We start from the raw sequence: 57,671 nt of genomic DNA, 5'->3' as shown, positions 1-57,671 counted from the left end.
TCGCCGGTCCTGTAGAGCCTTGCGCCTTGCCGGCTGTCCAGCGGGCTCTCGACGAAGCGCTCCGCGGTGAGCGCGCTCCGGCCCAGGTAGCCCCGCGAGACCCCGGCGCCGCCGACGTACATCTCGCCGGAGACGCCGATCGGCACGAGCTTCCGGGACGGGTCGAGCACGTGCACCTGGAGGTCGGGGATGGGACGCCCGATCACGCTCGACCACGGCCGCGCCAGGTCTGCCTTGCGCAGCGGGCGGTACGTGACGTGCACGGTCGTCTCGGTGATCCCGTACATGTTCACGAGCAGGGGCGTCTCGTCGCCGTGACGCTCCCACCAGGGACGAAGCTCTCCGATGTCCAGGGCCTCGCCGCCGAAGATCACCTGCCGCAGCGAGAGCGCAGCGCGCGCCTCGGGCGATGCCGCAGCGTCCGCGCGCATCAGCTCGCGGAATGCCGACGGGGTCTGGTTGAGGATGGTCACCTTCTCGGCGCGCAGGAGCGCGTGGAAGGCCTCGGGATCTCGGCTCACGTCGTGCGGAACGATCACCACCCGGCCGCCGTGAAGCAGCGCGCCCCACAGCTCCCAGACCGAGAAGTCGAAGGCGTAGGAGTGGAACATCGTCCACACGTCGCGCGCGTCGAACCGGAACCACGCGGCCGTCGCCGTGAAGAGACGGACGACTTGCCGGTGCTCGACCATCGCCCCCTTGGGCGTCCCCGTGGAGCCAGAGGTGTAGATGACGTAGGCAAGATCGCCAGGCTTCGCCTCGTGCGCGGGTGGCGTCGCGGGCTGCTTCGCGATCTCTTCCCAGTCGGCGTCCAGCCGTACCAGCCTTGCGTCACTCCCGGGCAGCACCTGCGCCACGCGCGCTTGCGTGAGCACGACGGGCACCTGGGTGTCCTCGACCATGAAGGCCAGGCGCTCCCTCGGGTAGGAGGGATCCAGCGGCAGGTACGCGCCGCCGGCTTTGAGGATGCCCAGCAGCCCCACCATCATCTCGACAGACCGCTCCACGCAGAGCCCCACCAGGACGTCGGCGCCCACGCCGAGGGCGCGCAGGTGGTGCCCGAGCTGGTTGGACCGCGCGTCCAGCTCCCGGTACGTGAGCTGCTCGTCCCCGCAGCGCAGCGCGATGGCCTCCGGGGTCCGCGTGGCCTGCTCTCTGAACAGCTCGGGAAGGCTCCTGTCCGAGGGGTAGCTGGCCGCCGGATCGTTCCACTCCAGCAGCAAGCGGTGCCGCTCCGCGTCGGTCAGCAGGGGCAGCGTGGAGATCGTCGCCCCCGGGTCCTCCACCACCGCCCGCAGGAGCACCTCCAGGTGCGCTGCGAGGCGGGTGATGGTCGCGGCCTCGAACAGATCCGTCGCGTATTCGAGGACGCCGAAGAGGCCCTCGGGGCGCTCCTGCATCGACAGGGTCAGGTCGAACTTCGCCGTGCCCGTCGTCCCCTCCTCGGTGGAGACCACGAGGCCTGGCAAGCGCGGCGTGTCCGTCGCCGCGTTCTGCAGCACGAACATCACCTGGAACAGCGGGCTGTGCCCGAGGCTCCGCGCAACACCGAGCCGCTCCACCAGCCGCTCGAAGGGCACATCCTGGTGCGCGTAGGCCCCGAGGGCCGCATCCCGCGTGCGCGCCAGGAGCGCGCGGAAGGTGGGCTCGCCAGACAGATCGGCGCGCACGACGAGGGTGTTGAGGAAGCAGCCGATGAGACCTTCGGCTTCTTCCCGGGAACGGCCCGCGACGGGAGTACCGACGCAGAAGTCCGCCTGGTTCGCGTGCCGGCCGAGGACCACCGCGAAGGCCGACAGCAGCGTCATGAACAGCGTCGCGCCCTCCTTGCGGCTCAGCGCGCGCAGGCCATCGGCGAGGTCACGCGGGAGCTGGAAGGCCAGCGAGCTGCCGCGATGCGACGCCACGGGCGGTCTGGGGTAGTCGGTCGGGAGCGAGAGCGCCGGAGCCCCCGTGAGCTTGCCGTGCCAGTAGGAGAGCTGCTCGTCGAGCCGTGCCTCGGTCAGGACCCGCCGCTGCCAGACGGTGTGATCCACGTACTGGATGGGCAGCTCGGCGAACGGCGACGGCTGCCCCGTCGCGAATGCCTCGTAGAGGGCCCCCAGCTCGCGCATGAACACGCCCATCGACCAGCCGTCGCTGATGATGTGGTGCATCGTCGCGAGCAGCACGTGCTCCCTCTCCGACACCCGCAGAAGCGTGGCCCGGAAGAGCGGCCCTCGGGCGAGATCGAAAGGTCTCCGAGCCTCCTCGTCGACCAGCCGGGGGACGTCGGACGCCTGCACCTCCTGGACGAGCAAGGACCACGTGGACTCCGGGGCGACGGCCTGGTGAGGCTGCCCATCGCGGGTCGGGAACGTGGTCCGCAGCGCTTCGTGCCGCCGCACCAGCCCGCGCAAGCTGCGCGCGAAGGCGTCCACGTCGAGCGGCCCGGAGAGGCGCATGGCCGTGGGGATGTTGTAGAACGGGCTGTCCGGCTCCAGCCGATCGAGGAACCACAGTCGTTCCTGAGCGAAAGACAGGGGTAGCGTGGCGTCGCGCGAAACCCGCACGAGCGGAGCGTCGTCGAGCAACTGCCCTCCCCGCTGCGCCGCGTCGATCTCGGCGGCGAGCGCTGCGACCGTCGTTGCTTCGAACAGCACCCGCAGAGGAAGCTCGACGCCGAACGTGGCGCGAAGGCGCGCATGGAGCCGGGTCGCGAGCAGCGAATGCCCGCCCAGCGCGAAGAAGTCGTCCTGTGCGCCCACGCGCGCGACGCCGAGCAACGCGGCCCAGACGACGGCGACGATCTCTTCCACGGGCGTTCGTGGAGCCACGAAAGAGCGCTCTTCCTCGGGGCGTTCTTCCGGAAGTGGCAATGCCTTGTGGTCGATCTTGCCATTGGCGTTGAGAGGTAGAGCCTCCAGAACGACGAACGCCGCCGGGACCATGTAGTCGGGGAGCTTCGCCTTGAGGTGCTCGCGGAGGGCAGTGGTCGCGACGGGCTCCGTCGCAGGCACCAGGTACGCGACGAGGCGCTTGTTTCCAGGGACGTCCTCGCGTGCCACGACCACGCAGGAGCGCACTGCCGGGTGTTGCCCGAGCACCGCCTCGATCTCACCCAGCTCGATGCGGAACCCGCGGATCTTCACCTGATGATCGAGGCGGCCCAGGAAGTCGACGTCGCCGTCTTCGAGCCAGCGGCACAGATCCCCGGTGCGGTACATGCGGCTGCCGGGAGGGCCGTGGGGGTCGGGCAGGAATCGCTCGGCGGTGAGGGCGGGGCGATCCAGGTAGCCTCGTGAGACGCCGATGCCGGCGATGAACAGCTCGCCGCGTACGCCAACCGGGAGCAGGTGAAGCGCGGGCGACAGGACGTGAAGCCGGTTGTTGGCACTGGGCCGACCGATCGGCACCGCCGTGTCCGGCGAGAGCTTGCCCTCCCAGTACGAGGCGGTGACCGTCGCTTCCGTGGGGCCGTAGGAATTGATGAAGCGGCGCCCGGGCGCGCATTGCAGGGCAGCAGCCACAGGGCAGGCTTCGCCGCCGACCATCAGCACGCGCAGGGCGGGCAGCGCCTCGGGGTCGAGGAGTGACAGCGCGCTCGGCGGCAGGTGGGCGACTTCCACCTCTCGCGCCTGGAGCAGCGCCATCAGGGCGGCGCTGGAGCGGCGCTGCTCGGGCGAGGCAAGGACGAGCTGCGCGCCCCGGGAGAGGGCCCCGAAGATCTGCGAGACGGAGGCGTCGAAGGCGATGGACGCGAACTGAAGGACGGGCGTTCCGGGTCGGATGTCGAGGAGCTCGGTCTCGTGCGCCACGAGGTTGACGAGCCCGCGGTGGGTGCTCATGGCGCCCTTCGGCTTGCCCGTCGAGCCCGACGTGTAGATCACATAGGCGAGATTCTCCGGAGTGGCGTGCGTGGGAGGCGCCGTGCGGGGCCATGCGGCGATGGCCGCCGCGTCGGCGTCGAGGCACACGAGCCGCGCCGGGGAGCCTCGTAGCCGCGCCGCGAGGTGCGCCTGCGTCAGCAGCACGCCCGCCCGCGCGTCCGCGAGCATGAACGAGAGCCGCTCCTCCGGGTAGGTGGGGTCCAGCGGCACGTAAGCGCCGCCGGCCTTGAGGATGCCGAGGAGGCCCACCACCATGTCGATGGACCGCTCCACGCAGAGCCCGACCAGGACCTCGGGGCCCACGCCGAGCGCACGCAGATGGTGCGCGAGCTGGCTGGAGCGCGCGTCGAGGTCACGGTAGGTAAGCGCCTCGTCGTCGACGAGCACCGCGAGGGCGTCCGGCGTCCGCGAGGCCTGATCCATGACCAGCTCGTGGGCGCACGCCTCACGTCGGAAATCACGCGCCGTGTCGTTCCAGTCGACGAGGACGTGCCTGCGCTCGACGTCCGTCAGCAATGAGAGGTCGGACAGTGGTTTGCAGGGATCGGTCACCACCTCAGCGATCAGCGCTTCGAAGTGCCCCACCATCCGTTCCATGGCGGGTCGGTCGAACAGATCCGTGGCGTAATCGAGCGTTCCGTCGATCCCCCCCTCCGGCCTCACGCGGAGGGTGACGGAGATCTCGAATTTCGTCACACCGAGCACACCGGCGTCGATCTTGTCGAAGGTCGGCGTCCACCGCTCGGCGCCTGCTTGCAGATCTGGGAACGAGTAGTTGGCGAGCACAAGGGCCGCCTGGATCAGCGGGTTGAGGCGCCCCTGCCGCGAAGCGCCCACGGCGCGGACGACGTCATCGAACGGTGCGTCCGCGTGCTCCAGCGCTTCCTGCAGGACGGCCCGCATGCGCCGCAGCAGCGCGACGAACGTCTGGGCAGGATCCACATCGCAGCGCAGGACGAGGGTGTTCGCAAGGAAGCCCACGAGCTGGTGCAGTTCGGGGTCTCGCCGCATGGCCGTCACCGTACCGATGGGAAAGTCGGTCTGCCCCGTGTACCTGTGGAGCAGTGCGGCCCAAGCCGTCAGCAGTGCCCTGAACAGGGTGCACCCGTGCTGCGCTGCGAGCGATTCGAGCGCAGAGACCAGGGCGGGTGAGAACGCGAACGCCACGGAATCACCGGCATACGTGGGCGAGGCGATCGAGCGTCGAAATGGCAGTTCGAGTTCGGGGAGAGCCGAGAGGCGGCGCTGCCACCACGAGGTCAGCGCCGCCAGGCGCCTCACCTGCGCTGGAGCCTGTTGCCGTGCCACGTGGTCTCCGTAGGTGATGGCCTGTTCGGAGAGACGCGGCGCCCGACCCTCGCGAAGCGCGCGGTAATGAACGAACAGATCCACGACCAGGATCCCGAGCGACCAGCCGTCGGTGACCGTGTGGTGCTGCGTGAGAAGGAGGACGTGCTCATCGTCCTTCAAGGTGACCAGCGTCATTCGCGCGAGCGGCCCGTGGGTAAGATCGAAGGCCGCCGCACCATGCTCGGCCGATAGACGAGAGACCTGCGCCCCTTGCGCGTCGGGGTTGATGGCGCGGAGATCGACCAGGGGAAGCGCAACATCGCCGGGGGGCATGACGAGGCCGAAGAAGTCGCCCTCGACGTCGTGGAAGGTCGTCCGGAGGACTTCGTGACGCGCAACGATCGCGGTGATGCTCTGCTGGAGCAATGACGCGTCGACAGGTCCCTCCATGTGAATACTGAAATGAATGTTGTACAGGGCGCGATTGGAGCCGATTCGATCCAGCAGCCAGAGCCCGAATTGCCCGGACGATGCGAGGACGCGACCAGGAATTCGCGTGTTCCAGGGGACGGCATCCACCTGCATGGTCGTCGCCCCTTGCGCCCAGCGCGACGAGGCATCACCGCTCGACCCGACCTGTGCGGCGCTGAGGGCCATCACGCCCGAGTCCAGGATCGCCCGTTCCAGGCTGGTGCGCTGCGCCTCCGGGGCGGCCGGGCGCGTGCCTGCGCCGACGGCTGCGGTCTCGTCGCGGCCCTGCGGGGCTTCTTCCGGTCTCGGGGGGGCTGTGTTCGCGATGCTCGTCATGGTTGAAACCGATGGCTCATGCAGGGGTGCTCGACCCCTCCAGCGGGGTCTCGGATCAAGCGCGCAGGGCGCTCGTCACGCACCGGGTTTCGTGGCGGAGTGCGTCGCAGGGGGCTTGAACGCGCTCCCGGAGCCCGGCTCGATCGCGCGGATCTTGCCGTATTCCAGGGTGATCACGCGGTCCGCGCAATGGAAGTACCTGTCGTCGTGGCTCACGGCGAGGACGGTCTTGCCCCGCTGTTTCAGGGAGGGCAGCAGCTCCTCGTAGAAGTATTTGCGGAACTCGGGGTCCTGGTCGGCGGCCCACTCGTCGAAGACGCAGATGGGGCGGTCTTCGAGGAGGGTCACGATCATCGCCAGGCGCTTGCGCTGTCCCGTCGAGAGATCGCGCCGGGTGAAGCGGTCGCCTGCGAACGAGGTCTTGTGCTGGAGCTGCATCTGCTCGATCAGGGCGTGCACCTTCGGCTCCGCGACGCCCGTCAGCCCGTAGACTTTCGAGAACAGGTGGAAGTCCGAGTAGATCGCCGAGAAGAGCTCGCGGTAGGCCGCGACGTTGGCCTCCGTCACCGGGACGCCGTCGACGCTGAGGGAGCCGAACCGCGGCCGGTAGAGGCCGGTGAGGTTCTTCAGGAACGTCGATTTGCCGCTGCCGTTGCCGCCGACGATGAACACGGTCTCGCCCGCGGCGATGCGCAGGCTCATGGGGCCGATGCGGAAGGCTGCCTTGCCGTCGCCGCCGTCGCCGCCGTCGCCGTACGAGTACCGGATCTCGTGGGCTTCGAGGGCCGTGGCGAGGCGCCCTTGCCAGGGGTCCTCGGTCGCCTTCCCCCCTCCGGCCTCCAGCGCCTCGTCGAGCTTCCGCTCCAGATCGTCGATGGCGGAGAGGGCGACGTTGGACCGGAGGTAGGCCGGGAGGCCGCCCGTGCAGCCACCGAGGGGCCCCCAGACGAAGAGGATGCCCGCGATGAGCTTCTGCTGGCTCTCTCCGAGGCTCTCGATCCGCAGCGGCAGGATGAAGACCACGGCGCCGAGTGCGGCGAAGAGCACGCAGGTGCCGAAGATGAAGTTGTCGTCGAGGAGGGCGTTGGCCTTCTTGGTGTCGTCGCGCAAGGCGCCCGAGGTCTGCACCATGTCCTCGCGCAGCTCGCGCCCGCGGCGCCGGCTGAACTTGACCTCCTTGAAGCCTTCCAGGAGGTCGGTGAGCTGGTTGAAGAAGGTGAGCCGGGTCTGCGCCGCGCGGATGAAGTACGCGCTGATCTCCTGGTTTCTGCTCGCGTAAAGCGTGAACCCTCCGACGATCAGGAGCGCGATCAGGACGAACGCGGGCAGGGAGATGGAGGCGAGATAGAGCGTGCTCGCGGCGATGATGCACAGCGATTGCAGAAAAAAGGCGAGGCGTCCCGCGGACTCCGAGATCACGGCCACGTTGTCGGTGATCCTGTCGTAGATCTCCGCGGCGCCGATGCGTTCGAGCTTCTCCATGTCGGCGCGCTCGACCTTCTCGACCACCCGTGTCCTGATCCGGTGCAGCGCGCGTTCGAGAACGGTCGTGGTGCGGTGGTAATTGGCCCTCGCTCCCACGATGTACAGCACGACGGCGAAGACGAAGAGGGTGAGGAACTGCGCGTTCGCTCCGCGGCTCCCCTCCTGGGTGACCTGGTTGATCATGGCCAGGACGATCGCGTTCGCGATGCCGCTGGTGAGCGCGGCCGCGATGATCTTGCGGCGTTCAGGCCTGGCTTCCTTGGCGACGAGCTCAATGATGGTCATGGCCGGACCAGCGAAATGAATCCATCCTCATGCGGGTCGAGGGTCGGCGCTCGGGGCGCCTGGAATCGCCGCCCCGGGGTGGTGTGGTGACTCGATCGAGCGAATCTGCCCGTACTCCATGGTCACCACGCGATCCGCGCAATGGAAGTAGCGGTCGTCGTGGCTCACGGCGATGACGGTCTTGCCCTGCTGCTTGAGGGAAGGGAGCAGCTCCTCGTAGAAGTATTTGCGGAACTCGGGATCTTGGTCGGCCGCCCACTCATCGAAGACACAGAGGGGCCGGTCTTCGAGGAGGGTCACGATCATGGCCAGGCGTTTTCGCTGGCCCGTCGAGAGGTCGACCCTGGTGAACCGGTCGGCGGCGAAGGAAGTTTTGTCCTCGATCTGCATCCGCTTGAGCAAGGGGCTCACGGAAGACTCGGGGACGCCGAGGAGCCCGTACAGCTTCGAGAAGATGTGAAAGTCCGAGTAAATGGCGGAGATGAGCTCGCGGTAGGCGGGGGCCTTGTCCGGGGTGACGGCGAAGCGGTCGGCGCGCAAGGTGCCTTCGCTCGGCGGGTAGAGGCCCGTGAGCACCTTGAGGAAGGTCGATTTGCCGCTGCCATTGCCGCCGACGATGAAGACGATCTCGCCGGCGGCGATGTCGAGGCTCAGCGGGCCGATGTGGAAGCTCTCCTGGGCGCCCGCCGCGGCGTAGGTGTACGCGAGGTCCTTCACCTCGATTCCCCGGGTGAGGCGGCCCTTCCAGGGATCGATCGGGGCCTCGTCCTCCGACGCGGCGGCGTCGAGCTTCCGCTCCAGGGCCTCGATGTTGGCGAGCGATACGTTGGACTCCAGGTAGACCGGGAAGCCGGCGAGGCAGGTGACCACGGGGCCCCAGACGAGGAGGACGCCGCCGATGAGGAGGCGCTCCACCGACGCCTCCACCTCGACGTGCTGCGGCAGGACGAAGATGAGCGCGGCGAGGCCGACGTAGAGGTTGCACTGGGCGAAGAGCCAGTGGTCGTGCAAGGCGTTGTTCGAGGTGGTCGTCACCCCACGGAGGGAGCCGGAGGTCCCCTGGATGTCCTCGCGAAGCTCGCGGCCGCGGCGCTGGTTGAGCTTGACCTCCTTGAAGCCCTGGAAGAGGTCCGTGAGCTGCTCGAAGAAGCCCATTCGGATGGCCGAGGCAGCCTGGAGGTTCTGCGCGATGTCCCTGGCCTTCTGGTAGAAGAGCGCGATGCCGGCGCCGAAGAGGAGCACGAGCAAGGCGAAGGCCGGCAGGGATAGCGTGGCGATGTAGAGGCCGGCGGCGACGGACATGAAGAGCGACTGCAGCAGGTTGGCAATCAGCGCCGCGGAGCTGGAGATGCGGGAGACGTTGGCCGAGATCCGGTCGTAGATCTCGGCGGTGCCGATGCGCTCGATGGCCTCGTAGCTGGCGCGCTCGATCTTTTCGAGGTTCCTCACCTTGATGTGGTGGAGCGCGTCCTCGAGCGTGGCGGAGACGCCGTGGCAGGTGTACCTGGAGCCGACGACGTAGACGGCGATCAGAGCGAGGAAGAGGAAGCAGTCGCCCAGCGTCGCGCCGCCGCTCTTTCGCTGGGCGATGGCATTGACGAGCGCCACGGTGGCCGTGTTCGCCGCACCGGCGAGGGACGCGGCCGCGAGGATGCGGAAGCGTTTGTCCTCGGCTTCTCCGGAGATGAGATCGATGAGGGTCATGGAACTGGCCTCGATCGACGCGGTTCAGCCGGGCTCTGCGCGCGGCGGAGCGAAGGCATGGCGGCAAGGTACACGGGCGCGTGTGGTGCGATCGAGATGAGCCCAGGTCGCGGCGCCAGGCGGTGAGCTGGGTCCTCACCTAATCTATCGAGTTGACCGAGTAAACCTTCATCGGCCCGAATTGACGCGATGCAAGGTGCGCGAACAGCCTCTGGATGGATCGTTTGATCGATTCGATGTCGATCGAATGATCGATCCTCGGGTGGTCAGGGGCCGATCGGCGTTGCTCGCCGGGGGAGGAGCGGGTGAATTCTCTTCTTCTGCCGCGAGCCGAGCAGCTACATGAGCGAGGTGCGGACCTGAGTTCCAGGGGTCCAGCCGGGACGTCGACGCGGGCCCGAAAAAAATCCGAGGGGTGACCGATGAGTTCCGGAGCCCGCGGAAGTCCAAGAAGCAAGAAGGAGATGACCATGATCGAGAGCCGTTCCCGCAAGCTGTTCCTGAACCTCCCCGTTCGTGACCTGAAGAGGTCGACGGAGTTCTTCACGAAGCTCGGCTTCAAGTTCAACGCGCAGTTCACCGACGAGAACGCCACCTGCATGATCATCAGCGAGGAGGCGTTCGCGATGCTTCTGACCGAGAAGTTCTTCAAGACGTTCACGAAGAAGGAGCAGTGCGACACGTCCCGGGCCACGGAGGGCATGTTCGCGCTGTCGTGCGAGAGCCGGGAAGAGGTGGACGCGATCGTGAAGACGGCGATCGAGGCGGGCGGGACCCACGCCATGGAGCCGCAGGATCACGGCTTCATGTACGGCTGGAGCTTCTACGATCTCGACGGGCACCACTGGGAGGTCGTCTGGATGGATCCCAAGACAATCGCGGGATAAAGCCGAGCGGCAGGGTCGACCACCTGAGGGGCTGAAGCGCGGTCGGGGGGGCGCGCAGCCGCTGGTGGTTCGTACTCCGTTTCCCGAGTTCGTCCCGGATCCTCGGCTCGACGTTCGCGCGAAGTGACGGGGGTAGCGACCAACGGGAGCGTAGGGACCGAAGGTCCCTGAAGTGCCGTACGCAGTACCGACCAACGGGAGCGTAGGGACCGAAGGTCCCTGAACTCAGGGTACGCAGTACCGGGGCAGGCCGAAGCGCGGGAACAAGGTCTCGGTGTCGAGGAACGAGTTCCAGGCCACGATCTGGTCGCCGGAGAGTTCCAGGACGACGAGCGCCCATGGCTGGTGGGGCTTGCCCTCGGGGCCGGGGCGGTACTGGCCGAAGGCGGGTACGCCGTTGGCGGCGGTGGGGATGAGGCGGGAGCCGCGGCAGCCTGCGCCTCGGCCGAGGAGCCAGCTCCGGATGGGCGCGCGGCCCTGGAGCCAGAAGTCGTAGGGGGGCATGGAGAGGGTGGCGTCCTCGCGGAGGAGCAGACTGAGGGCGTCGACGTCGTAGCGCTCGAAGGCGTCGACGTAGCGCTCCAGGAGCCGTGACTGGTCGCCGGAGAGCGACGCGCGCGCCTCGCCGAGGTCGCGGGTGGCGAGCGTCGCGCGGGCGCGCTGGAGGGCGCTGTTCACGGAGGGGACGGAGAGGTCGAGGCTCTCGGCGATCTCCGCGGCGGACCAGCCGAGGACCTCGGTGAGGAGCAGGACGGCGCGCTGTTTTGGGGGGAGGTGCTGGAGGGCTGCGACGAAGGCGAGGCGGATGCTCTGGCGCAGCATCGCGATCTCGGCCGGGTCGCCCTCGGCGGGCAAGGCGCGGGCATCGGGGACGGGTTCGAGCCAGTGGGTGCGGGGGCGTTCCAGGAGGGGGTCGTCCACGGTGCACACGGGGCCGGTCTCCACGGGGCGCTCGCGGCGCTCGCGGCGCTCGCGGCGGGCGTGGTCGGCGAGGGCGTCGAGGCAGACGTTGGTGGCGATGCGGTACAGCCAGGTGCGGAGCGAAGCGCGTCCGTCGAAGCCCTCGAAGCTCCGCCAGGCGCGCACCATGGTCTCCTGGACGGCGTCGTCGGCGTCGACGGCCGAACCGAGCATGCGGTAGCAGTGGCCGGTGAGGGCGGCGCGGTGGCTCTCGAGATGGGCTGCGATCTCCATGGGAGACCCCCGCTTAGCAAAGCTGGGCGTGCGGTCATAGACAGGTCAGGGGATCCACGGCGGAGCACGCGCATCACGACCTGACCGCGAGATGTGCCGCTGCCTGGAGGACGGTGCGTGCGTACCGAGCCTCCTCCTATGCTGTCGCCTCAGCGAGGTCAGCGAATTCCCGTGAGCACCGCCAAGAGAACGCGACGCGCACCCACGAAACCGACCCCGGGGCGCGCGACGGCGCGGGCAGCCAGCGAGGTCGCCGCGCCGATGCTGCTGGCCGATCTGCTGGCGCCTCTCAGCGTGGCGCGGTTCGCCTCCGAGCACGCGGACCGGAAGCCTCTGCACCTGCCCGCAGGAGCGGCGAAGCGCCGACGGGTCCAGGCCTTCTTCGACCGGGAGCGGTTCGCCCGCGCCATTGCGCAGGGGCACGCTGCGACGCGCGGGGGGAGCGCCGAGGGGTTCAGTCTGCGCGCCATCTTCCCTCCTGCGCACGAAGGTCCCGTCGAGATTCCCATCGCACCTCACCAGGTCGACACCCTGCTGGGGGCCGGCGCGAGCGTGTGCGTGCACGACATTCACCGCGCTGATCACGCACTGGCAGCGCTGGTGAGCGCGGCGAAGCACGAGCTGAGCTGCGTTGGCCAGGTGGGGATGAGCTGCTACGTCTCGCCGGCTGGGCACGGGCTGACGACCCATTTCGACGCGCAGGCGGTGCTGACCTTGCAGGTGGAAGGGGCGAAGGTGTGGCGCTACTCGGAGGAGCCCGCCGTCTCCGTGCCCAGGGCCAATGCGGTGCTGGAGGCCTCGGGGAAGGTGGAATGGACGGGGGAGCCGCTCGGCGATCTGCCTTTCCCCGAGATCGCGCCGCCCACCGCTCGGATGCGGGAGGTGGAGCTCACGCCCGGGGACGTCCTCTACCTGCCCGCAGGGCACTGGCACGAGACGCTGGCCGGGAGCCCTTCGATGGGGCTGGTGCTCTACTTCGTGCCGCTGTCGTTCTCGGCCTTCCTGGAGCGCTGGCTCTGGTCCTGCTTCGAGGACAACGACGCCTGGATTCGCGGGCTGCCGGCGAGCACGATCGCGCCCGGGAGGGTGATGCAGGGGGTCCCGGGGCCGGTGGCGGCGTACCTCGCGGCGCGGCTGGACGAGCTGCGGGCGATGCTGAGCGAGGTCGATGCTGGGGACGTGCAGCTCGCGCGGGTCTGGCGGCGGTTCGTGGCGCAGGGGAGCCCCGCGCCGGCGCCCGTGCACGCAGGACCGGTGCGGAAGGGGGACCTGCTGCGCGTGGTCGCGCCGCACCTTGTCAGCGCGCTGCAAGGGAAGGGCGAGGGCGAAGGCGCAGGGATTCACCTGTGCGTCGGCGACCGCGAGATCGACCTGCCGGCTTCGTTCGCGCCGCTCGTGCGCGAGGTGCTGGGAGGGGGCGCGTTCCGGGCCGGGTCGATCGCTGGGATGGCCTGGAAGGAGGCGCGGGAGGCGCTGGAGGTGCTCCTGACCGAGGGGGTGCTGGAGCGGGTCGACGCGGCGCAGGCGGGCGCGGGCACTACGGGTAGCGGCTGAGGGACCGGAGGATCTGCTCCGCTGGCGTGGTCTCCTCGACCAGGATCTCGGCGACGCCCGGGAGGCCGTGCTGCAGGGGGATCACGGGGTTGATCCGGTCGATGGAGAGGTTCACGCGGATCAGGCCGTCGCGGACCTCGCTGCCGGTGCGGAGGACCCTGCCCTCGATCATGCCGAACTGGGTCCAGGGGAAGCCGTCGAGGTGGACGCGGCTCGGGAGGTTGGCATGGATCCGGCCGAGGGCGGCGTCGGGTTCGAGCTGAGCGACGATCTGGAAGCTGCCCGGGGGGATGATCGAGGCGAGACGATCGCCCGCCTCGACCCAGGCGCCGAGCTGAAGCTTCGCGAGCTCGCCGACGCGGCCTGCGCCGGGGGCGCGGACGGTGCGGCGCGCGATGTCGTGCTCGAGGGCCTCGATGCTGACCTCCAGCTCGGCGCAGAGCCCTTCCCGGGCGGCGATCTCGTGCTCGATGTCGGCGAGGTCGGCCTGCCTGTCGGCGTTGCCGAGGCGCATCTCCAGGCCCTTGCGGACCACCTCGATCTGGGAAGCACGGCGCGCGGCGATGATGCTCTCCAGCTCGGAGCTGGCCTTCTTCTCTTCGAGCGCGGCGATGGCGCCCATCTGCGCGAGGGTCGATACGCTGCGGCTGCTGTGCTCCAGGTAGCCCTCGGTGGCCTTGATCTCCGCGAGCCGTGCCTCGGCCTGGAGGCCGCTGACCCGGGCGGCTTCGCGCTGCCTGGCCGTGGCGTCGGACACCGCGCTCGCCTTGCGGCGGAGAGGCGCAAGCTCCAGGCGCAGGGCGGAGAGGCGGCGCTCGGCAGACTTGAGCGCGAGCTGCTCGGTGGCGCTGTCGAGCTCGAAGAGCAGCGCGCCTTCCGCGACCTCGTCGCCCATCTCCGCGTGGATGGCGGTGAGCCGACCGCGCACTGCGGCTTGCACCGGGAAGGGGCCAGGGACGACCTCGATCCGCGCCTGGGTGCTCACGGCGTAGACCGGGAGGCTCCCGCAGAAGAGCCAGGAGGTCCAGGCAGCGACGAGGGCCGCGCCCACCACCGAGACGAGGATGGTCGCGCGGGAGGAGTCGGATTCGAGCGCCTGCAGTGCACGTTGGAACATGGGGCTCAGGGGTGGGAGATGAGGATCAGGCTGCAGTCCTGCCGGGTGACGTACTCCAGGCAGCGCAGGACGTTCTCGGGGTCGAGGGCGCCGAAGCTCTCGTCGAGGATGAGGACGCGCGGGGACTGGAGGAGGGCCCTCGCGACGAACATGCGGCTGCGTTCGCCGTGGGAGAGGCGCCAGCCGGCTTCGCCGACCATCTCCGACAGGCCTCCCGGCATGCGTTCGAGGAGCTTGCCGAGGCCGAGCCCGTGACAGACTGCCTCTGCGGCGCGGTAATCCTCGTCGTGGGCCGGCCACCTTCGCCCGACCAGCAGGTTGAAGGCGAAGGAGGCGGTGAAGACGTGGTTGTCGTGGAACTGGGGGACGAGCACGACGCGCCGCCGCCAGGCCTCGCGGCCGAGCGTGTGGCGATCCAGCCCGTCGAGGAGCAGGGTCCCCTCGTGGGCCTCGCGGAGGCCGGCCAGGAGGGAGGCGAGCGTCGATTTGCCGCCGCCCGAGGACCCTCTGAGGAGGATCCGGTCGTTCCGGGCGATGGTGAGGCTGCACCTGTCGAGGACTGGCGCTGCCCGGTCGGGGTAGCGGAAGCCGAGGCCGCTGGCATGCAGGACGGTGGGCACGGTGGGCGCGGTGGGCGCGGCGTCTTCGGCGTGAGGGCGCACCGGCACGGCGCGGGGAGGCGCGGCGCCCGCGTGGAACATGTCGCGGACCAGGGTCCACGAAACGTGCGCGGTGAGGATCTGGGTGAGGGACTGGGAGAGCAGGTAGAAGCCCTGGTACGCGAGCAGGACGCCTCCGAGGCCGACGGCGAGGCGGGCCGTGGGGAGCGCCTCTGCGAGGGTCGCCGGGAGCAGCGAGGCCACGCCGAGGACCAGCCACCCGCGGGGGATGACGGCGCGCATGATGACCTCGCCGCGGTCCATGGCGGCGGCGGCCTGGGCGACCGAGGCGAGATCGCGATCTTCCTCGTCGTGCCAGGAGGCCTCGGGTTGCTGGACGAGGCGGGTGCGGTTGCCGACCATGCGCTCGATGGTGTCGTGGGTGAGGCGCAGGGAGCGGTGGGACCAGCGCAGGCGCGCGCGGTAGAGCCGGAGGGCGCTGACGGCGGTGAAGGCGCTCCAGGCGAGGAGCGCGGCCACCTGGAGGGCGCCGCCCGGGCCGAGCGCGAGCACGGTCGCCGCTGCCGGGAGCTGGAAGAGCGCGAGGAGCCCGAGGAATCCGCCGTTCAGGGAGAGCAGCTCGAAGGTCTCGGCCTCGATGACGCGGCCGATCTGGTGGCCGATGCCCTCGTGCTTGAGGCGATCGGGATCCACGGAGAGGCTTCCACGCAAGAGGCGGGCCTTGAGGAGGCGGGCGACGGCGATGGAGACGCGCCCCTGGAGCCAGCCCGACGCCTGCAGGAAGGGCGCTGACGAGAGGAGCACCAGCGTCCAGGCGGTGATCCATCCGGGGTGGAGGCGGCCGGAGAAGGCGCCGTTGCCGATCATCCACCACGAGAGGAGGAGCAGGATCTGGTAGGCGGCGAAGGCGAGCGCGATGAGCGCGGCGAGGCGCGGCAGGTGGGCGTGGCTGGCCTGTCGCCGCACGGGAGCTGCCGCCGCGATGCGGACGCGCCAGAGCTGGGCGACCTGCTGCTCGCCGAGCCAGTCGACGAGGAGGGCGCGCCGCGCGGCAGGTCTCCGGCGGAGAGGGACGGCGGCGAGATCGAGGAGGGGTTCGAGGTGCGGCGCGGCAGCGGCGACGGCCGCGTGGCTGAGGGCGTCGGCGATCTCGTCGCGATCGACCTCGATCGCGTGCCCCTCGGGCGAGAGGAGGACGAGGTGGCGCCCGGTGGCGCGGAGGAGGACCAGCACGCCCTTTCCCTCGGCCGCCGGCAGGAGGGCGAGGGCCGGCAGGTGGTGCGTGAGCATGGTGCCGAGGAGCTGCAGCGAGGGCTCGGCGGGGTGAAACTCCAGGTGGAGAGCTGGCTCCAGCGTTTCGAGCCACCGCGTCAGCGTCCAGGGATCGGCGTCCTGCGGAGGCGCGCCGAGGTGCGGCTGGGCCTGCGAGAGCCCGAGGCGCTCGGCGAGGGCCACCGCGGCGTCCCCCAGGCGTTCGAGCGGCCAGCATGCGCGCTGGAGGGGCGCGCTCATGGCGCCTCTCGGTGCTGGTCGGCGCGGCCCCCGGTGACCACCACCTGCCGCCACGCGGCGGAGCCAAGGGCGTCGTGGAGCGTCTCCTTGAGGGCGAGCAGGGTGTGGTAACGGGAACCCTCGGTGCGGGCGAGCACCTGGGGGGCGCCGTCCTCGACGACCCGGCCGTCCTCGATGACCAGGACCCGATCGAAGGCGAGGGCCTCTGCAATGTCGTGGGTGATGCAGAGCAGGGTGGCGTCCCGCCACCGGGCACGCGCGGCGTCGAGGAGCCGCTGCCGGACCGTGGCGTCGAGCCCGCGGAAGGCTTCGTCGAGGAGCACGAGCCGCACGTCCCGCTGCAGGTAGGCGCGGCCGAGGCGGACGCGCTGGCCCTCGCCGCCGGAGAGGAGGCGACCGCCCTCGCCGAGCGGTGTCTGGAGGCCCTGGGGGAGGCGTTCGAGGACCGAGCGCAGGTCCATGGCGTCGATGGCGGCGCCCACGCTGCTGCCCGGCGCGGCGTAGGCGAGGTTGTCGAGGAGCGGTCGGTTCCAGAGCTGGGTCACCGGGTCGACCCACGCGAGTTGCTCGGTGAGGCGCGCGAGGGCGGCGGGGGTCACCGGCTCGCCGTCGATGAGCAGCCGTCCGCGCGTCGGTTCGACCCAGCCGAGGAGGAGGCCGAAGAGGCTGGATTTGCCTGCGCCCGAAGAGCCGACGATGGCGACGTGCTCGCCAGGGAGGACCGTGAGATCGAGTGCGGAGAGGCGCTCTTTGCCGCCGGAGATGACGGTGAGATCCTGCAGGTCGAGCTGGACGCCGGTCGGACGCAGAGGTGGGCGCGGGCTGGAGCGCGCGGGTGCGGGGTGAGGCGCGTCGGGAGGAGGCAGGCGCCAGAGCGGCTCGGCGAGCGTTTCGAGGAGGATGAAGCTGTAGTTCCTGAGCCGGATGAGCTGGCGGGTGAGCAGCGAGAGGCGCTGGCCGAGGGCGGGGATGCTCAGCGCGAGGTAGACGACGAGCAGGACGCTGCCCACGCTGTCCCGCGCGTGCTCCAGGTGGGTCCGGACCAGCCACACCGCCGCGCCGAGTCCCACGAAGAGCTGGAGGCCTTCGGCGCCCATGCGCACGCGCAGGAGCGCGCGGGAGGCGGCCTCCCAGTGGCTCATGATCTGATCGTGCTCGCTCTGCACGCCCCGCTCCGCGCCGTGGGTGAGGACGGGAAACAGGCCCTGCAGGGCGTCGAGGTAGAACCGGTACAGGCTGCCGCTCAGGGTGCGGACGCGGTAGTCGTGCTCCTGCACGGGGTTGTAGGTGACGAGCGGCACGAGCAGGCTCACCGCCACGACGGCGAGGACGTGGGCGAGGAGCCGCGGGTCGAGCCACGCGAGCGCTGCCGCGGTGACGACCAGCTCGGAGCCAGCGCGGAAGAGCTGCCAGATCACGTCGGGGAGCTGGCGGATGCGGGTGGCGTGGTGAATGCGACCCGCGAGGTCGGAGACCAGGCGGCTCTGCAGGTAGCCGTCGGCGAGCCGGGGCAAGCGCGCTGCGAAGCCGAGCCGGAGGCGAAGCTCCAGGCGGCGGCCCGCCCGCAGGACCAGGCTCATCGCGGGGATGTCGAGGAGGAGCAAGGCCAGGGAGAAGACGAGGACCACCGCGAGGGCCTGCGCGCGGTGGCTGGCGAGGCCCAGCCTCCCGACGAGGTCGATGAGGGTGCGAAACAGGACGAGCTCGATGACGAGGCCAAGCGAGCCCGCCAGGGCCAGGACGAGGAGCAGCAGGCGCTCGCGTGGGCTGTCCGCGCGCAGGAGGTCGACGAGGTGCTGCCGCAGCGAGGGAGCATTGTCGACGAGCGCACGGGCGCGATCCTGAGGGCTCTCGGTGGGAGACCCTGAGGCGTCCGCATCGGCCGGCGCCGGTTCGTCGTCGGCCGGTGCCGGTTCGTCGTCGGCCGGCGCCGGAGCATCGGCCGAGGGGAGGCGGACGCGGAGGACGACGGCGCCGCGCAGGGAGAGCTGCTCGTCCCCCTCCGGGCCTGGTGTCGCGGGACGCACCGACCAGGTCGCCTCGGGGATCGCCACGTCGTCGGAGCGCGCGGGGTCGCTGATGGCGTCGAGAAAGCGGAGGATCTCGTCGCTGCGCTGGAGGCCGCGCGAGGCCACGAGCTGGGCGGTGAACCGCAGGGAGGCGTCGAGCGTGCCGATCCCGCGCCAGGTGGGGTCGGAGAGGCTGCGTTCGAGCAGGGCTCTCCGTCTGGCCTCGCTCAGGTGCAGCGCGGTCATGCGCGCCTCCAGAGCGCCGCGGTACTCGTCGGTCTCTGCCCAGCCGCGCCACGCCGCGGCGTCGACGGGCATGGCAAAGGGCATCAGGGTGCTCAGGAAGGCCGAGACGCGCTGCCAGCGGCGCCCGTAAGAGGGGTCCATGGTCTGGACCCAGGGTCCGACGCGGTTCCACACCACGACGAAGTGGGGTCCGAGCCGGCTCTTCACGACGACGATGCAGGGGAGGATCCCGGACGGCGCGAGGAGGAGGTGATCGCGGGGGACGACCATCTGCTCGGCGTCGAGGCCGAGGGACAGGCAAAGCTCTTCGAGGCCATCGATCGAGGTGCCGTCGACGTCGGTCTGGCAAGCGGCGCGCAACCGCGTGTAGCTGGCGTGGATGCCCATACCCTGGAGCAGGGATCGGAGCGCGGCGGGGCCGCAGTCCGTGGTCGACGTCTGCAGCGTCTCGGGGACGATGAAGTGCGTGTGGCTCGGTCGGTGGTTCACGCGAGGAGCCCCTCGTCAGCAGCGCGACTCTTCTCGAACACGCGTCGCGATGAGCGGTAAGGTATCGGCTCATGACTGCCCCGCGCTACGTCGCTCTGCCAGGGCTGATCTGCCAGCGAGAGGGTCGGGGTTACCTGCTGCTCCACGACGGGCTCGGGCTGAGGTTGAAGGTGAGCGCGCGCGCTGCCCGCGCGCTGGATCCCTTCCTGGAGCCATCTCCCCTGCCCCACCTCTCACGTCTGTCGAAGGTCGCCAGGGGCGATCTCGAAGCGTTCCTCGCGGCGCGGGTGCTCGTGCCCGAGGCCGAGGCGGAGGACTGGGACGAGGGGCCGCTCGTCGGCGTGGGGCGAGGCCCCGCCATTGGCTCGCCCGGCGGGCTCCGCGATCTGGAGCGCCGCACGCCCGAGCGGGCCTTCGCGGTGATCGGCGCTCCCTCCGAGCACGGCTCGCACGCCGCCTCCGGGGCGCAGCACGGGCCCGCGCTGATCCGCGAGCGCTTCCGCTTCTTCGGGCCCTCGTCCGCGGTGGAGGCCGAGACGCGCCTGCTCGATGTGGACGCGAGACGCGTCTACACCCTGCCGCAGTCGCTCGCCACGCTCGATCTGGGGGACGTGCGGCGGGTCCCCGGAGAAGGGCTCGCCGCGTTCGGCGCGCGCCTCGAGTTCGTGGTCGACGCGGCCCTGAAGCGCGGCTTCGTACCGGTCACCCTGGGCGGCGACCACGCGATCTCCCTGTTCCCGCTGCGGGCGCTGCTCCGCCACCACCCGGAGATCGGCATTCTCCATTTCGATGCCCACCATGACCATTACCTCGATCCGAGCCAGTCCGGGCCGCACTCGCACGCGAGCGTCTTCGCCCTGGCAATGCGCGAGCCGGGCATCCGCCGGTTGTTCCAGCTCGGCCTGCGGACACTCGACGTGATCCCGGCCACGCACCGGAAGCGGACCGATCCGCGGATCCGCTTCGTGAGCGCGCGGGAGCTGTCGCGTCGCTCCCCGCGGGAGGTCTTCGCGGGCGTCCCGCGCGATCTGCCCTGGTACCTGAGCTTCGACGTGGACTGCATGGCGCCACACCTGGCGCGCGAGACGGGCACGCGAGAGCTGGGCGGCATCGGGTACTACCAGGGTCTGGATCTGATCCAGCACGCGGCGCGCCACCTGCACATCGTGGGCGCCGACTTCGTGGAGGTGGCCAGGCAAGACAGTCGCGTCAACCACGCCGCCGAGATCGTCGCCCGCTACGTGCTCGAGCTGCTGCTCGCCAGGGTGCCCCACGAGCGCCTGACCAGCTACCTCTACGCCTAGGTACTGCGTACCCTGGATCAGGGACCTTCGGTCCCTGCGCTCCCGATGGTCGCTACCCCCGTGCCTTCGCGCGAACGCCGAGCCGAGGACCGGGGACGAGCTTGGGAAACGGAGTCCTGGCATGGCATGGCGCTCAGGTCGGGATGCCGACGCGGAGCGGGGCGTCGAGGAGCACGCGCCCGCCAGCGCTGCGGGAGGGGTGCGCGTGGCAGGTCATGCCCGGGAGGAGCACCCGCACGGCAGACCAGCCCTGCACCGGGCACGGGAGATCCGCCACGAGCAGCGGGATCTCGGCCGCGCGCAGGAAAGCCTTGATGCGGTCGAGGAGCGCCGCGTCGTCCGGGGCAGGGTGAGAGGTGCTGGCAGCCCTGGGCTGGCGTTCGAGGTACGCCGCCAGGGCGCGCACCGTCGCCGGGTGGGCCCAGTCACGGAAGCCGGGCTCCGCGCGCAGCTCGGGGTTCTGGCGGAGGTGCTCGTGCTGGGCGCGGGTCATCAAGGCTTCGAGCAGCGCGCGCTCCGCGGCGTGGGCGAGGCTGCCCCCGGCGCCGGTTCCCCGGCTCATGTGCCCTGCCCGGAGGTCGAGCAGGAAGGCGTGCACGATGGGGAGGCGGTGGGCTTCGGGGTATTCGAGGAGCCACACCCGCGCGGGGAGGCGGCGTTCGAGGCGGGCGACGAGATCGGCCACGCGCGGGCCCAGCGCGCCGCGCTCGGCGCCGAGCTGGAGCGCCGGGCGCTGGTGGAGGAAATGCGGATAGAAGTTGTTCCGTTCGAGGATCTCGGAGGCGCCGCGCAGGATCGCCCCGTCACGATCCGGGAAGGCTGCGAGGCCTGCCGTGTCGCTGGAGAAGGCGGGGCGGTTGCGGGGTGGAAGGTAGGGGAACGGGACCAGGCACTCGGGGACGCGGGTCTGCCGACCCGTGAGTTCGTCGACGGCCGGGTAGCCAGCGAGGTCGGGCGAGCCAGCCAGGAGGTGAGCCTCGTAGCGTCGGTCCTCGCGCGGGTGGAAGGCACTCAGGGGATACGCGCTCGGAGCTGGCGGATCGTGGGTCAGGTGCAGGCCAACCTCGGCGGCCGAGAAGCGCTCGATGGCCTCACCTGTGGCGGTGAGCAAGGCATGGCGCCGGTCGAGCCCCTTGCCGTTGCACCCTTCGAGGGACGCAATGCCGCGGCACGGCGTGGCGCAGGTGGCCATGAAGGCCCCCCCGGGCAGGCGCTCCACGGTCAGATCGGCGAGGAGGCCCTTCGGCCATGTCTGTCGACGCTTCAGTTCGGCGTACGGCACCGATCCGGAGCGGACCTCGGTCCAGAGCATGACTTTCCGGTTGGAGGGCAGGAGCACGCAGCTCCGCGGCTCGACGATGACACGGCGGATCGCGCGGGCCACGGGGCGTGGATCGGCCAGGGTGCGATCGAGGAGCGAGAGAGGCCATGCCTCGCGGAAACCGAGCCGTCGCAGCGCCTCCGCGGTGCCGCGCTGCGCGGTGGCCTCGCTGTAGCGCTGCACGTCCGCGACCGTCTCGAAGATGGGGCCCACCTGGAGGCCCGCGGTGCTCTCACCGCACCACAGCACCCGCAGCCCTCGGCGCAGGAGGGGCTCGACGACCTCGCGCGGCGCCGTGGGCTCGGTCTGGCCCATCCAGATCACCAGGCTCCCTGCGGGCGCCTTGCGCAGCACCGCCGGGGTGGCCGCGGTGAATGCGCCACGCACGTCGGTCAGGGCGCGGGTGAGGAGCGCCGCCGCGGCCCTCCCCCTGGCGCTCGGGTGGACGACGACCAGGCCGGTGAAGCGTGGCAGGAGCGCGCGCTCCGGCGCCCCTCGCCGCGCTGCACGGGCTGGCGCGGGAGGGAGAGCCGCGGGGACGATGAGCCCGAGCTGACGGAAGAGCTGCAGGTCGGCCTCGCCCATCGGCGCGCGCGCGGTGGGCAACCGGTCGACCTGGAAGACCGAGAGGTGAGGTCCGAGCAAGAGCCAGCCCCCACCACGCAGCCGGCGTTTCCGCACCGCAGGCGAGAGGCGATCACCGGAGCTGCTGGCCGCCTTCACGTGGACACCTCACGCGCTGCGCTCGTGCAGCAGGCCAGCCTGCTGCAGGGCGTCGAGCAAGCCGGTGAGGCTCTCGCCGTCGAGGCCGAGGGCCAGGCGCGCGTCCTGCTCCCAGAACCCGGGGCGCTGCTCCAGGATCCAGGCGCAGGCCTCGGCGAAGGTGGCGTCGAGCGTCACCTCGGTCGGGGGCTCGCGCCGGGAGCGCACGCTCAGCACCGAGGTCCCAGCCTGGCCGGGGAGGTGCCGCAGGCTCGCGCGCACGCCCGGGGTCCGGAGGAAGCGGCGCCCCCGGCTCGCCGCGAGCAGCCGGCGCGGGTCGAGGCCGCGCAGCGCCCCCGGGAGGGACTTCAAGGCCTCCCCTGCAGACGCGAGGGACTTCCGCTTGCCCGAGGTCGTGGGCGGCACCAGGGCCGGGGCGCGGAGGGCCTCGACCCGGAGCAGCATCTCCGTGGCGCGCGCGAGGACGGGCTCGATGGCCGACAGGGGAGGCACCGAGAGGACCAGGGTCATCGCCCCCTCGGTGGACGCCGTGAGCCGAGCCGCTCCCCCCGGCAGGTAGAGCACCGTGCCGGGCCGGGTGGACACCTCCGTGCCCCTCCGCGTGCCCGGCGCGCGCCGCGGGGCCTGGCGGTCCTGCATGCTTCGCGCAGCCGTGCGCGGTGCTGGACCGGGGCGGGCGGCGCGCGGGGTCGCGCCCAGGACTTCCCCGTCGACCTTCCAGCGCTGCTCCCCGCGGAGGTGCACCAGAAAGATCGGGCCGCCTGGGAGCGACGGATCTGCGGGCAAGGCTCCGCCGGTCAGGAGGACGTCGCAGCGCACCTGCGTCGTCGACCCGACGGTCCCGCGCAGGCTCGACAGCGCCCTGTTCAGGCGAGGATCGAGGCGCTCGACATGCCGCACGTAGAGCGACGCACCCAGGTGATGAAGGACCAGGCCCTCGCCCGCCGGGTAGTCCGCGGTCGGCGCCACCGCGGGGCGGACGCCGCGGAGCCACGGCCGGGGATAACCCACCGTGATCGGCCCCCTCTGGGCGAGCACCAGCGCCTCGGCGCTCCACACTTCCGGCAAGTCCGAGAGTGCCCCGAAGCGCCCCACGGGACCACGCGCGACGGCAGCCTTGCGCCCCCAGCAATCGCGCTTGAACCGGTCGAGGGGGATGGGCGAGACCAGCCGGTGCAAGCCGAGCAAGTCGCTCATCGGGCCTCCGAACGGCGCCCTGCGCGCGCCTGGCGGGGACGACGACCTTCGACGAGGTCGCTGGCGCGGAGCGCCGTGATGCGTTCCGTCACCTGCTCGACCAGGCGCTCCGCCTGAGACGAGGTGCAGGACACCCGCTGCGGAAACGAGGCGCGGAGTCGGTCCGCGAGCACGCCGATCCAGCTCTTCGGCCAGATGGCCAGGACGACGTGGATCGACTCCTCCAGGGTCTTCGTCTTGTGCCAGCAGCCCGCGGGGAAGTAGAGCGCGCTGCCCTCCTCCACGTCGAGGACGCGCGGCTTCCCGGGCAGCTTCTTCGGCCTGGGCGCGGTGCCCCAGGCGGCGCGCAAGGCGGGGCCCATGGTGGCCTCGGTGTCGAGCACGCTGTAGGCCGAGGGGGCGAACTGGATGTGGGTGTTGTCCGAGATCCACCACCGCTTCTTGCCCTTGAGCTGGACGGCGAAGTTGATCTCCGGATCGAAATGGGCGACCGCGCCCGCGCCGGGCGCGGAGGCGAAGACGTTGAACACGCTCTTCTTGTAGACGTCGACGACGCCGAGGTCCCGCTCGAGCCGCGCGAGCAGCGGCCGCACCTGGGGGATGAAGCGCTCGACGTTCGGGAAGAAGAGGGTCGCGCCGAGCCGGTGCAGGCGCAGCGCGGACTCGGGCGCGAAGAACGTCCCGTAGAGCCCGCGGTGGGCCGCATTCTTCATCCATCGCTCCGGCATCCAGACCGGGATGGGGTCGTTGTAGACCGCCGCCAGCCGGGACAGGTCGAAGAGTTCGGGAATGGCGAGCAGCTCGGGGAAGCGCGCGAGCGGTCCGCGTCCGAGCTGGGGATAACGCCAGGCGTCTCCTTCGCGAAAATCGTCGAGCGAGGCGGGCTCGATCAGCCGTTCGAGCCCTATGGTCGTCATCTCTTTCGAAGCTGGCATCGGGACCCGCTCTGTCTGGAGCCTCATCCTGCGTCGGGCATTGCATTGCCCGCCGGCCCTCGAAACGAGCCCGAGAGGCAGGCCGGCGCCGGACCACCCCCCGGGCAATCACACGGGACGAAATCGCCCGGACTCAGGCCGCGGCCGCGACCCCGCCGGACGTCGATCGTCAGCTCGACGTCGACGCGACGGCGTAGCCGCGGCTCTGCTGGGCCTTGACGTTCGTCTTGATGGTCAGCTTGCGGACGCTGATCTTCGGCTCCTGCTCGCCCGACTTCTCTGCCACGGGCGCCTTCGTGCTCTTGGACTTGATTGCCATTGCGATGTCTCCAGTTCACCAGAAAGGCCCGATTGCCAGTCTGGGTGTCGACGACCCTATCGGAGCAGGCTGCATGGTGCGAGCGATTTGACCGTGCGCACATTCATTATGGTATGACGGCCGCACACTGCGCTATCGCGCCATCGTCGCGCGGCTGTAAAATGGCGCTTGTTCGAATGGGATCGACCCGAAACGTGCATTGAAGAGCGGTCCGGCTGTAGAGCTGAATGCGCGCCGACGCACGCGCCTGGGCGTACGCAATCTTCACGCGCGTATCCGGGGATGCGGGACGCGACGCACGCCGGTTCTCCGGCGCTGGTCCCGGGCACCCACCTGGGGTACGGACCCCTCCATGGAGCCCTTCGCCAGAGGCCGCGGCGCCGTCTCCGACCCCAGCGGGGCGGTGTCGAACGAAGCCGTGCGCGCCGAGGTCCGGATCTGGATGCTCGGCACGCTCCGTCCGCCGCTCGCGTTCCTCCGGGAGAGCTTGATCTCGGCCGATCCAGCCGAGGCGCTGGCCGCGGCGACGGCGCTCGCGACACGCGTCCGAGAAGGCGAGGACGAGCCTGGCACACTCGCGGGCTGCGTGCCCCGCGCCCTCTTCACGCTCGCGCACGAGGCGCAGGAAGTGCTCGCCGAGCTGGTCATCGAGGGCCTGCCCCTGGAGATCCCGGAGTTCCCTGGAGACCTCCCAACAGAGATCGCGTGCCGCTTCCGGTGCGCGCAGCTCCTCGCGTCGCCAGAGCGCCTCTCGCGTGGCGAGGCGACGGCGCTGGATCTGCGCGCCGTCGCCGACGCGCCCGTCGAGCGCGCGCTCGCCTCCGGGCTCTGGCGCCGGGCAGCGGGCCACCTGCAGCCGGCGATGCAGGAGATCGCGATCACCATGGCGCGCGCCGGGCTCTCGGGGGCGCTTCTTTCCCCGGGAGCCGCCGAGGAGGTGCTCCTCGACATCGCGCGGCGCTCGTCCGAGGCCGTGGCGGCACGCGCACTCGGGCTGGCCGCGGAGCCTTGGGCGCAGGGCCTGCCGTGCCCGCCACTCGCCGCGTGGATGGAGGGGGAAGAGGTGGCGCTCGCGGCCGTGCGCCTCGCGGCAGCACGCGGTGACAGGGCCTGGGTGCGACGGTTCGCGACGGGCAAGGCCGTGGCCCGTTCCGCGCGGCGCGCGGCCATCTCGACGCTCGGCGCGCTCGGCACGCTCGGCGATGCAGAGGATGCAGAGACGTTGCTCGCTCTGGCGGAGGAGGATCCTCCAGGGGCTGGCCGCGAAGCGATCGAGGCACTGCGCGGGCTGAAACGGCGCGGGATCTCACCCGACGAGGATCAGGCACGCCGGCTGATCGCCCTCGTCCTCGCCCATGACGGCTTGCCCCTCGAAGCCGCCGCGGAGTGCACGAGCAGCCGCGCCGATGCGCTCGTCCCGGCAATCGACCAGCACGCCTCGGGGGCGGCGTCGAAGGAGAGGATCGCGCGGCTCCTCGCGGCCTTCGGGACACGGAGGACCCTCGGGCGGCTCGTCGAGCTGGCGGGGAGCGCGGCCGATCCTGTCCTGGGTCGGGCCGCGATCCGGGCGCTGGGCAGGCTGGAGGAGCGCGCGGCCGAGGCCGTGATCCTGGCGAGGCTCGATGCCGAGCCAGAGGCGTGCCTGGAGGCCCTGGGGCGGGTGGGCGGCGCCGCCACGGTGGCGCGGTTGCAGAAGGTGCTCGACGGGGCGCCACCACCCTGGCTCCCGGGGGCGCTCTCCGTCCTTCTCCGGCTGGATCCTTCCCCCCAGGTGCTCGCGGCGGCCGCCCTGCGGGGAGCGATCTCCGCGGAGGCGCTCGAAGCCCTGCCGGCGTACGCCAGCGCAGGGCAGATCGAGGCGCTCGCCGCCATCGCGGCGGCCCCCGGGCACCCGCTCCGCGCCCCGTCGATCCGCGCCCTCGGCCGCACCGGGGGACCGCTCGCGATCGACCCACTCGCCGCGCTCCTGACCGATGGCGACGAGGGCGTTCGGGAGGTCACCGTCGCGGCGTTGCGCGCGCTGGGGCAGCGCCTCGCCACGCCGGAGCCGCCGCTCGCGTGTCTGGAGGGTGCGGCGGATCCCGGCGCGGCCATCGTCGCGGAGGCTGCCCTGCGGCGCTTGCGTCCCCGGCCCGACTCCGTCGCGGAGACCACCCTGCTGCTCGATGCGGTCATCGGTCATGATCACCCGCACCTCGTCCGCGTGGTGCGGCCCCTCCTGCGGCGGGAGAGCCCGGAGATCCGCAAGCGCGCCCTGGCCTGCCTCGCAGCAGCGGGGCCGGCGTGCGCCGCCTGGGTCGTGCCGTACCTCGACCCCGGGGCGCCGCACCCCGTCGCCCGTCAGGCATTGATCGCCCTCGGGCGCGCCGCGGTGCCCGGCACCGGGGCGACGATCGCCGGGTGGCTCTCGCATCCGAACATGAACCTCAAGAAGACGGCCGCCGAAGCGCTCGTCGGAAGCCGCGACCCGGCAGCGATCCCGGCGCTCGTCGAGGTGCTCGCGCGCCATGACCAGCCGGGCTACCGGGATCTCGTCGCGCATGCGCTCCGCGCACTGGCGGGGCCATTCCATCGGGCGCTGCTCGTCGAGCGGCTCGCCACGGCAGGGGAGCCGCGCAGCGAGGCCTTGCTCGCGTCCACGCTCGCGAGCGCCTTCACGCCGGCGGAGCTTGCCGCGCTCGTGACGCGCCGGCCCGACCTCCCCACCGTCCTGCTCCAGCAGGCGTATGCGGTGAACGGCGCCCACCGCGCGGGGACATGCGGGGAACTCGACGCCGAGCTTCGCCGCCGCCGCGCCGGGCAGCGCATCCCGCGCGAGGCTGACGTGGCGCCTCAGGACCCGCTGCGGACAGGTCTCGCGCGCGCGGACGACCTACGCGGCGCCGCGGCGCTGCGGGCGCGGCTCCGGGAGGCCCCCTTCACCGCGGCGCCGTCGCCAGACCTCGTCACCGGCATCCAGGCGGTGGGGGCTGCGGGGATCGACACGCTCGGCGCCGCGGGGCTGACGGTGCCCGAGCAGCGCGTCCTCGCCGCGCTCCTGCCGCAGCTCGACGCCGTGACGCGCGGTGATGCCATCGCGCTCCTCGCCACGGCGACGGATCCCTCGGTCCTGTGCCGCGTGCTCCCGTTCGTGGATGGCCGCGGCGCGCTCGATCCACGCCATGGACCGCTGCTCGCCGCGCTCGTCCAGCGGAGCGGCCCGGCGACCGCGCGCTCCCTGAGCCTCGACCTGCGCCCCGCCGTGCGCGCCCGGGCGGCCTCCGTGCTGCGGCTCGCGGGAGAGGCGGCGCTCACGTCCACGCCGCCGGCCGAACGCCCTGCCCTGCTCCGGGCGTGGATCGACGCGGGGCGCGAGGAGGAGCTGCGCGCGGCGCTGGAGGGTCGGGAGGCGCTCTCCCTCGCGGTGGTCGCCCGCCTCGTGGCCGAACGCTCCGGGGCCGCCGCGGCGTGGGCGCTCGCAGAGCGGTGGGTGGCCGAGAGCCCCCTGGAGCGAGCGCCGGGGCTCGTGGATCTCGCGTTCCTCGGCGAGGTCGCCGCACCGGCGCTCCGCGAGCTTTCGCAGGGCGATGCGCGCGGCGAGGTCCGCGCGCGCGCGCTCGTGGCGCTGACCGCCATGCGCAGCGCGGACCTGGCGCTCCTCCGGTCGCGGCTCGGTGACATTCACCCCGACGTCCGCGAGGCCGCGGCGGAGGCGCTCGCCCGCACCGGCGACCGTGACGACCGCGCGCGCGTGCGCGATGCCTGGATGGCGGGAGCGCTCCACGGTGCCTTCCACCTCGCGCTCGATGCGCAGGATGCCCCTGCTGTGGCCGCGGCCGTGGCGGGCGCGACGACCGAATCCGAGGCGCTCCGCCTCCTCGGCCCGCTGGCGGCGCTCCCCCCGGCCGACCGCGTCCCGCTGCTGCTCGCGCTCCGGTCCTCTCCCCATCCACGCGCCTCCGCCGCAGCCCGCGACGCCTTGCGTGCACTCCCCGCTGCCCACGTCCTGCCGCATGTCGAGGCCCGGCTCCGCGCCGGTGAGGTCGCGCTCCTCGATGTCGTCGGCGCGCCGGGTGCCCTGCCCGCGGTGCTCGCCGACCTCGCGCGTCTCGCCCGCAGCCCCGAGGCCATCGGGGCCTGGCTCCGCTTCTCCTCGCGCACGGCGGGGGCGGGCCTCCTGTATGCGGCGGGCCTCGGGCCATCGATCGCGGCGTGGGCGTCGGCGGAGCCCTCTCCTGGAGCCCTGTCGCTCCTCGCCCGCCTCACCGACTGGTACGACGAGCAGCACGCACAGGTGCTCCTCCGCGCTCTCGCGCCTGCGCTGTCCGGCACACACCGCGACGCCGTCCTCGGCGCGATCCTCGACGCCTTGCGCGAGCAGCCACCGGCGCTGGTCTCGCGCGTGCTCTCGGGGATGGTGCGCCCCACCGACGCCGCGGCGCTCCGCGCCCTCGCCGAGGCCGAAGCGGCGTCGCCCGGCCTCCTGGCGCTCCTCGCGCCGACGCTGCGCGCCGCGGTGGAGCGCGCGCTCGACACGGCGCTCGACGTGGCAGATCCGGAGAAGGCGCGCCTGCTCCTCACGTACTTCGCGGACCGCGACGGCCCCCTCTCCGCCTCCGCGCGCGAGCGGGTCCTCACCCTGCTGGAGCGCCACGTGCGCTCCCCGTCGCGCCGGGTGAGCCTCCACGCGCACCGCCTCCTGCGCGCGCTGGCCCCGCGCGAGCGCTACCTCCGCGCCACCCGGGCGCTGCTCGACGACCCCGATCCCACGACCGTGCGCCTGGCGCTCCGCGTCCTCGCGTTCGGCGGCGATGCGGAGTCGGCCGCGGCGATCGCCGAGCGCCTGTTCCACCCCCACGCCGGGGTCGCGCGCGCGGCGCGGGAGGGGCTGCTCGCGCTCGGGCAGGCCGCCGTGGCCCCGCTCCTCGGCGGCCGTGCCCGCCTCCGGCCCGACCGCCGTGAGGCCATCGACGCCATCCTCGACGAGATCCGGGGCCGCAGCGGCGGCAGCAGCGCAGGGAGCGCGGCATCTTGAGAGCGCTGCCCGCAGGTGGCACCGTGCGCGGCATGCTCCAGTCCCCCGATCGTCTGAACTCCCTCGCCCTCGCCCTCACCGACGAGCACCGGCTCCTCTGGGAGTCCGCCCGCACCTTCGCGCGCGAGCGGGTCGCATCGGGGGCTGCCGAGCGGGACAAGACCGCAGTCTTTCCCTCGGAACTCCTCCCCGAACTCGCGGAGATGGGCCTCCTCGCGATGAAGGTGCCCGAGGAGGACGGTGGCTCCGGAGCGGACAACGTCGGCTACGTGCTGGCCATGGCGGCCATCGCCGAGGCGTGCGCGTCGACGGCGGTCATCCTCGCTTCGAGCAACCTGGCCACGAAGATCCTCGCCGATCACGGCACCGAGGCGCAGCGGGAGCGCTGGCTCAGGCCGTATGCGCGAGGAGCGCTGGGGCCCGCGAGCTTCGCCCTCACCGAGCCCCAGGGCGGCTCGGACGCCGCGACCCTCCGCACGAGCGCGCGCCTCGACGGCGATGCCTGGGTCCTCACCGGCTCGAAGATGTGGATCACCAGCGGCGCCCACGCGGGCATCCACCTCGTCTTCGCCCGGACCGAGCCCCAGGGCGGAGCCCGCGGCATCGGCTGTTTCGTGGTCGAGCGCGGCACCCCGGGCCTCACCGTCGGCGCCGAGGAGGACAAGATGGGCCTGCGCTCCTCGGGGACCGTGGCCCTCCACTTCGAGGACTGCCGCATCCCCCGGGAGAACCTCATCGGCGCCCCGGGCTCAGGCTACGGCCTCGCCCTCGGCGCGCTCGGCGCCGGCCGCATCGGCATCGCCGCGCAGTGCCTCGGCATCGCCGAGGCCGCCATGGTCGAGGGCCTCTCCTATGCGGCGGAGCGCCGGGCCTTCGGGGAGCGGGTGCTCGACTTCCAGAACTCGCAGTTCGTGGCCGCGAACTGCCGGATGGATCTCGACGCCGCCTGGCTCCTGACGCTGCGCGCGGCGCTGCTCCTCGACCGCGGTGAGCGCGCGCGGATGGAGTCGAGCATGGCCAAGGTGGTCGCATCGGAGGCCTGCGGGCGCGTGGTCGACGCCATGCTCCAGCTCCACGGCGGCTACGGGTACTCGCGGGAGTACCGGATCGAGCGGCTGTACCGCGACTGCCGGGTGACGCGCATCTACGAGGGGACGAACGAGATCCAGCGGGTGGTGATCGCGCGGGAGCTGCTCCGGGACCACGCCGAAGAGCGCTCTGCCTGAGCCTCCGGTCCACCTCGCGCAGATGTCGTGCGGCCCACCGACGAGCCCCTCCCCCGCCTGGAGAGAGGCTGTCGATGTCCGCAGCCCTGACGGCGCCACCCGCGCAGGCTGCGCCGGGAGCCGAGGCCGCCACGTCGACCGACGGAAAGGGTGGAAGCGGATCCCGAACTTTTCTCCGCCACCCGGGAAGAGGTGCTGTCGGTTTCCGACACTGGCATGTCCGCCGCGGGAGAAGGTACGTCGGGTTCATCCCCCCGCGCCTTCCCGCACCGGGAGCCCTGCGGTGGGAGCGTCCTCCCACCTGTTCCGGAGGCGGAAGGAGGTACGCCGGTCCCCGTCACCCATGTCCCCCGCGGCAGAGGCGCGGTCGGCGCCCGCCCCCACCCTTTCCGCCGTGGAAGAACGCCCGTCGGCGGACGCCTGCCGCACCCTTCCCGCCGGGGAAAGGGTGTCGTCGGAGACCGCCCGCACCCCTCCCCGCCGGGGAAAGGGTACGGCGGGCGCCGACAGAGCCTCTCCCCGCCGGGGAAAGGGTACGGCGGGCGCCGGCAGAGCCTCTCCCCGCCGGGAAGAGGTGCGGGCGGTCTCCGACGACACCCTTTCCACCGGGGGAGGCCCCAGCCTGACCGGGCGACGGAACCACGGCGCGTGGGGGCGACAGGGTTGCGGCGTGTCCAGAGGAGCCTCCCCGCGCGGGAGCACCAGGATGGGCAACCTGCTGCGCAGGGGATGCGCGGGAAGGGTCAGGGGGCGACGATGGTGCGGAAGGTCGCGACCCCGCGCCGACGCCGACGCGACTCACCGGGGCAGAGCCCGGACAGTGCATCGTCACGGGGCGCCGCCATGTCGCCCCCACCTCGATGGGAACATCCGTGAAACCGAAAGCCCATGCGGCTCACGGCTTCCCGGGCGGCGCGAAGCGGGCGACGACGTGGTACACGCCGGTCCCCTCCGGGGTCACCACGAGCTGCAACCCGCTGCGCTGGAAGACGGACATCATCGCCTTGTTCTCCATCAGCACGTCGGCCTTGAACCCGGCGACGCCGCGGGCCTTCGCGATCTCGATGAGGCGCCGGAGCAGCGCCGTGCCGACGCCCTTGCGCTGCGCCTCGTCGCGGACGACGACCGCGAAGTCGCCGAGGTTGTCCTTGGGGTCGACGTCGTAGCGGGCCATGGCCAGGATGGTCTCCCGGTCCTCCTCGCGCGCGCAGGCGACGATGCCCATGCTCAGCTCGTCGTCGAGGTTCACGAGGCGCTGCATCTCCTCGTGGGGGTGGGCGCGCTTGAAGCCGAGGAAGCGCCTGTAGATGCTCTCGTCGGAGAGGTGGTAGAGGAGGTCCTGCAGCGCGCCCTCGTCCGAGAGGCGCACGGGGCGGAGCAGCAGCGCCTCTCCCGAGCGCAGGCGCGCGAGGTGCGCCTCGGAGATGGGCGACACGGCGCGCGGGACCACCTGGTCCGGGAACACGTAGCGGCGCTGCTTCGCGGCGTCGAGCAGGGCGGCGCGGTGGTCGGGGTGCGCGATCTCGACGAGGGCGAGCGCGCGCTCGCGGATGTTGCGGCCCCAGAGGTCAGCGATGCCGTGCTCCGTGACCACGTAGCGCACGTCGCCGCGGCTGGTGACCACGCCTGCGCCCTCTTCGAGCGCCGGGCGGATCCGGCTCACGGTGCCGCGCTTCGCCGTGGAGCGGAGCGCGATGATCGGCTTTCCGCCGCGGCTCCGCGCCGCGCCGCGGATGAAGTCCACCTGGCCGCCTATCCCGGAGAAGAACTTCCCCGACAGCGTGTCCGACGCGACCTGGCCGGTGAGATCCACGGCGAGCGCGGAGTTCAGGGCGATCATCCGGTCGTGGCGCGCGATGGTGAACGGGTCGTTGGTGAACGCCGAGGAGCGCATCTCCAGGGCCGGGTTGTCGTGCGCCCACGCGTAGAGCTCTCGGCTGCCGAGCAGGAACGAGGTGACGATCTTCTGGGGGAGGAGCGTCTTCGCCCGGCCGGTGATCACCCCGCGCTGGACGAGATCCATCACCCCGTCGGAGAGCATCTCGGTGTGGACGCCGAGGTCGCTGCGGTCGCGGAGCGCGGCGAGGACCGCGTGCGAGATCCTGCCGATGCCGGTCTGGAGGGTGGCGCCGTCGGGGACGAGGGTGGCGACGTGCTTGCCGATCGCCTCGTCGATCGCGTCGAGCGGCTCGGGGATCCGCTCCGGCAGCGCGTAGTCGACCGGCACGAGGTGGGCGATGCGATCCACGTGGAGGAACGAGTCTCCGTGGGTGCGCGGCATGCGGGGGTTGACCTCGGCCAGCACGAGCCCGGCAGAGTCCACGGCGGCGCGCACGATGTCGACGGAGACGCCGAGGCTCACGAAGCCATGGGCGTCCGGCGGGCTCACCTGGATGAGGGCCACGTCGATGCGCACCCGCCGCTCGACGATGAGCCGCGGGATGTCCGAGAGGAAGACGGGCATGAAGTCGGCGCGGCCCTCGTGGATCGCGTCACGAACGTTCTCGCCGATGAAGAAGGCGGTGTGCCGGAAGCGGCCTTCGAGCCCGGGGCGCACGTACGGCGCGGGGCCCTCGGTCATGAGGTGGACGATCTCGTTGTCCGCGAGGTGCTCGCCAGCGACGACCATCGCGTCCACGAGCACGGTGGGCTCCGCCGCGCCCGAGCCGATGAGGATGCGGCGGCCCCGCTGGATGGTGTGGATCGCCTCGGCCGCGGTGCAGACCTTGTGCGCGTAACGTTGGGTCCAGTCGAGCTTCAGATCCATGCCGGTGAGGTACAGGTAATCGCCCGGCGGCGTGGAGCGCCAGCGCTGTCTCGACATGAGCGCCCCCGCGCCGTCGTACGCGACGTCAATACCCGGCTGGAGTTCTGGTGCGGCGCGACCGACGGGGCCCGCAAGCTTGCTTGTCGCGCGCATCTGGTACTTCGGCTCGAAGGTCTTGTTGTTGCAACAGGTGATGTTGTTATTGATCGTGGGAATGCTGGCGCTGCACCCATGCTAGGGTCGCCGCGCCGCGCAGCACGCATCTGAAGGGGGCTCGTGAACCTGCACGTCACCGACACGCGAACCAGGCTGTCGCACACGCTGCGAGGCCTCGGGGTGGCGCTCCTCGTGGTCGCCGCCGTGTTCCTCGTCGCCTTCCCCGCGTTCGCGCAGGGGAACTCGGTCCTCATCGGCCGCGTCGTCGACGCCTCGACCCGCGCCCCGATCGCTGACGTCGCCGTCACCGCCACCGCCCCGGAGCTGCAGGGCGAGCAGATCGTGGTGACCGACGGCTCCGGCCAGTACCGCATCCCCAACCTCCCGCCCGGCAACTACACGCTCCGCTTCGATCGGGAGAGCTTCAGGCCCTACGCGCGCGGCGGGATCGCCCTCCGCACCAGCACCACGATCCGCGTCAACGTGGAGCTGTTGCCCACGGTCCTGGACTCGGGAGACCCGATCGTCGTCATCGGGCGCGCGCCGACGGTCGACGTCGGATCGAGCTCCACCGGCCAGAACATCAACCAGGACTTCATGCGCCGGCTCGCCGTCGCGCCGCCCTCCTCGAAGGGCGGCGCGCAGCGCTCCTTCGAGGCGGTCGCCGAGGTCGCGCCCGGCGCCCGCGCCGACACCTACGGCACGTCGGTCAACGGCGCCACGTCGCCGGAGAACCAGTACGTGATCGACGGCCTGTCGGTGAACGACCCGGCCTACGGCGTCGTCGGCACGCCCCTCACCATCGAGTTCATCAAGGGAATCAACGTCATCAGCGGCGGATACATGCCCGAGTTCGGCAGGTCCACCGGCGGCGTCCTCGACGTGGTGACCAAGAGCGGCGGCGACGAGTTCCAGGGCTCCGTCTTTTTCAACCTGACCCCCGGCGTGTTCGCAGGCCAGGCCAGGCCCGTGAAGAGCGAGGGCTCGACCGTCTCCACCGACCACCGCCTCTCCTCCATCCGCGACTACGGCTTCGAACTCGGCGGCCCTATCGTCAAGGAGAAGCTCTGGTTCTTTGCCGGCGTCGACCTCGCGTTCACGAGCCGCGAGCTGGAGCGCAACCTGAACAGCATCCGCGGCTTCGACGAGAACGATCAGCCCCTCACCGACGAGAACGGCTTCACCCTCACCGACCGCATCCCGGGCACCACGCAGCGCTACCGCGCCGAGGCGCTGAGCGTCCAGTTCATCGGCAAACTCACCTACCAGGTCAACCAGGACAACAGCCTGACCCTGAGCGTGTACGGCGCGCCGAGCGTCTCCGGCGGCGACGGCACCTTCGGCATCGCGCCAGCGAGCGACGCGGTCGAGGGGCGCCCCGGCTTGAACCTCTCCAGCACCTATTCGAACTCCGCCCACAAGTATGTCGCCACCGCGCTCGACGTCGCGCTGAAGTGGTCCACGGCGTTCGACAACAAGCGGCTGCTCATCGACACCACACTCGGCTGGCACCACCAGGATCAGGACATCCTGCCCTCCGACGGCAGCAGGCCCGGCACGCAGCGCGGCTACGCCGGCACCCGCGCCGTCGTCTACCGCCGCATCGGCCCCTACCACTCGATCACCGACTTCGAGCGGCTCCCGGCGGACCAGGCCGCGAGGTGCGCCCTGCAGCCCGCCGCGACCGATCTGGACCAAGACGGCGCGCTCGACGACGTCCGCGTCCCCTGCCCCGTGCAGCTCTACTACGCGGGGGGCCCGAACTTCCTCAAGGAGTCCACCCTCGATCGCCTCCAGCTCAAGAGCGTCGTCACCGCCCTCTTCGAGGGGCTCGGCCACCACGTGGTCAAGGCCGGCATCGACGGCGAGCTGATGACGTACCAGAACCTCAAAACCTTGAGCGGGCGACAGCTCCTCATCGAGAGCGTCGACGGCACGGCCTTCGTGGACAGCGGGGTGTTCGGCTTCCTGAGCGGCCCTCGGCCGGACGACTACCACATCGTCGATGCGTACGACGTGACGTCGCTGTCGACCACCGTCGGGGGCTTCGTGCAGGACAGCTGGAGCATCCTCGACAAGGTGACCCTCAACCTCGGGGTCCGCTACGACGCCCAGGTCCTGATCGCCAACGACGGCGAGATCGGCATGGTGCTGGCGAACCAGTGGTCTCCGCGCCTGGGCGTCATCTACGACGTCACCCAGGAGGGCCGCTCGAAGCTCTTCGCCAGCTACGCACGCTACTACGAGAGCGTCCCGCTCAACATCGTCGATCGCCTCTTCGGCAGGGAGCAGAGCCTCATCTCGATTCGCCCCGCCTCAGCCTGCGATCCGCGCGATCCGTCGACCGCCGAGGGGTGCCTCGACCCCTCGACCCGGCTCCCCATCGGCGCCCCGTACGACCCGAACCAGTACTCGTTCCCGTTCAACGCCAACAGGGCGGTGGTGGACCCCGACCTGAGCCCCCAGTCCTCGGACGAGCTGGTCCTCGGCGGCGAGCTCGAGGTCGTCGACAGCGGCCGCGTGGGCCTGACCTACACGAAGCGCTGGCTCAACGCCATCATCGAGACCATGAGCGTCGACGAGGGGGGCACCTTCTTCGTCGGCAACCCCGGCCGAGGCTTCACCGCCGACGTCCCCGAGGCCACGCGCGACTACGACGCGGTGACCGTCTTCTTCCAGAAGGCCTTCACCAACCTGTGGCTCGCCCAGGTGAGCTACACGGTCTCGTACCTGCGCGGCAACTACTCCGGCCTCTTCCGCCCGGAGACGGGTCAGCTCGATCCCAACATGAACACGGACTTCGACGTGACGTCGCTCCTCGTGAACCGCACCGGGCCGCTCCCCGGCGACCGCACCCACGAGATCAAGATCTTCGGCGCGAAGACCTTCGAGATCCCGGGCGGCATGCTGCTCGATCTCGGCCTCACCGCCCGCACCCAGTCGGGCAGCCCGACGAACTTCCTCGGCACGCAGTCCCGGTACGGCGCGAACGAGGTGTTCCTCTTGCCGCGCGGCAGCGGCGAGCGGCTCCCCTGGAACCACAGCCTCGACGGCCACCTCGGCTACGGGTTCCGGCTCGCGAAGGACAGCGACCTCCTGCTCGCCGTCGACGTCTTCAACATCATGAACTTCCAGGCGGCCATCGCGACGGACAACAGCTACACGCTCGCGAACGTGCTCCCCTGCACCGGCGAAAACGACGGCCCCGACAACGTCGATCAATGCGTCCGCTACCTGAACGGCGCCCCCTTCGATCCGAACGACAAGAACCCGAACTTCGGCAACCCGACCGCCTACCAGCAGCCACGCACCTGGCGCTTCGGCGCCCGCGTCACCTTTTAGGTACTGCGTACCCTGGCTCAGGGGCCTGTCGGCCACTGCGCTCCCGATGGTCGCTACCCCCTGGGGCCCATCGGCCCCCACGCTTCCCCGTCCTATGCAGCCTCGGCCGGTGCGGCATCGAGCTTCGCCCCCCCCAGCGGAGCAGGCGATGGGCGGGTTCCGCGTCCGGCGCCTGCGCGTGCGGCATCTGCGTCTTCCCTGGGGTCATGGCGATCCCGGCGACGGCTCAGCCGACCGGGGCGGCCTTCGACCGGGTGGCGTGCTCCTCGATGGACTTCACCTGCCCGTATTCGAGCGTCACCACCCGGTCTGCGTAGTGGAAGTAGCGATCGTCGTGCGTCACGGCGATGACAGTCTTCCCGCGCGCCTTGAGCGACGGAATGAGCTCGTCGTAGAAGTACCGGCGGAACTCGGGATCCTGGTCGGCTGCCCACTCGTCGAACACGCAGATGGGCCGGTCCTCCAGCAGGGACACGATCATCGCCAGCCGCTTGCGCTGACCCGTCGACAGGGAGCGCGTGGTGAAGCGCGCGTCGACATAGGACGTCTTGTCGGCGATCTGCATCTGCTTGAGGAGGCGCTGCACGAGCTGCTCGTCAGCGTCGAGCACGCCGTAGAGCTTGGAGAAGAGGTGGAAGTCCGCGAAGATGACGGAGAACATCTCGCGGTAGGACGCGACGTTCTCGGCCCGTATCTGCGTCCCATCCAGGCACAGGGTGCCGCTCGTCACCGGGTAGAGCCCCATCAGCACCTTCATGAAGGTCGATTTGCCGCTACCGTTGCCGCCGACGACGAAGACCACCTCGCCCCTGGTGATGGACAGGTTCATCGGCCCGATCTGGAAGGCGTGCTCATCCGCCTCGGTGGCATAGGCAAACCTGACGTCGTCCATCTCGATCGTCGAGAACTCGCCCTTCCAGGGATCCTCCGCCTTCTCCGGTGGAACGACGCCGCGCGCGGCGCGTTCGAGCTTCTCCTCCAGCGCTTCGATGTTCGCCAGCGCCATGTTCGACCGCTTGTACGCAGGCATGCCCCCCACCGCGCCGCCGAGGGGAGACCAGAAGAACAGCACCGCTCCGACGAGCGTCGTCACCTTCACGCTGTCGATGGACACGTGCTGGGGCAGGACAAACACCATCGTGATCAGCAGCACGAACAGCACGCACTGCGCGAGGATCAAGTTGTCATTGAAGAGATTGTTGGCGTTGACCGTGGCCGAGCGCAGCTCCTCGGTGGTGACCGAGATGTCTTGGCGAACATCCTGGGCGCGCCTCCGGCTCAACCGCATCTCCTTGACGCCTTTCAGCATGTCGGTGATCTGGTCGAAGAACGTGACGCGCTTCCTGGCCACCTCTCTGAGGTGCTCGCCGATCTCGGTGTTCCGCGCGAAGTACCGCATCATGCCCACGCCATTCAGCAGCATCAGGAGCATGAAGGCCGGCGGTGACAGGGAGAGGATGTAGATCGAGGCACACGCGAGGATGCACAGCGACTGGAGAAAGTTCGCGGTGATCCCGGCGGAGTCCGAGACGACCGACATGTTCTCCGTGATGCGGTCGTAGATCTCCGACGTCCCGAGCCGCTCGATTCCCTGGAGATCTGCGCGTTCGATCTTGTCGATGACCCGCAGTTTGATCTTCTTGAGCGCCTGCTCGATGATCGCCGTGGTGCGGTGGTACGTGCGCCGCGAGCAGACGATGTACAGCAAGACGCAGAGCGCGATCAGGATGAACGATCGCACCTTCTCGCCTCCCTCGGTGGCGGCAGCGTTGATCAGCGCGATGCCGAGCGCGTTCGCCCCTCCCGCCAGGGTCGCCGAGGCGATGAGCGAACGGCCCTCCCCGCTGGACTCTCTGCGAATCAGCTCCCAGAGCGTCATTCAGGCCCCAGCGCGCCGGAGGGAGATCGGACCATCATCAGCATTTCCCGACTTTTGTTCGCCCCGACTTTTGTTCGCTCGGACGGGACGACACGTGATGGTAGGGGCTGAGCGCAGTATCACGACGCTTCGCGGTGCACAGCTTCTCGGTCAGTAGTCGATCCCACGAGGTGCGTAAAGTTGCCTCGCTCCCGCCGCCGACGTCCACCCCACGCCGAGGCGGGGACACGTCCTGCCTCCCGCGAAGAGAGGCCCCGCGACCGGGACGAGGGGCGGCCGCGCAGGGCGCGTTCAGGCGGGCGTCGCAGCCTGCGTCTCGTCCGCCTCGCTGGCGGCCTGCGCATTGCGGCGCCGGGTCTTGATGCCATTCAGGGCAATGGCCGAACGGGACACGCGCGTCTTCTGGTAGGGCGCCAGCAACAGCTCGCCAAGGCCCGGCTCAGGTGCCGGCGCCCCTGCCTACGCTCCGCGCACCGTGACCTGGACGCCATCGTCGGCGCGGACCATCACCTGCCCGGGCGCGGTCGCCACGAACAGGAGCGGACCGATGCGCAGCGTCTCGTCGGCGCGCCTCGTGTCCAGCACCGCGCCGCGCAGCTCGGTCCCGTCAGGGGTCCTTCCACCCACCGTGAAGGCGATGCGCGAGGCGTCCATCGCGTAGAAGGCCGCGTGATCGGCCGGGTCGAGCGGCGCGAGCGGCGCGAGCGGCTTGACGTGGAGCGAGCAGCTCGGCTCCGAGCCGATGTAGTGCGGCACGCCGGGGGGGAGGTCGCTCTCGATCACGCCGTGAGCCGAGACCACCGACAGCCGCGGGCCCTCGGGGTCGGAGGTGGAGGCGAAGAGGGGCGGCCATGGCCATCGCATTCCCAGAGAGGATCGCGCGGTGACCACGACGCCGCACGCGGGGCACTCGCGCCGCAAGGCGCCGTGCTCGTCGGAGGTGGGCTCGCCCCGCAGCGAGCTCCACGCATGCGGGCACACCGCGCCGCCGAGGGTGACGAGCTGCGGCCGCGCGGACCAGCCCACCCGCGTCAGCGAGCCCGGGATGTCGGCGTCCAGGGTCAGCGCGACGTCGAGCGCCTGGGCGTCGTCGCTGAGGGCGAGGAGCGTGAGCGCGACGTCGCGGGCCCACGCGCTCCGGCTCCGGTCGAGGGCGAAGGCGCGCACCAGCGGCCGGGCCTCGGGGCACACGGCGAGCACCAGCTCGGCGAACAGGGGCACCGGCCTCTCCCGCGCGAGGGCGCCGAGCACGTGGCGCGCGACGGCCTCGCCCGCCTCCCCCGCGAGCGGGCCTGCGCTCGGCGCGTCCGCGCAGGCGACGAGCTCGGCGAAGGTGCTCAGATCGCCACCCTGCAGGTCGGCGCGCACCCGCCCGGGGGATGGCCTGCGCTCGTCCAGCAGCGACGCCAGCGCCTCGCGGAGCGCGCCCGCGTCCATCCCGAATCCCCGCCCGGGATCGCAGGCGCGGCCGACCACGTCGTCGAGCCAGGCGAAGCCTTCTGCGCGCGAGGAAGGCGACCAGTACTGCTGTCGGCTGGCGCCGAGCTGGTGGGCCGGCGCGCCGGTGACCAGGAGCGACAGCAGCGAGCCGAGCGCGAACACGTCCCCCGCGGGTGAGCTGCTCGGCGACGCGGCGCGGAGCAGGTCACGCACGCCGGCCCAGAGGTGCTCATGATCGCGGCCCAGGTTGCCGACCATGCTCCGCCCGCCCCCCCAGAACTCCAGCACGGGCCTGCCGTCGGGGCGCACGCGGACCGACGGGGCCAAGATGCCGCCGTGCCCGACGCCGGCAGCGTGGGCCAGCCGGCATGCGTCGGCCAGGCGCTCGACGATGCGCAGCGCGACGGCAGGCGGCAACCCGGCGCCGCGCGCGCGGTGCTGCTCCAGGTACTTCCGGCCGTCGACGCCAGCGGTGCGGTGGGTGAGGATGTGGCGGATCGGGCCATTCCAGCCGCTCTGCGGCGAGAACCGGTGGATGGTGCGATCGCGCGCGGTCCACGCGTCGAAGAACCGCGGCAAGGCGTCGTGGTCGTGGTCGCGCAGAAACGTCGCCGCGCGCTTCGAGAAGGCGTCGGCGTCCGGAGCGTGGACGTCTTCCAGGAACACGCTCTCGCTGTCGAGCAGGCCGTCGTGATCGAGCGCGAGCGCTGCAGCTTCGCGCCCCGTGCGCACCATCCAGACGGGGCCGCTGGAGGCGTCGCGGGACAGGGCCGTGCCTACACTGCCAGGGAGCGGCATGGACAGAGACTAGCAGCACCGAGCCCGCGCGGACGACGCGCCGATCCAGCCTTCTGCGGCGCTCGTTCCTTCTCGCGCCCATTCACCTCGACGCCCTCGTGGTGGACAGCGCGCATGCGGTCGTCGCACCCACCGCCGATTTCAGCCGACTGCCGCATCACCACGACGGAGAGGATCGCCATGCGTCGGTGCCGTGGATCGGCGCGTCGATCGCGTCACGACCGTTCGGCCCCCGGGGGCCTACGCGCGTGGCAAGCACACCGAGGGTCCCCTCCCCTGTGCCTGGCTGACGACGCGCAGGTCCCCGGACGAGCTTTCGGACGCAAGCACCTGGGACGAGCGCGCGTGGTCCTGGCCCTGGCACCCCTTCCGCATGGACTGGGAGGTGTGTGTCGCGTCCGCGGCCCCCTGTCACGGCGGTGGCCCAGGCGCGGATCGGGCGGCTGCAGGTGCAGGGCTGGGCCCGCAGCCTGCTGGCGAGGGTGAGGCGTGAGGCTCGTTGCTCAGTGGACAGCCCTGCCATGTGCGCGCGAGAATCCGCGCCCGATGAGGTCGAGATCGTTTGGGGTGCTGCTTTGCCTGGCCGCGCTGGTGGGCACGGGGGCCTCGTGCAAGTGCTCCGGCGGCGACAAGGGGCGCGCCGAGGTCCTGACGGAGCGGTCCTCCAGGCTGCAGAACGGGCTGCAGGTCGACCTCGTGGCCGGGCCTTGCAGCGACTCGGCGGCGCTCGTCGTCCTCGTGCGGCTGGGGATCGATCACGACCCGCCGGGGCGGTCGGGCATGGCGCAGCTCGCGGGGCGCGTGCTGGCGACGTCGGGCGCGGCGGGGCGGTCCCCACGCGTGGTCGAGGTCGGCGACGACCACACGCTGTACTCCGTCGTGGCGCAGGGCGACCAGCTCCTCGAAGAGCTGGACGAGGTGGCGGCGTGGATGTCACGGGCCACGCCGACCGAGGCCGACCTGGGGCGCGAGCGGGCACGCCTGCTCGAAGAGCTGGCGAAGCTGCAAGGGGCCGACGCCGCGGCGACGGCGATGAGCCTGGCCGAGGAGGCCCTGCGGCCGACGCGCGGCAACGGGAAGCGGCTCGGGATCGCCGCCGAGGTGGAGGCGATCACGCTCGCCGAGCTGCAGGCCTTCTGGCAGGCGCACATGACGGCGGGCAATGCGCGCCTCGTCGTGGCGGGGCGCTTCGACGCGGAGAAGTCCCGCGCGCGTGTCGAGGCGGCCTTCGGGCCCCTCCCGGCCGGGACGCCGCCCGCGCCGCGCGAAGCGGCGGACGCCACCGTCCGAGGGACCTTGGTGATGGGCGACGCGCCCACCGCCGTCGCCATCGTCGTCCCCGCGCCGGCGCTGTCCGATCCGCTCTACCCCGCCTTCCTGGTGCTCGCCGCGCGGCTCTCGGGCGAGCCCTCGCAGACCCGCACGTGGGAGGCACGCTATGACCCGGTCAGGCGCCCCGAGCTGCTCTTCATCACGGGGCCCGTCGGGCCGACGGAGCAGCCGGAGCCCGCCGCGGCGCGGATGCGCACCGAGGTGGCCACGATCCTCGCGCAGCCGCCTGGAGCCGAGGACACCGCGAAAGCCAAGGAGAGGTCGCGGCTCTTTCTCGATCCGCAGAGCCTTGATCCGGCGGTCTGTGCGAAGGACGTGCGCGCGTTCGCGACCGTCCGGGCGCGGAGGGCGCAGCTCGAGGGAGCGCCCTCCATCCAGGCGCTCGACGCGATCTCCAAGGCGCAGTTCGACGAGGCCGCCGCGCTCTTCGATGCGAAGTACTCCGCGGCGGTGATCGCGGGCGGAACCATCCGCTGAGTCCTGCATATGCCGAGCTGAGCCCTGGCGGCTCGACCCGCTGAAGGGACTCACGACGTGGAGTCCTGACCGTGTTGAAAGGGCCCGCGGATGCGGGCCCCGGGTTCAGTTGAAGGGGAGGGTCACGCCGGTCGGGAGGGGCGCCGTGACCAGAAGGCTGGTCTCACCCTCTCGCCCCCAGCGAGAGCGCGCTCAAGGTCCCGACGACATGGGCCATGACTTCGCCCTCGTTCTGTTCGGCATTGATGAACGAGTGGTTGCCCGCGAACTCCTGGTAGAGGAACGCTCGCGTCGTCAAGCGCTCCCACGCCCGCATGTCACCCTCCGAGACCTGAGCGTCCTGTCTTCCATGAAGCGCGACGATGGGAATGTGAAGCGGAGAGACCTGGCCCGGATCGAACGTCTCGACGGTGCGGAACGTCGCAACGATTGCATGTAGCTGGGCGCGGATGAAATCCCGGGTCAGGGAGAACAGGCCGGCGCTGTTCATCGAATCGAGCAGCGCGTCGATCACCCTCTCGACGAAGCGGTGGTTACGCGGGTCCAGGATCTCGTCCAGCGTGGGGATGTGCGAGATCCCGTGGTTGCGGTAGGTCTCCTTCAGCGCCACGACCACCGGGTTCGCAGGAAGGCAGGGCGCACTGAAGGCCCCTGCGAAGAGGACCTGTGGGGCTGGCAGCCCTCGCCGTTGCAGGTGCGAGCACCAGGCATAGGCGAGCAACGTGCCCGCGCTGTGACCGAGCATCGCATAAGGCCGCTGCAGATCATCGCGCGTCATGTCGGTGAGGCGCTCCGCGATGTCGGAGAGATGCTCCAGAGGGCGCTCCTTCAACCGGTCCCCGCGGCCCGGCAGCTCAATGGGCCTGACCTCGATGTGGTCCGGAAAGGTCTTGACCCAGTTCCGGAACATCGAGGCGGAGAGATGGCCATAGGGGAAGCAGTAAAGCCGGACGCGCGCCCCGGGCTTTTCGTGGCCCCGCACCCACCTGTCCTTGTCGAACGAGGGGCTCACCAGCTCGCGCCCTGGGCTTGCGGGAGGTGCGTCTTCCGCCCACGAAGGGTGGTGCTTCACGATGAGCCGCTGGAGATCCCGGACCGTGACCTCGAAGAGGTTGTTGATAGGCAAGCTGAACCGGTCGAGGATCGACTGCAGCTTCATGATCATGAGCGAGTCCATCCCCAGCTCCAGAAGCTCACGATCCAGAGGAATCTCGGCTGGATCGGTCTCCAGCAAGGCCCCGATCTCCTCGAGGAGGTGGCGGGGCGTCAGGCGCTCGACGCGACCAGGGTCGAAGGCGGCCAGCGACTCCAGCGCGCTCTCGTTCTGGGTCAAGCTCTGCAGGGTGGTCTCCCGGCATGCGATGACCACCTCCTGCTTCGCGTCATACACGGACCAGGACATCGCGAAGCGATTCGGCTCCGCGCTCGGCAAGAGCCTGGTGTACAGCCCGTAATGCTCCTTCGAGGTCAGCGGGCCTCGAATCGAGATGTCCCTCATCACCGTCGTCATGTGCAGGACGCCAGTCGAGGCCCCCTTCATCAAGAACCCTGGCTGGAGCACCGCGTCCAGGAACCCAGGGTGTACGCCGAGGCCGTAGCGACTGGCATCGAAGCTCAAGCGCAACGTCGAGAAGCTCTCGTCCGCATGGATCTCCGACGATTGTACGACCCGTACGAAGCCCATACCCGGGTAGCCCATCGCCGTGTACCGCTCGTAAAACGTCCCCTCGTCCAAGGTGATCGGCGCGCTCCCCAGCGCTCTGGGCGGGACGGCGCCGCAGTCCTCCCCGCTCGCAGGGGAGACCGAGGCCTTCGCGGCCCGTACCCACGTGGACCCCTCGGCCTCGTACCTGAAGTAGAAGTCGAACTCGTAGGCGCCCCGTTCACCCTCCCTCACGGCAACCTGAATCAGGGTATTCACCGGGCGGGAGACGTAGAGCAGGCGCAGGAATTCGATCGAATGAATGAGGATGCTCCTCGCCTGGAGTCGCTCCGCGAAGATTCTGTAGATCGTCTCGATGTAGAAGCCGATGTGGAAGTTGCCCGTGTCGCCGATGCCGAGCAGGTTCCACCCCTCGATCCGCAGGAGCACGCGCAGGATGTCCGGCGGCGCGTCCACGGCCTGGAAGTCCAGGAGCTTCTCCCCGGTCCCCCCGCTCTTGTCGGGTTTCTTCGCGCCGTTCGTGGGCTGTAGCCAGTAGGACTTCGCGTTGAATGGGTGGACGGGGTAAGTCGCCAGCAGGTCTCCCCTCCCCTTCCGAAGGTCCTCGGGCGGGCTCCTGAGCACCACGTGGCCGTTGACGCCGCCGAACCCGAACGAGCTGACGCCCGCGATCTTCTCGGGATCGGTCCAGTCGAGCGTCCGGTCGGGGAGGACGAACGAAGAGCGCTCCATGCGAAGGAGGGGGTTTACCGTCGTCAGGTGGTTGTTTCCGGGAATCTTCCCGAGGTGGATGCAGAGAGAGGCCTTGATCAAGCCGGCAATGCCGGCCGCTGGCTCCAGGTGACCGATGTTCGTCTTCAGGCAGCCGAGGACGCAGGGACGCCCCGGGGCTCGCCCCTGGTTCACCACGTTGCCGAGCGCCTCGATCTCGACGGGATCACCGAGGTAGGTCCCCGTCCCGTGGGTCTCCACGTACTGCACCTGGCTCGGCGCGATGCTCGCTCGCTGGAACGCCCTGGCGATGACCTGCTCCTGAGCGACACCATTCGGTGCGGTGAGGCCGTTGCTCTTGCCGTCCTGGTTCACGTAGCTCGCCGCAATGACGGAGTAGACCTTCGCCCCCCTGGCGCGGCTGTCCGATAGCCGCGAGAGCACCAGGACGCCGACTCCCTCACCAGGGACATAGCCATTGGCGCTCGTGTCGAACGTCTTGCACTTGCCGTCGGGCGCCAGCATGCTCGAATCCTGCAAGAGCCTCGTGAAGACTGGGTTCAGGTTGAGGCTGATGCCACCGACGATGGCATGGTCGATGACCTTCTTCGCAAGGTACTGGCAGGCAATGTCGACCGCGACCAGCGACGACGAGCACGCCGTATCGATGACGAGGCTCGGCCCGCTCAGATCGTAGTGGTACGAGATGCGGTTCGCCGAGATGGACAGGGCGTTCCCGGTGACGAGGAACAGGGCATTGTCCGGATCGTAGTGGCTCGCGGCCCGCATGTACTGGCTCGGGTAGTGCGAGATGAACACCCCCGTGTTCTTGAGATCAGGACGGCCGAGCAGCTCCGCGTCGACGAGCGCCTGATGAACGTTCATCAGCAGGAGCCGCTGCTGAGGGTCCATGCACCTGGCCTCGCGCGGGGAGATGCCGAAGAGCTCCGCGTCGAAGAGATCGATGCCTTCGAGGTAGCCGCCGAAGATCCGGGTGACGTCGGTGCCCAGCTCCTCGGGGTTGAGCCCGAGCAAGCCCAGACGTGCTGGCGGGTAATGGGTGACCCCATCGTAACGGGCGCAGAGCCTGTCCCAGAACACCTTCAGGTTCGGCGCTCCCGGGAACTGGCAGGACATGCCGACGACCGCGACGTCCTGCTCCACGCGGCGCCCCGCCTCGTACGAGGCGATCTTCTCGTTCAAGCGCTGGATCGTGTGCAGCGCTTCGAGGATCAACTGGTCATCAGCCACTTCAGGCTCCGTTCTGTGGCGACAGGTAGCTCTGTGCCAGTGCAATCGCGGCGCGGAGTCGACTTCGTGGATCCTCCACGCTCGGCGCGGGTGTCGTCACCGGGCCGGCCAGCGCGGTGTGCTCCATCGGCGCAGCCTGGCCTGCCGCAGCGGGGCCTCCGCGCGCGGGGCCTCCGCGCGCGAGGTCGCCGCGCGCAGGGTCGCCGCGCCGGGCATGGGAGCGGGACGCCTCCTTCTTGAGGGTCTCGAAGAGGTGCTCCGCCAGAGAGGCCACCGTGGGGTGTCGGAACACGACCGAGGGCAAGACATCGAGAGACAGGTCCCGGGACAGCTCGCCGAAGAACGCGAGCGAGTTGATCGAGTCCAGGCCCAGATCGGAGAAGCTCTGCGCTGCGTCGAGGTTCTCGAGGTCGAGGAGCTTCCCGAGGCGGGTGATGAGGTGCAGTTCGAGCGACCCCAGGGTGACCTCGCTCCGCGACAGCGGCGGCGATTGGTCCGTGCTCGCCCCACCTTCCTCAGCGTGCAGCGCGGCGCGCGCGGCGCGACGCGGCTGCACTCCGGTCGGGCGTCGCTCCATGAGGGCGATGTACTCCTCGAAGAACGGGAGCCTGTGCATCCCCCGGTTCGCTCGCGAGTACCGCTCCCAGTCGACGTCGAAGGCGATGCTCGCGGCGATGTCCCTCGTCAACACCTCGTCCAGGATGGACAGGCCGAGATCGGGCGACAGCATGAGCATGCCCATGGCCTCGAAGAAGGCTGCGTGGTCGTACTCGACGGCCATGCCAGCCCCGCTCCAGTCCGTCCATCGAATGACCTGCGCCGGCAGGCCGCGGCGTCGCCGCCATTCGCCCAGCGCGTCCAGAGAGGCGTTCGCAGCGCCGTAGGCGCTCAAGCCGAACCCTTGCATCCCTTCCACCGAAGAGATGGATGAGAAGAGGCAGAAGTAGCGGAGCGGATCGCGCTCGGTGATCTCGTGAAGCGCCCAGGCGCCATGGAGTTTGGGTCCGACGATGCCCATGAGCTGCTCCGTGGTCACCTCGCTCACGGGGATGATGCCGGTGGTGACGCCCGCCAGGTGGAAGACGCCGGTGACAGGGAGCCGCAGCGCCTTCCTGACGGCGTCGAACGCCTGCGTCAATGCGCGGGGCTCGCTCGTGTCAGCCTGGAGGTAGTGGATGGAGACCCCGCGGCCGCGCTGCTTCTCAAGGAAGGCACGGATGCTCGTGCCGGGCTCGAGGATCGGATGGTTCAGCGCGCTGTCGAGCGGCTTTCTGCCGACGAGGACGAGCTCGCGCACGCCCTTCTCGATGAGCCATGCCACCAGGGTGAGGCCGATACCGCCGAAAGCACCGGTGACCACCATGCAACCGGACGGATCGAAGGCGGTCGCGGAGGTGCCCTCCTGGTGGAGACGTCGCAGTCTCTGCACGAAGCGTTTGCCTGCCCAGAGCCTCACCTCGGTCTCCTGGGTCTCCGTGCTCAGCTCGCGGTGGACCCGCGCCAGCGACGCCTCATTCAGGACGTCGACGTGGAGGATGCAGCTCCGTAGCTCCAGGTGCTCGTAGCGCAGGAAGCTGAAGTACTTGGACGCCGTGCACTGAAGTGGATCCGGCGCGTCTCCGGAGCCGCAGTTCAAGAGCACCACCTTGAGGTCTCGCTTCGTCAGGGTGAGCGCGAACGTCTTGATGAACCGCTCGATCCGCGCGAGCTGCGCCCTGAGCTCGTCGTCTCTGCGCGCGTGGGTGTAGCGCTCGACGTCCGGCGTGGACCGTGCGAGGAGGATGCAGTCGACCGCATCGAGATCGAGCGCGCCGAGGAGCGCGCGCAGGTCTGCCTCGCCGAACGAAGCCTGACCGCCAGGGTCGGGGAGGAGACGCTTGACGGTCGTCGCTTGCGCGAACGTGAGCCGGTCGAGGAGCAGAGGGTCATCCGACAGGACGAGCACCCTCTCGATGGGTCTGTCGATCGATGCGGGCCCCAGGGACTCGCTTTCGAGCTCCCTTTCCACCCACCTCGTCTCCAGCATCCACCGCGCGAGCATCTCCTGGCGCTCGGCGCTCTCCTGTCGCGGCAGTTCGGCCTTGCGCGTGCCCTCGGTGGCCTTCGTGGGGATCCAGTGGCGCTTCCTCAGGAACGGGTAGGTGGGCAGGGGCAAGCAGCGGCGCGGAGACACCTCGTCGAACCCGAGCTCCCAGGGAACATGGGCCCCCTGCACCCAGATCCGGGCCAGCTCGTGAAGGTCGCGGCGCTCCAGCAGGACCTCCGCGGTGAACTGCTCTTCCTCGGCACTGTGCAGCTTCCTCGCGGCCCCCTTGAGCGCGAGCGCGTCGCCCTCGTGAAGGCTCTTGAACCCCTCGTTTCGTGTCTTCTCCGTCTCGTACTGCTGGAGCTGCGCGAGGAGGTCCGCGGTGTCCCTCGCCACGAACGCCAGGCGGTGACGCAGGAGCGGCCTTTTCGTCTGCAAGGTGCAGGCGACGTCCTCCAGTGCGTACGCGGTGCCGCTGGGGGCACCGCACGCGGCGCGGAGGTTCCGCACGAGCGGGAGTAGCTGCGACGGGAGGTGAGCCGACAAGGGGATGACCTGGGCCTGGTTCGGCCTCGGGGAGGCCGCGGCCCGAGCGGCCTGCGCCGGCGCTTCCTCGACGATCACGTGAACGTTCACGCCTCCCGCCCCGAAGGAGCTGATCCCGGCGCGCCGGGGCAACGTCCGTCCTTCCCGCGCGGGCGCCTCCCAGCGGGTTTCCCGTTCCTGGACGTGGAACGGCGACCTTGCGAAATCGATGTTGGGGTTCAAAGGGCCGTGGAGCAAGGAGGGGACGAGGGTCTGGTGCTGGAGCTGCAAGACGACCTTGGTCAGTTGCGCGATGCCCGCCGCTGCCTCTCCATGACCGATGTTCGACTTCACGGAGCCGATGGCGCAGACCTGCGTCTGCGAGGTGTGCTTCGAGAACACGTCGGTGAGCCCGCGCAGCTCGATGGGATCCCCGAGCGCGGTGCCCGTGCCATGCGCCTCGATGTAGCTCAGGGTATCGGGCGAGATGCCGGCCTGCTGGAGGGCGGCCTCGATGGCCATCGTCTGGGAGACCGGGTTCGGCACCGTGTACCCTTGCGTCTTGCCGTCGTGGCTGACGCCTGTTCCCTTGATGATCGCGAGGATGCGATCTCCGTCTGCCACAGCCTGCGCATGGGGCTTGAGCAGCACCGTGCCCACACCCTCACTCGGAACGTACCCGTCGCCACCGGCCGCAAAGGCGTGGCAGCGCCCGTCGCTGGCCGCGAAGCCGGAGGCGCACAGCGTGACGTACTTGCTCGCATGAAGCGTGAGGTTCACGCCACCCGCCAGGGCGACCTCGCATTCGCCTCGCTTCAAGCTCTCGCAGGCCAGGTGAATGGCATACAGCGACGAGGAGCAGGCGGTGTCGATGGTGAAGCTCGGCCCGGTGAAGTTGAAGGCGTAAGAGACACGGTTCGCGATGGAGTAGGTCTGCGAGCCCGCGGGGTAGAACGGCGCCTGGTCCACCGAGGCGTCCGCGGCCAGGAGCTGGTAGTTGTTGAAGCTGGCGCCGGCGAATACGCCAATGCGGCGCGGGTCCCTCTGCCAGGTGGGGCCGATGTACCCTGCGCTCTCCAGGCACTCCCAGGACGACTCCAGGAAGAGGCGCTCCTGCGGATCCATGACGCCCGCGTCCATCGGGGAGATGCCGAAGAAAGGCGCATCGAACCCATCGAACTGATCGAGGAACCCGCCCCACTTGCAGTAGATGCTGTTGCTCTTCCCTTTCTCCTTGCTGAAGACAGCGCGAACGTCGAAGCGTTCGAGGGGAATCTCGGTGATGCAGTCCAGACCTGCACGCAGGTTCTCCCAGAAGACGGCGAGATTCTCGGCCTTCGGATACCTGCCGCTGATGCCGATGATCGCGATGTCCGGGTCGGCGAAGCCCCTCGTCGCGCTCGGCTTCGGTGCCACATGGGCCGACGGGGCCGGGACGGGAGCCACGGCCGCAGGCTCCTCTTCCCCCGCACCAGCCACCGCACCATGCGCTCGCGCACCTTCCGGCTCGCGTTTGAAAGCCTCAGCGAAGGCGCTCGCAAGGTAGCTCGATAGCTCGGTCAGCGATTTGTACTTGAAGAAGAGCGTCGCATCGAGCTCACCGAGCCGGTCCTGCAGGCTCTTGTTCATGGACGCGATCATGATGGAGTCCAGCCCGAGCTCGCCCAGCTCCGCGTCTGCGTCGATGCGCTCACGGGGTATCTTCGTGACGTCCGAAGCAATCCCGAGGAGCAGGTCCAGCGCGTCCCTCCGCGGGTCGGCGTCGAGCGCTCGGCGCACGCGCTGCCGCTCGGGCCGAGGAGCAGGGGCGGGACGCTGAAGGAGTGTCGCCTGTGGCTCCGCTGCAACGGAGGTCGGACTGAGCGTCACCCAGTGACGCTCCCGGGCGAAGGGATAGGTTGGAGCGCTGATGCGGCGAGGTCCACGGTCCGTTGCCTGACCGAGGTCCGCGCCGTGGAGACGCCGCCAGTCGAAGCTCAGCCCCTTGACCCAGACGTCCAGGAGCCTGGCGAATTTCCCCCTGGTGACCCAGGCGTCGATCGCCTTCGCCAGGTCGTCATCGGCCGTGAACGCAGCGATGATCTCCTTGTTGGGTCTGGCGCGTCCCGCATGGATGCCGTCCCCAGGGTCCGCCCCTCCACCCAGCGCCGCCGCCGCGAGATAGCTCCTGAGCTTCTCTGCAAGCTCGCCGAGGGACGTCACCAGGAATCCGAGGCGCTCTTCCATGGGCTCTCGCCCGACCTGGAAGGTGAAGGCGAGATCGGCGAGATCGAGGTCGGGCCGTGTGGCCTGCCCATCGCCGCGGGAGGCCGGGACCTCTGCGGGCCCGGGAGCCCACTCCCGGGCTCGCCAGAGGTGCGCGACGATGGAGGCGATCGAATCCAGCGCGCTCCAGTCCTCCGGCTCGACGTCCACGCCGAAGGCCTGCCGCAGCTCGTTCCGAAGCCGCTCCAGGCAATCCTGCCCCACGCCGTAGTCCGCGAGCCTCTGCCCCTCTTCGAGTTCTTCGGCGCCGACCTGGAGAATCTCGGCCAGCCGCGCGCGGACCTCCTCGGCGAGGTGCACGCGCCCTGCGTGCTCGACGGCCTGCCTCCCCTCTCCTCCGCCGCTCCGTGGGCGACTCTCGCTCCCTCGCGGCGCCTCGATGAAGGCGAGCAGGCGCGCGGCGTACTCGCGGAGCCGCTCCCCGTTCTGTGCGGAGAGTGGGACGACGAAAGGCCCACGAGGCTCGGCGACGCAGGTGCGCACTCCGGGGACGTACTCCTCGATCACCACGTGGGCGTTGCTCCCGCCCGCCCCAAACGAGGAGATGCCTGCAATCCTCGGGCACTCGCGCGCAATCGGGCCTTGCGCTCCCGCCGCGCCGCCTCCTCGCACCTCGATCAGGGGGCGCTTCCACTCCGTGAGCTCCCGCTGCACGAAGAAGGGGCTGTCCTCGAAATCGATGTTGGGATTCAACGTGTCGGCGTGGAGAGAAGGCACGATCAACCCGTGCTTGAGCTGCAGAAGGACCTTCGTGACCCCCGCGATGCCCGCAGCGCTCTCGCAGTGACCGATGTTCGACTTGGCAGACCCGATCGCGCAGAACCCTCTCTCTTTCGTGAGCTCCCGGAAGGCCTTGTTCAGGCCCGTGATCTCGATCGGGTCGCCCAGGGATGTCCCCGTACCGTGGGCCTCGATGTAGCTGATCGCTCTCGGATCGATACCCGCATCCCTGAAGGCGCGGTCGATGACGGAGCCCTGCGCGCCGGGGTTCGGGACGGAGTAGCCGTTCGTCTTCCCGCCATGATTGATGGCGGTCGCCCTGATGACACCATGGATGTGATCACCATCCGCGATCGCCCTGGAAAGCGGCTTGAGCAGCACCGCGCCCACGCCCTCACCGGGTACGTAGCCGTCTCCGCCCACCCCGAAGCTCTCGCAGCGTCCCTCGCTCGAGAGGAACTTGCCCTGGCTCAGCAGAAGGTACTTGTTCGGGTGCACGGAGACGTTCACGCCCCCCGCGATCGCATAGTCGCACTCACCACGCTGCAGGCTCTGGCAAGCCAGGTGAATGGCCGTGAGGGACGAGGAGCACATGGTGTCCAGCGCGATGCTTGGACCATTGAAATTGAAGAAGTACGAGACCCGGTTGGCAATGGACGCAGCGCTGCCATGGAGCGCCATGGGATTTCCCCGGCTCGTCTCCTGGGCTCCGTAGAGCTGGTACTCTTCGTACATGACGCCGACGTAGACGCCTACCGACGCGCCTCCCTTCTCTGCATGGGCAAGAGATCTGCGGGTGTAGCCGGCGTCCTCGATGGTCTCGTGGACGCACTCCAGGAACAACCGCTCCTGCGGGTCCATGAGCTCGGCCTCGCGCGGCGTGATGGAGAAGAACTGCGGATCGAAGCGATCCACGCTCTTCAGGAATCCGCCCCACTTGCCGTAGGTCTTTCCTGGCCTGCCCTTGTCCGGATCGAAGTACAGGCTGTGGTTCCAGCGCTCCTCGGGGATCTCGGTGATGCAATCCCTGCCAGCGCGAAGGTTCTCCCAGAACTCGTGCAGATCGTCGGCCTGAGGGTAGCGCCCCGCGACGCCGATGATGGCGATCTCCAGTCCATCGGGATCGGCGTTCACAGCAGGGCGACCCATGGATGGACGTGGATGCGCGCGCGCCCCCCCGTGACCATCGGCCGGGTGCTCGCTCGCCAGCATGGGGACTGGAGCGGTGAGGAGCGGCGCGGCAGGTGCCAAGGCCGGTGCGCGCGCAAGGTCGGCCAGATCGTCCCCTAGCGCTCCCTTCAGCGCCTCTGCGCGGGTCTCCAGGAAATGATCGACCACCTCCTGAAGGGTCCCGTACTCGAAGAAGAGTGTCTTCGAGAGAGGTCCGAACGTCGCCTCCAGACGGTTGGTCAACTGGATGACCATGAGGGAGTCGATGCCGTACGCCTCCAGAGGCGCGTCCGGTTCGATCCGGTGGGGCGGCAGCTTGAAGGTGGAGGCGAGCATCTTCGTGAAGAACTGAACCGCCTTCTCCCGGAGGGCGGTGAAGGTTTCGCGAGGCGCGCTCGATGCGGGGACGACGTTCTCTCGAGCCACGGCCTGCTCCCGCCCCGGGAGCCGTCGCCCGAGGAGCAAGGCCTCCAGGCGCTCCCTGTCCCCTTCGAAGACCATCACCCTGGGCAGGTCAGAGGCGAGCGCGCGTGCCAGCGCGCGCAACCCGGCCTCCGTCGACATCGCCGTCATTCCCGCGCTCTCGCGGAGCAGATCCGCGCGCTGCGCGTCGAGCTGCATTCCGCCGTGCTGCCACAGGGGCCAGTTGATCGAGAGGGTTCGGCCCGTCCTTTCCCCGGTATCGACCAGGGCCTGGCGGTGGTCGGCAAAGGCGTCCATGAACCCGTTGGCAGCGGCGTAGTCCGCCTGCCCCAGGTTGCCGGTGACGCTCGCTCCCGAGGAGAACAGCAGGAAGAGGTGGAGTTCCATGTCGCGGGTCGCCCGGTCCAGATGGACGGTGCCGGCGACCTTGGGAGACAGGACTTCGGAGAGCTCCACCGCGGTCTTTCGCAGAATGAAGCTGTCGCGGTGGACGCCTGCAGCATGGATGACGCCATCGAGCGGGCCATGCGCATCACGGATGTGCCGCACCAGACCGTTCACGGCGGGCTCCTGGGAGATGTCTGCCTGGCAGTACTCCACCCGTGCTCCCAGCGCTCGCAACGATTCCAGGGCGGCGCTGCGCGCCTCGCCGAGCGGAGAGCGTCCTGCGAGGACCAGGGTGACGCCCGTCGTCGTCTCTGCAATCTCCCTGGCGAGGATGAGGCCCAGACCCCCTGCGCCTCCCGTGATGAGATAGATGCCACCGTCCTTCCAGGGCTTCGCGCGCCGTGCCGCAGGCGCCGTGAGGCCCTCAGGTTCGAGCTCGCTCCAGCCTGCAACCTGTCGGGTATCCCGGTGGTAGCGGACGAGCCTGTCCTCGGGGTGATGGCGGTTCTCTTCGAGCTTCTCGACGAGCCCGAGGAGATCCTGATCCGGGCTCACGATCACGACCTGTCCGAAGATGGCAGGGTTCTCCAGCGCAGCGGTCCTGAGCAGTCCGGCGAGACCGGTGAGGAGCAGGTCCTCTCGGCGGGCAGGGATGACGACCTGGACCAGCGCTTCCCCTCCGGCGTGAGTGCCAGCGCGGCTCGTCCCGAGCAGCGCCTGGACCTCCCCGAGGAGGCGCAGCGTGTCGCTCTGGAAGCGCTGTTCGATGGTCCTCTCCACGGATCCGGACTGGATGCAGGAGACGCCGCTCAGCTTTGCCTCGATGGCCGCGGTAGAAATCGTCGGCGAGGTGAACGCGTCCGCCCCGCAGAGCAGGACCAGGCGCCTCGCGAACGCCACCCCGGCCCGCGCCACGGCAGACCTGTCTTGCCAGACTGGCCTGAGCATCAAGGGTGCTGGCAGGGAGGAGCGCGGGGCTCCTGCGAGATCGCGCGTGTCTTGCAACGCCCGGAGCACGAGCCCCCGCAGGCGCACGCGCACCCTCCCCTGGTCGTCGCAGGCGTCGATGTCGAGCTTGCGATGCCGCGGGTTCTCCCCCCCTGTCGTGGGGCGACGCTCCGGGGAGGGCCGCACCCAGGCCCACATCGTGGAGGCGCACGGACCGAGAAGCTCGAGCTCCTGCACCGCAAAAGGAACCAGAGGCGCCTCCGGCATCATGAGCCGTGACGTGCTCGGGTCGAGGGTGAGGCCCACGGAGGCCTGCAGGAGCGAATCCATGAGCCCCGGGTGAAGGACCATCTGCTCCGGGCCGTCGGATTCGCGCAACGGCGCGGAAGGTAGCTCGATCCTGGCCAGGACCTGATCACCACCCAGGAAGATTTCCTGAATGCCCTGGTAGGTGGGGCCGTACTGGAGGCCCAGGCGCCGGAAGGCTTCATAGCAGCGGGAAGCCTGGAGGACGCCTCGACTGCACTCTGCCCTCAACCTGGCAAGGTCGAGGGATTCCGGGGCTGCGGAAGGGTTCGGGCCGTGCACGGCCACCGCCGTTCCCTGACCATGCACGACAGGCGTCTCCGGCGGCCCTCCCGTGGAGCCCTCGGTGCTCACTGGCGCGCTCCGGATCTCGTACCGAAGCGTCATGACCTCTCCGGCACTCGCGGTGGCTCGCCCCTCGGTCAGCGCGAGAGACACCTGGATCTCTCTGGCCCGGGCAGCCCGCTCCTCCACCACAGTGGTCACGCCTGTGGGGGCGCCCTCCAGGACGAAAGGCCTCGCCCAGACGATGTTCTCAAGCCGCACGAGCGCTGGTCCTCCCCCGTGCTGCCGCCCGGAGGCCAGCTCGAAGGCGGCACGGACCATTTCGAGCTGAGCGACGCCCGGCAACGTCCTTCGGCCCTGCACGACGTGATCTGCGAGGAACCACTCGTGGCCTGTGAAGCGAGAGCTGAAGCGCTGCGCGAAGAGGTTGGAGGTATTCCGGTGCAGCAAGGGGTGAAGCACCGCAGGTGTCGCCTGCAAGGCCGAAGCGAGTGCAGGCGTGAAGCGCGGGGACGCGTCACCGGAGGCCCAGTAATGCTCCCTGGCGAAGGGGTAGGTCGGCAGGTGGACCCGAGCCGGACGCGCCTCTCCATACCTCTCCTGCCAGGGAATGTCGTATCCCTGGCAGTAAAGCTCCGCCAGGGTGCAGAGCGTCGCTCGGTAGCGGCCAGCATCCTGGGAGAGCGATTCAAGCTCACCCACGAGCTCGCGCACGTACCGCCGATGTGCCGCCTGGCCCGCGAAGCTCCGAGGGACCTTCCCCTGGAACACGCCGGGCATCTTCACCTTCGCGTCCTTCGCGATGCCCGACCATGCCTGGAGGGCCTCCTCGAGATCCTGAACGACGAGCGCGCACCGATGCTGAAAGTGGAATCGCCCCTGGAGCAATGTGTAACCGATGGCCTCGATGCCCTGCCTGCGTACCTCCGCGTCCTGCAGAGCGGCGACCAGGTCGCGCGTTCTCTCCTCGAGTGCCTCTTCGGTCTTGGCCGAGAGCACGAGGAGGTGAAAGGGGGCCGGCTCCGCGATGGGTCCGCGGTGACGGGAGTGACTCTGTAGAACCACGTGAGCGTTGGTGCCGCTCATGCCGAAGGCGCTCACCGCCCCGGTCCGCCTGCGCACGGGGTCGCTGGGCCAGGGCTTGTTCGCCCTGTTCACATGGAAAGGGCTGTTCTTCCAGTCGATGTATTCGTTCAGCGTCTCGCAGTGGAGGCTCGCCGGGATGGTCTCGTGGCGGAATGCCTGCACCAGCGCCATGAGGCTGACGAGCCCAGAGGCGGCGAAGGTGTGCCCGAAGTTCGTCTTCGTGGAGATCAGGGCGCATGACCCATTCTTCACGCCCTCGGTCCCTTGCAGTGCCTTGAAGCAGTCCACGAGGGCATTGACCTCCACGGGATCGCCGAGCTTCGTGCCCGTCCCATGCGTCACGATGAGGTCGATCTCTCCGGGGTCGACACCGTGACGCTCATAGATGGCTTTCAGGAGGTTGGCCTGTGCGACGCCACTGGGGGCCGTGATGCCGTTGGTCTTGCCGTCGTAATTGATCCCGCTCCCGCGGATCACTGCCCGGATCGGGTCGCCATCTTTCTCGGCCTGCGAGAGCCTCTTCAGCACGACGACGGCCACGGCTTCTCCGGGGACCATGCCGTTGGCCCTCTGGTCGAACGCAAAACATTTGCCGTCCTCCGACAGC

Annotated in this window: 23 protein-coding genes and 1 pseudogene (2 of these 24 cut by a window edge); 7 read left to right on the top strand and 17 right to left on the bottom strand. The window is 70.1% G+C overall.

All coding sequences use genetic code 11. The features are described from left to right. The 3 genes from CAP_RS21280 to CAP_RS21270 all read right to left on the bottom strand — a co-directional run. Positions 1-5,966: part of a non-ribosomal peptide synthetase coding region (locus CAP_RS21280; RefSeq protein WP_063748729.1), annotated on the bottom strand (this coding region is incomplete at its 3' end). The annotated region extends 12,220 nt beyond the left edge of the window; the window shows 5,966 of its 18,186 annotated nt. A gap of 75 nt (positions 5,967-6,041) precedes the next feature. After that, entirely contained in the window at positions 6,042-7,736 is a 1,695-nt protein-coding gene (locus CAP_RS21275; protein WP_052375611.1) for a cyclic peptide export ABC transporter, read from the bottom strand. A gap of 27 nt (positions 7,737-7,763) precedes the next feature. Next, positions 7,764-9,440, bottom strand: coding sequence for a cyclic peptide export ABC transporter (locus CAP_RS21270; RefSeq protein WP_044243998.1), 1,677 nt, complete (start codon positions 9,438-9,440; stop codon positions 7,764-7,766). A 470-nt stretch (positions 9,441-9,910) separates the two neighbouring features. On the opposite strand from CAP_RS21270, the gene CAP_RS21265 reads away from it, so the two are divergent. Then, on the top strand, positions 9,911-10,327 hold the full coding sequence (locus CAP_RS21265) for a VOC family protein (protein ID WP_044244011.1): 417 nt from the start codon (positions 9,911-9,913) through the stop codon (positions 10,325-10,327). Positions 10,328-10,552: 225 nt separating this feature from the next. Here the strand turns inward: CAP_RS21265 and CAP_RS21260 are convergent, their stop codons facing one another. Next, positions 10,553-11,521 carry a sigma-70 family RNA polymerase sigma factor gene (locus CAP_RS21260; protein ID WP_044243997.1) on the bottom strand — a complete coding sequence of 323 codons (969 nt, stop codon included), beginning with the start codon at positions 11,519-11,521 and terminating at the stop codon, positions 10,553-10,555. Positions 11,522-11,692: 171 nt separating this feature from the next. Between CAP_RS21260 and CAP_RS21255 the strand changes: the two genes are divergently transcribed. Beyond that, on the top strand, positions 11,693-13,075 hold the full coding sequence (locus CAP_RS21255; protein ID WP_197041288.1) for a JmjC domain-containing protein: 1,383 nt from the start codon (positions 11,693-11,695) through the stop codon (positions 13,073-13,075). On the opposite strand, the gene CAP_RS21250 is transcribed toward CAP_RS21255, so the two are convergent. From CAP_RS21250 to CAP_RS48455, 3 genes are read right to left on the bottom strand one after another with little or no spacing between them, the layout of a single operon-like run. Beyond that, on the bottom strand, positions 13,059-14,192 hold the full coding sequence (locus CAP_RS21250; protein WP_044243995.1) for an HlyD family secretion protein: 1,134 nt from the start codon (positions 14,190-14,192) through the stop codon (positions 13,059-13,061). The two genes, CAP_RS21255 and CAP_RS21250, sit on opposite strands and share 17 nt — an antisense overlap. Before the next feature lie 5 nt (positions 14,193-14,197). Beyond that, a complete protein-coding gene (locus CAP_RS21245; RefSeq protein ID WP_052375610.1) occupies positions 14,198-16,324 on the bottom strand; it encodes an ATP-binding cassette domain-containing protein in 2,127 nt (708 codons plus the stop codon). Next, positions 16,321-19,068: an ATP-binding cassette domain-containing protein gene (locus CAP_RS48455; RefSeq protein WP_052375609.1), complete on the bottom strand. Its 2,748-nt coding sequence runs from the start codon at positions 19,066-19,068 to the stop codon at positions 16,321-16,323. Before CAP_RS48455 ends, CAP_RS21245 begins: the two co-directional genes overlap by 4 nt. Positions 19,069-19,139: 71 nt before the next feature. Here CAP_RS48455 and CAP_RS21235 point away from each other — a divergent pair, with 71 nt between their 5' ends. Then, positions 19,140-20,372, top strand: a complete 1,233-nt coding sequence (locus tag CAP_RS21235) for an arginase family protein (protein WP_044243993.1) — start codon at positions 19,140-19,142, stop codon at positions 20,370-20,372. A gap of 133 nt (positions 20,373-20,505) precedes the next feature. Here the strand turns inward: CAP_RS21235 and CAP_RS21230 are convergent, their stop codons facing one another. From CAP_RS21230 to CAP_RS50720, 4 genes are all read right to left on the bottom strand, one after another. After that, complete coding sequence (locus CAP_RS21230) at positions 20,506-22,416, bottom strand: YcaO-like family protein (protein WP_044243991.1); 1,911 nt, start codon at positions 22,414-22,416, stop codon at positions 20,506-20,508. 9 nt (positions 22,417-22,425) lie between these two features. Continuing rightward, a complete protein-coding gene (locus CAP_RS21225; RefSeq protein WP_044243988.1) occupies positions 22,426-23,613 on the bottom strand; it encodes a hypothetical protein in 1,188 nt (395 codons plus the stop codon). Further along, positions 23,610-24,530, bottom strand: coding sequence for a JmjC domain-containing protein (locus CAP_RS21220; protein ID WP_197041287.1), 921 nt, complete (start codon positions 24,528-24,530; stop codon positions 23,610-23,612). Before CAP_RS21220 ends, CAP_RS21225 begins: the two co-directional genes overlap by 4 nt. Positions 24,531-24,717: 187 nt before the next feature. Then, entirely contained in the window at positions 24,718-24,867 is a 150-nt protein-coding gene (locus CAP_RS50720; protein WP_156041005.1) for a hypothetical protein, read from the bottom strand. A gap of 352 nt (positions 24,868-25,219) precedes the next feature. Here CAP_RS50720 and CAP_RS21215 point away from each other — a divergent pair, with 352 nt between their 5' ends. Together CAP_RS21215 and CAP_RS21210 are read left to right on the top strand one after the other, a co-directional pair. Continuing rightward, positions 25,220-29,881 (top strand): HEAT repeat domain-containing protein, encoded by a 4,662-nt coding sequence (locus CAP_RS21215; RefSeq protein WP_044243983.1) that lies wholly within the window; start codon positions 25,220-25,222, stop codon positions 29,879-29,881. 32 nt (positions 29,882-29,913) lie between these two features. Beyond that, positions 29,914-31,107, top strand: a complete 1,194-nt coding sequence (locus CAP_RS21210) for an acyl-CoA dehydrogenase family protein (protein WP_044244008.1) — start codon at positions 29,914-29,916, stop codon at positions 31,105-31,107. An 895-nt stretch (positions 31,108-32,002) separates the two neighbouring features. Here CAP_RS21210 and CAP_RS21205 read toward each other — a convergent pair. Next, positions 32,003-34,027 (bottom strand): bifunctional acetyl-CoA hydrolase/transferase family protein/GNAT family N-acetyltransferase, encoded by a 2,025-nt coding sequence (locus CAP_RS21205; protein ID WP_231511602.1) that lies wholly within the window; start codon positions 34,025-34,027, stop codon positions 32,003-32,005. 123 nt (positions 34,028-34,150) lie between these two features. Between CAP_RS21205 and CAP_RS21200 the strand changes: the two genes are divergently transcribed. Next, entirely contained in the window at positions 34,151-37,372 is a 3,222-nt protein-coding gene (locus CAP_RS21200) for a TonB-dependent receptor (RefSeq protein WP_231511601.1), read from the top strand. Positions 37,373-37,598: 226 nt separating this feature from the next. On the opposite strand, the gene CAP_RS21195 is transcribed toward CAP_RS21200, so the two are convergent. From CAP_RS21195 to CAP_RS21190, 3 genes are all read right to left on the bottom strand, one after another. Beyond that, positions 37,599-39,251 (bottom strand): cyclic peptide export ABC transporter, encoded by a 1,653-nt coding sequence (locus CAP_RS21195; RefSeq protein ID WP_044243982.1) that lies wholly within the window; start codon positions 39,249-39,251, stop codon positions 37,599-37,601. Between the two features lie 291 nt (positions 39,252-39,542). Further along, entirely contained in the window at positions 39,543-39,671 is a 129-nt protein-coding gene (locus CAP_RS55045; protein WP_269324515.1) for a hypothetical protein, read from the bottom strand. Positions 39,672-39,710: 39 nt separating this feature from the next. Next, entirely contained in the window at positions 39,711-41,489 is a 1,779-nt protein-coding gene (locus tag CAP_RS21190; protein ID WP_156041004.1) for a serine/threonine-protein kinase, read from the bottom strand. A gap of 546 nt (positions 41,490-42,035) precedes the next feature. Here CAP_RS21190 and CAP_RS21185 point away from each other — a divergent pair. Continuing rightward, positions 42,036-43,298 (top strand): M16 family metallopeptidase, encoded by a 1,263-nt coding sequence (locus CAP_RS21185; RefSeq protein ID WP_081865115.1) that lies wholly within the window; start codon positions 42,036-42,038, stop codon positions 43,296-43,298. A gap of 163 nt (positions 43,299-43,461) precedes the next feature. Here CAP_RS21185 and CAP_RS45180 read toward each other — a convergent pair whose 3' ends face one another. Then, entirely contained in the window at positions 43,462-46,923 is a 3,462-nt protein-coding gene (locus CAP_RS45180; RefSeq protein WP_052375608.1) for a beta-ketoacyl synthase N-terminal-like domain-containing protein, read from the bottom strand. A 262-nt stretch (positions 46,924-47,185) separates the two neighbouring features. After that, positions 47,186-57,671 (bottom strand): annotated as a pseudogene (locus tag CAP_RS50715) (SDR family NAD(P)-dependent oxidoreductase); its annotated part runs 15,467 nt beyond the window's last position; the annotation flags it as partial.

This window comes from Chondromyces apiculatus DSM 436 (genome assembly GCF_000601485.1).
Lineage (GTDB): Bacteria > Myxococcota_A > Polyangia > Polyangiales > Polyangiaceae > Chondromyces > Chondromyces apiculatus.
The sequence above is the reverse complement of the archived record's forward strand: the minus strand, read 5'-3'. Positions and strand labels throughout refer to the sequence as shown.

Excerpts from the sequence above, each read along its gene's own strand:
- CAP_RS21275 (WP_052375611.1), bottom strand. The coding sequence starts at position 7,736 with ATGACCATCATTGAGCTCGTCGCCAAGGAAGCCAGGCCTGAACGCCGC.
- CAP_RS21270 (WP_044243998.1), bottom strand. The coding sequence starts at position 9,440 with ATGACCCTCATCGATCTCATCTCCGGAGAAGCCGAGGACAAACGCTTC.
- CAP_RS21265 (WP_044244011.1), top strand. The coding sequence starts at position 9,911 with ATGATCGAGAGCCGTTCCCGCAAGCTGTTCCTGAACCTCCCCGTTCGT.
- CAP_RS21260 (WP_044243997.1), bottom strand. The coding sequence starts at position 11,521 with ATGGAGATCGCAGCCCATCTCGAGAGCCACCGCGCCGCCCTCACCGGC.
- CAP_RS21250 (WP_044243995.1), bottom strand. The coding sequence starts at position 14,192 with ATGTTCCAACGTGCACTGCAGGCGCTCGAATCCGACTCCTCCCGCGCG.
- CAP_RS21245 (WP_052375610.1), bottom strand. The coding sequence starts at position 16,324 with ATGAGCGCGCCCCTCCAGCGCGCATGCTGGCCGCTCGAACGCCTGGGG.
- CAP_RS21235 (WP_044243993.1), top strand. The coding sequence starts at position 19,140 with ATGACTGCCCCGCGCTACGTCGCTCTGCCAGGGCTGATCTGCCAGCGA.
- CAP_RS21225 (WP_044243988.1), bottom strand. The coding sequence starts at position 23,613 with ATGAGCGACTTGCTCGGCTTGCACCGGCTGGTCTCGCCCATCCCCCTC.
- CAP_RS21220 (WP_197041287.1), bottom strand. The coding sequence starts at position 24,530 with ATGACGACCATAGGGCTCGAACGGCTGATCGAGCCCGCCTCGCTCGAC.
- CAP_RS50720 (WP_156041005.1), bottom strand. The coding sequence starts at position 24,867 with ATGGCAATCAAGTCCAAGAGCACGAAGGCGCCCGTGGCAGAGAAGTCG.
- CAP_RS21215 (WP_044243983.1), top strand. The coding sequence starts at position 25,220 with ATGGAGCCCTTCGCCAGAGGCCGCGGCGCCGTCTCCGACCCCAGCGGG.
- CAP_RS21210 (WP_044244008.1), top strand. The coding sequence starts at position 29,914 with ATGCTCCAGTCCCCCGATCGTCTGAACTCCCTCGCCCTCGCCCTCACC.
- CAP_RS21205 (WP_231511602.1), bottom strand. The coding sequence starts at position 34,027 with ATGCGCGCGACAAGCAAGCTTGCGGGCCCCGTCGGTCGCGCCGCACCA.
- CAP_RS21195 (WP_044243982.1), bottom strand. The coding sequence starts at position 39,251 with ATGACGCTCTGGGAGCTGATTCGCAGAGAGTCCAGCGGGGAGGGCCGT.
- CAP_RS21190 (WP_156041004.1), bottom strand. The coding sequence starts at position 41,489 with ATGCCGCTCCCTGGCAGTGTAGGCACGGCCCTGTCCCGCGACGCCTCC.
- CAP_RS21185 (WP_081865115.1), top strand. The coding sequence starts at position 42,036 with ATGAGGTCGAGATCGTTTGGGGTGCTGCTTTGCCTGGCCGCGCTGGTG.